Raw genomic sequence first — 57,671 nt, forward strand, 5'->3', positions numbered from 1 at the left:
ATCTTCTGGCCCAGGAAGTAGGGCACCGCCACGAAGCAGATGCCGCCGACCATGTTGCCCAAGGTCACGGTGATCAGGTTGTAGAAGTAGCCAACAAGAGACACCGCCTGGCCGGCAGGATCGAGGAGCGCCACCGTGAGCTGCGTCATGTTGGCAACAGAGTGCTCGAAGCCGCAGGTGATGAAGGCAAAGAGGCACCAGAAGACCATGATGAGCTTCGCGGCATCGTTCGTGGTCCTGAAGGAGCACCACACTGCCAGGCAGACGAGGATATTGCAGAGGATGCCACGTATGAAGAGCGGGACGAAGGCGGCACTCATCTTGCCGGCAGCAGCCGTCGAGAGGAAGGTGGAGGTCGCCTCGCCGTTGAGCCCCGAGAAGTGGAAGAGAAGCGCCAGGACCGCCGCTCCCGCGAGGTTTCCAAGCCAGCAGACGATCCAGACCTTCGCGGCATCTGCCAGCGTGACCGTCTTCTTCATGATGCCGAGGCTCATGACCATGGTGTTGCCGGTGAAGAGCTCGGAGCCGGCGATAACGACCAGGGAGAGGGCGATGCCAAAGGAGACGCCCATGACGGTCTTGGTGGCAGGAGAACCGGCAAGCTGTCCGCCGATCACGTTGATGAGGATATTGCCGAATCCGATGTAGGCACCTGCCAGCATCGAGAGGACGAAATAGCCAATCGGATTCTTCGAGAGCATCGCTCTCTTTCCTGCTGCCGCCTTGGAAGCGGCGGTCACCTCTGCTGCATACATGCGCGGCTCCTGTCTGATCGTCGTTTTTTGAGACACGGTACGAACAATCTATCATGAGATGCGTTGCCCTGATGTCACGAAGCCCGCAGATGCTTGGAGCCTTATATCGCTTTGGAGCCCAGGACGGCAGCAGATGCCTATATCCAGGGCCAACAGGAGACCATCAGGCAGGCAGCAAACCCCTGTCACAGAATGTGCACATATCGGATCTGCCAGAATCCGTACATGCAGCAGCCTCATGAAATCCCAGAAATATGCCCTTCAACAGGCATGATGCAGCTGCTGCACCTGCAGAGGCTTTGCCTTCAGCGGGTGCAGCAGAACTTTTTTCCTCATCGCCCTTGACTCAGGAGGGCTTCCGGGGCATTATATCTACTTGCTTCGCGGCGTTACCTCAGCTGGATAGAGGAACTGACTACGAATCAGTCTGTCATAGGTTCGAATCCTATACGCCGCACCAGCGAATGTTCAGAGCCCCTCTTGAGGGGCTCTTTTCATATCTACGCACGCCTATAGGCGTCTTCCCCGTCCGAGGTCCTGAAGACAGCGCATGCTGGCCCGAATGCCCTGAAGTCGTAGGCGATATCATTCCTGTCGAGATAGTCCATGAGGTCCGCAAGCACACGGTAGGGCGCAATCTCGAAGAAGCGTTCCACGGCAGAAGGCAGCCCTTCCCCATCCGTGCCGAAGGCATCTGCTGCTGCCTCGATGAAGAGGGGCTTTATGAGCATCTGCTGCACATGGTAGGGCTCGCCGAAGACGGAGCGCGTGAGCGGCCCTGCCGTCCTCTCCTGGATCCAGAGTCCATCTGCATCTCTCCAGAGGCCCACCTCGCGATGCTCGCCATCTGTCTCCCGTACGAACAGGGTCTGTGCCTTCATCTCGTCTGTCATCGAAACCTCCTCCACGCGTTTTTCCTTCCAGATCTCATGATACGCCTAACAGGAGGATGAATAGAACAGATGTTCTAAGATTTTCCGAAAAGAGAGGGAGCCCTGAGGCTCCCTCTCTCCCAGCTCATATGTATCTGATGCGCCCTTATGCGAGAGGCTTGATGACCTCCATGTCGCGCATGTAGGGGCGGAGCACCTCAGGCACCGTGATGGAGCCGTCGGCGTTCTGGTAGTTCTCCATGATGGCTGCCATCGTGCGGCCCACAGCGAGGCCAGAGCCATTGAGCGTATGGACAAGGCGCGTGCCCTTGAACTCGGACGGGTCGCGGTACTTGATGTTGGCGCGGCGTGCCTGGAAGTCCCAGCAGTTCGAGCAGGAGGAGATCTCCTTGTAGTTGTTGTAGCTCGGCAGCCACACCTCGAGGTCGTAGCACTTCGTGGCAGAGAAGCCGATGTCGCCCGTGCAGAGCGTGACCACATGGTACGGAAGGCCGAGGAGCTGCAGGCACCTCTCTGCCTCTGCAACCATGCTCTCGAGCTGGTTCATGGAGTCCTCAGGCTTTGCGAACTTCACCATCTCAACCTTGTCGAACTCGTGGACACGGATGATGCCACGCGTATCGCGGCCGGCAGAGCCTGCCTCCTCGCGGAAGCACGGCGTAAAGGCCGTATACCACAGCGGCAGGTCGGCACCGTCGAGCACCTCGTCGCGGTGGATGTTCGTGAGCATGACCTCAGCGGTCGGAATCAGGTACATGCCGCCGCTCACGTGGTAGAGGTCCTCGTCGAACTTCGGGAGCTGGCCCGTGCCGAAGAGCGAATCATAGTTCGTGATGACAGGCGGCCACCACTCCTTGAAGCCGGCCTTCACGTGGGTATCGATGAAGAAGTTGATGAGGGCGCGCTCCATGAGGGCACCGGCGCCACCAAGAAGGTAGAAGCGCGTGCCTGCGAGCTTGATGCCACGGTCGAAGTCGATCATGCCCGTGGACGGGCCAAGATCCCAGTGGGCCTTCGGCTCGAAGTCGAACTTCGTCGGCTCGCCCCAGCGGCGCACCTCAGGGTTGTCGGAGTCGTCGACACCGTACGGCACGGACTCGTGCGGGATGTTCGGGATGGCAGCAACGAGGTCGAAGAGATCCTTCTCGACCTGGGTCCTGCGGTCGTTGAGGTCAGCGATGCGCTGCTTGTTGGCAGCGACCTCAGCCTTTGCAGCCTCAGCCTCGTCGCGCTTGCCCTCGCGCATGAGCTCGCCGATCTTCTTCGAGACGGCATTGCGGCCTGCCTGCAGCTTCTCGACTTCGGCAATGACGGAACGGCGCTCCTCATCGAGCTCGAAGAAGCGCTCACGGTCCCAGTGGGCGTTCTGGCGCGACGCGCAGGACTTGTCCACCACATCTGGATTCTCTCTGACGAACTTGATGTCAAGCATCGACTGCTCTCCTTATCTCGGCCGGCCCTGGATTCATCTGGGCCCATCCGAGCTCGGCATGACCAACAATGGCCTCAAGTATATACTTGAGTGAGACTGCCGCGCATCCTGCTAAGAAAGGCGCAACAATGATAGTGGATTTCTTCATGTGGCTCTTCACGACACGCACGGGCGTGCTGTGCCTCGTCGTAGGCGGAATACTCCTGTTCCTTCTCATCGCATTCATCCTCGAGCGCAAGACGAGGAAGCAGTACTACAACCACAAGAAGTCGGACGATGACTGGGATCTGTTCGACGACGATGAAGAGGACAAGGACAAGTAGGATTTCTGTCTTCTGCATGGACGGTGATGCAAGGGCTGCTCTGCAGCCCTTTTTCTTTCTTCAGGACCGTTCGTCCCGGATCTGTACCGGCGAAATCCTCGCCAAGACAAGAAGAAAGCATCCCTGCAGCTTCTGCCACAGGGACGCTCTTTCGATTCGATGGTGCGGGCGAAAGGACTTGAACCTTCATGAGGGAACCCTCATACGGACCTGAACCGTACGCGTCTGCCAATTCCGCCACGCCCGCGTGCTGTGCAATAATACATCCAAGCAGGCAGACGATGCAAGACGGAAGTTCATCTGTTTTTTATGGAGGGGAGCGTCTGCACCCCTTTCCGCGCCGGGGCTTCCGCTCTATATTCGCCTCCACACGGTATCAATGCACTCGAAACGAAAAGGTAGAGCCGTGCCGCTGACAGATCAGACACCCGAGCCCCCTGAGGGGACTTCTGCATACGCCCAGCCAAAGCCTGAGCCAGCGCTGCTTCTGGGCCGCTACCGCATTGTCGAGCAGTGCGGCACGGGCGGCTTCGGCCGCGTGCTTGTCTGCTGGGATACGCGCCTGCAGCGCCGCGTTGCCATCAAGGTCATCCCCTTGCGCATGGGAGTCGACGAGGCAAGCGCCGAGACGACGATGAAGGAAGCGCTTGCCGAGGCACGCACTTCGAGCCTGCTTGCACATCCGAACATCGTGACCGTCTATGACTTCGAAAGCGACGACCACTACGCCTATCTTGTCATGGAATACGTCGACGGCCTCAATCTCGCACAGCTCCTGAAGCGTGTCGAGGGAGGGACCCTCACCTACGAGGAGTGCGCGCATCTCCTCCAGTCCGTTGCCTCGGCTCTCGAGTTTGCCCACGAGAACGGGGTCCTGCACCTCGATATCAAGCCTTCGAACATCATGATCGACAGAAGAGGCCAAGTGAAGCTTGCAGACTTCGGCATGTCCACACTTGCCTCTGCTGCAGGCTGGGGAGGCGCCCGTGGCGGCACCGTCGGCTTCATGCCGCCCGAACAGATCCAGGGCATGCTCGTGGACGAGAGGACCGATATCTTCTCTCTCGGTGTCGTCATCTGGCTTGCGCTCTGCGGCGAGAACCCGTTTCAGGCAGCCACCCCCGAAGAGTCGCTCAAGAAGATCTTCCGCGGAGCTGCCCCGTCGCTCACCGAGAACCATCTCGAGCTCGACCAGAACATAGAGCTTGTGCTTGAACGCACGCTCGAGCCCGACCCCACAAACCGCCTTGCCTCGGCAGAGCTCCTCTCGAAGAGGCTCGTGCCGCTCCTCGGCAGCCCGAAGGAAGGGCAGGAGTCGCTTGCCGCCCTGGTCCAGCAGGCAGAGGACGGCACCGAAGACGAAGAGACCTGGACCGAGCGCTACGTCGAGAAGACGCCCGCACGCGAGCGCTTCCCCTGGCTCGAAGGGGCGCTTGTGCGCACAGTGACAGCCCTCCTCGCAGGGGCGGTCCTCTGGCGCATCCTCCCCTGGGTCGTGCCCGCAGATACCGGCACGCTCGTGCTGCTGGCGCTAGCCGGGGCAGGAGCTGGAGCCGTATGGCCGCCTTTAGGGAGCCTCGCTGTGCTTGGCGCCTTCGTCCTGGCGCTTGCAGAGGCTGGCACAGGCGGGCTTCCCATGCTGGCGGCGCTTGGCACTGCTGCTATCGGCTTTGCGTGGTGGTGGGCAGCAGGCAGGAAGCAGAAGCTCGCAGGCGCCTCGCTCCTTCTGGCTCCCGCCTTGGGAATCGGCTTCGGCTCTTCGGCCCTTGCAGGCTTTGCGCTGTCGCCTGGTGCAGCAGCCATAACGGCAGCGCTTGCAGGCCTCTTCGAGCGCTTCCTTCTTGCCGCCATCGCCACAGGCTTTGCGCCGGAGGCGCTGCTTTCCCGTGCTGGCGCCTGGCTGGCGCTCCCCTCGTCCTGGATCCTTGTCTTCAGCTGGGGCGCAGCCGCTTCAGCCGCGAGCCTTTGTGCAAAGAGCGGAAGGCGGGGCCTTGAGATCTTCGGGCAGTGCCTCTGTGCTGGGCTTCTCGTTTTCTTTCAGGCTCTCTCTGTGCGGGTGGAGAATAGCGGCATATGGGCTGCTCCGGATATGACTGCCATCCTCATTGCGATATTCTTGAGTGTTGTTATGTGCATAATTTCGGTCCTCATGGGGCCTGAAGCATATGGGCCAGAAGGGTAGCAAGCCATGAACTTCCTAAACATCTTTGAAGAGCGTGTGAGCGCGATTTTCGATGCCACTCCTCAGGGCTATACGGCCCCCTTCTCCTTCAAGAAGCTCGCGAAGCATGCAGCCCGCGAGATGGAAGACGAGACGTTCCTCATCAATGGCGCGAACACCGCTCCTGCCCTCTATACGATCCTCGTATCCTCCGATGATGATGCGGTCATGCGTCCGCTCTATGCGAACCTGACCGAGGAGATCTCCCAGTTCATCGAGGGCCAGGCAAACAAGAAGGGCTATGTCTTCGTCGGCAAGCCCCTTGTCCGCTTCATGGTCGACCCCTCCCTCAAGAGCGGCAAGTTCTCCGTCTTCGCCGAGAACGTCGATGCCCGCACGCTCATGCGCCTGCGCGAGGAGGAGTCTGCCTTCATCGGCGGCATCGCACGTGTCGGCGGCGCCCATCCTGCCCCCATCGCAGAGGCGCCTCAGGCATCGGTTGCCCAGGGCGCTTCCCAGGCAGACCGCAGGAAGGCCGTGAAGAGCAGGCCACGCATGGCAACACCGCTTGCAACGCCGGCATCTGCCATCTCCCCTGACGATTCCTCGATGCAGGGCCTCGACGTGATGCCCGTCTCCTCCGATCTCGACCTTTCCGCCTCTGCTGCTCCTGTCCCCATCATGCAGGAGCCGTTCCCCGAGGCAAGGCGCATTCCGCCCCAGATGCCCGCATCTGCTGCACACGTCGCTGCTCCCGCACCGCGCAGGGCAGCATCTGCTGCAGCGGCAAGCGCTGCAGCCGCAGCCCCTGCTGTGGATGAGCCGAAGACGATGCTCCGTCCGCAGGTCGCCGCAACGCCGCTCGTGAATGCCCGCGCCGCAGCTCCTGTCACGGTGCAGCCGCCTGCACCGACGCAGCCGAGCTGTACCCTCATCGACACCCAGAGCGGCAGGACCTATACCGCCTATGCACCTGAGTGCCCGATCGGCCGCGAGCGCAACTCCGGCGGCATCGTCCTCAGGGACCCGAATGTCTCTCGCCACCACGCCCGCCTCACGTATGACGGAAGGCAGTGGCACATCACCGATCTCAACTCGACAAACGGCACGCTCGTGAACGATATGGATATCCAGACGTGCGCGCTCCATACCGGCGATGTCATAACCATCGGCCTTGTGAATCTCACGTTCAGGGAGGGCTAGATGATCGACCTCATCCTGTTCTTCGGGCGCATCCTGCTGGTGGTGCTTCTGTACCTGTTCCTGTTCGCAGCCATGCGCTCGGGCATCGGCCTCGTGCGCGGCCAGCGCACCGACGCAGCCATCTGGAGCGTCGACGTGGAGAAGGGCGCCAAGAGCCTGCGCGGCCTTTCCGTCGATATCCTGGGACCGGTCGTCGTCGGCCGCTCCCCTTCCTCCGATATTGTGATCGACGAGCCCTTCGTCTCCTCCACGCATGCCCGCTTCTCCCTCCAGGGACCGGCACTCGTGCTCGAGGACCTTGGCTCGACGAACGGCACCCTCGTCAATGGCAAGCTCATAGACCAGCCGGTCACCCTGCGCGACGGGGATGAGGTGCAGATCGGCGATACAATTCTCAAGGTCGGACGTCGATGAGGCTTCCTTTCTCGAAAAAGCAGCAGGCAGAAACCGGCGAGGAGCGCAGACCCGAGCCAGCACCTGCACCAGGACATGAGTCTTTGCCTGTCAAGGACAGGATGGATGCCGATGTGGTCACAGGCCACAGCGCTCATCTCTCCTGGGGCTCCCGCTCCGATGTGGGCCTTGTCCGCGGCCACAACGAGGATTCCTTCCTCGTGCAGGACCCGGTCTTTGCCGTCTGCGACGGCGTCGGCGGCCATGCCGCAGGCGAGGTCGCCTCGGCCATAGCAGTCCGCACGATCTCGCAGCTTGCCCCCGATACCGCAGACGATGCACGCCTCGGCGCTGCCATCGAGGAGGCAAACTCTGCCATCATCTCTGCTGCCCAGTCGGGACAGGGCAGGGACGGCATGGGCTGCACGGCTTCCGCTGTCGTGATCGACGGCAGCCGCATGGCCGTGGCGCATGTCGGCGACTCCCGTGTCTATCTCCTGAGCGGCGGCGTCCTTGTGCGCATCACGCACGACCACAGCTATGTAGAGGAGCTTGTCGATGCCGGAGAGATCACGGCAGACGAGGCAAGGGTCCATCCTTCCCGCTCCATCATCACACGTGCCCTCGGCTCGGACCCGGACATGTATGCAGACCACTTCACGCTCGATGTCCATGCGGGAGACCGCATCATCATCTGCTCCGATGGCCTCTCATCCATGGTGCCCGATGCCAAGATCGAATCTGTTGCCATCTCCTGCGCAACGCCGCAGGCAGCAGCCGACACCCTTGTCTCTGCAGCCCTCGAAGGCGGTGGCCACGACAACGTCACGGTCATCGTTGTCGACGTGGAGGATGACGGGACAGCGGCACGCCATGCCAAGATCAGGAAGCGCCAGGCGCTCGTCTGGGTCATCGTGCTTGCCATCCTCTTCGGCCTTGGCGCCTTCATCGGCGTGAACATCGTCGACTCTTCGTGGTATCTCGGCAACAACGGCGGGACTGTCGGCATCTACCAGGGCATCGATGCCCAGATACTGAACGTGCCGCTGTCGCATCTCGTCGAGACGACCTCGGTCGAGGTCGATGACCTCCCCCAGGCTGTCCAGTCCCAGCTTGCCCAGGGCGGCATTCGCATGGAGTCCGAGGAGCAGGCCCTCTCTGCCGTTAATTCCTACCACGAGCAGATCGACGCAGAGAAGACAAGCGCTGCAGCCGTCGCCTCCGACGTGAAGTCCTCGACGACCGACACAACGCAGGAGAGCACGTCTGCTGACACGAACGCATCCCAGGACACATCCACGACAGACACGGCACAGAGCAGCACACAGGAAGGGCAGGGTGAGTAGCCATGGCATACCAGAGGAGCAAACAGGGCGGCAGCCGCCGCACGACCGAGCTGCTTCTTCTCATCGCAGCTGCGATACCGGTCACCCTCATCTATGCGATGTATGTCATGAACACGGGAACCGAGCTCACGGCAAGCTCGCTCTCCATCCCCATCGGCCTCTTCGCTGCCTTTGCCGTCGCTCATATCGCTGTGAGGAAGCTCGCTCCAGGCGCAGACCCGGTGATCCTGCCGATGGTCTTCCTGCTTTCGGGCATAGGCATAACGTTCGTGCAGCGCTTGGCGCCTGATGCAGCGACAGGACAGGTCGTCTGGCTCTTCCTCTCCGTCATCGCCATGATCTTGGTCCTCTTCTTCGTGAAGAGCATCGACGATCTGGCCCAATACAAGTTCACCTTCGGCATCGCAGGCGTCGTCCTGCTGCTCCTGCCCATGGTCATCGGCACGGAGCACTATGGATCCAAGCTCTGGATTGAATTCGGTGGCTTCTCGTTCCAGCCGGGCGAGATCACAAAGGTCCTGCTTGTCATCTTCCTTGCCTGCTACCTGGCAGAGAACAGGGAGCTTCTCTCCGCCTCCACGCGCAAGCTCGGACCTCTGGCCCTCCCCCAGCCAAGGATGCTTGCCCCGGTCTTTGCGATGTGGGGACTCAGCCTTCTTGTCGTCATCTTCGAGCGCGACCTCGGCAGCGCCCTTCTCTTCTTCGTGATCTTTGTCGTCATGCTCTATGTGGCGACAGGACGCCTCTCCTTCGTCCTCATCTCGTTCGTGCTGCTCGCAATCGGCGCGGTCTTCTGCTACCACTTCTTCGACCATGTCCAGGTCCGTGTCGCCATCTGGCTCGACCCCTGGTCGGATGCGCAGGGCACGGGCTACCAGATCGTGCAGTCGCTCTACTCGCTTGCTGACGGCGGCCTGGTGGGCACCGGAATCGGCCGCGGTCTTGCCGACTACGTGCCTATCGTCGAGTCCGACTTCATCTTCTCTGCCATCGGCGAGGAGATGGGCCTGCTTGGTGCTTCCGCCATCCTCATCGCCTTCATGCTCCTTGCAGTCCGCGGCTATGCCACGGCAGCACGTGCAAAGTCCGATGTCGCAGGATTCATGGCAGTCGGCCTTACGACAGCCATCTCGTTCCAGGCATTCCTGATCGTCGCAGGCGTCACGAAGTTCCTGCCCATGACGGGCGTGACGCTGCCGTTCATGAGCCAGGGCGGCTCTTCCCTCCTCTCCAGCTTCATCGCTGTCGGCCTTCTTCTCAAGTGCGGCGACGAGGCGACAGGACGCGAGCAGGAGATGACATCGCTCACGACGTCCCAGACGCCTGTCGTCGACGGCAATGCAGCACATGCCTCTGCCGTCGTGCAGGGCAGCCATGCCCGTGGCCGCTTCAAGCTCCAGACGGCTGAGTCGGGCGTCCTCGGACGTGTTGCCCTCGGCAAGCGCCTCACAGCGCTCATCACGGTCTTCACGCTCCTCTTTGCCGCGCTCATCGGCAACCTCACCTATATCCAGGTCGTCAAGGCAGAGACCATCCAGTCGATGCCTTCGAACAACCACACGATCGCAAAGAGCTCGCACGTGCAGCGCGGAGCGATCATGACAAGCGACGGCGTGACCTTGGCCGAAAGCATTCAGCAGTCCGACGGCACCTATGTACGCACCTATCCGAACGGCAACCTTGCAATCCACACGGTCGGCTACCTCTCGACGCAGTATGGCTCGACCGGCATCGAATCCTCGATGAACGAGACGCTCACAGGCCACAAGGACTACTCGACCTGGCAGTCTGCCCTCTACTCCCTGGCAGGCGTCTCGCAGGCAGGGTCCTCGGTCGTCCTTACCATCAACTCGCAGATGCAGGAGATCTGCGAGGAGGCACTTGACGGCTGGACCGGCGCAGTCGTGCTCCTCGATCCTTCGACCGGCAAGGTCCTGGCATCAGCCTCCTCCCCGACCTATACCTACGACGAGGTCGGCGACCAGCTGAGCTCTGGCGGAAGCGCCCTCGTGAACCGCGCGACGAACTCGCTCTATGCACCAGGCTCGACCTTCAAGGTCGTGACGCTCTCGGCTGCGCTCGATACGGGCGCCTATTCGCTCACCGACATGATCGATGCTGAGTCCTCGATCGATATCGGCGGCGCGGCGGTCACGAACATCAACAACAACAATTACGGCACGATCACGCTGAAGCGCGCTCTGTCGATGTCTTCGAACGTTGCCTTCGGCCAGGTCGGCGCCAAGGTCGGCTCTGCGAACCTCGTGAGCTATGCGAACGCCTTCGGCTACGGCACGCAGATCGGCCAGGACTTCTATACCGTCGCCTCCCTCATGCCCGATCCGAGCGAGATGACGGAATGGGAGACGGCATGGGCAGCCTGCGGCCAGCCCGTCGGCGAGCATGCAAGCCCGGCAGGACCCCAGACCACGGTCATGCAGAACGCTGTCGTCGCAGCCACCATCGCTAACGGCGGCGTCGCGATGAACCCCTACATCGTCGATCACGTCCTCTCTCCTGAGGGCGTCACCACCACGACGACCCAGCCGCGCTCGCTCGGCCAGCCCATCTCCTCTACAACGGCATCCGAAGTCGCAGAAGCGATGCTCGGCGTCGTGGATGACGGCTACACCGCAGCAGGTGCCCGCGTCTCCGGCGTCAAGGTTGCCGGCAAGACCGGCACGGCCGAGGTCGGCGGCAATGTCTACAATTCGCTCTTCATCGGCTTTGCTCCCTACGACTCTCCGACGCTGGCAATCTCCATCTGCCTCGAAGGAGACGGCTCGAACATCGAGGGCTCTGCGGCCAAGATGGCAGGTTCCATCATCAGGCAGTGCCTCCAGGTCCAGGCAGAAGGGAGCGCATCATGAGGAAGCTGGCCGGTGCCTTCCCCCGATGCTTCCGGGGCCGAGGCACGATAACCGGGAGCCTTTCCCGATCCGGTCCGCAGGAAGAGGCGCATCTTCCTGCATCCAGCACTGACAGAATCACCGCTCGAAGCATTTAGGGGTCATATATGGCAAACAGAGTTCTCGGTGGCCGCTATGCGGTCCAAGACAAGATCGGCACAGGCGGAATGGCGACAGTGTACCGCGGCCTTGACCAGGTCCTCGGCCGTACTGTCGCTATCAAGACCATGCTGCCCCAGTACGCAGCAGACCCGTCGTTTGCTGCCCGCTTCAAGCAGGAGGCACAGGCAGCGGCAGCGCTCCAGAGCCCCTATATCGTCTCGGTCTATGACTGGGGCAAGGATGGGGACACCTATTACATCATCATGGAGTACCTGCGCGGCACGGACCTGAAGAACGGCATCAGGAAGCACGGAGCGCTGGACTGCCGCAAGGTCGCACAGATCGGCTCCCAGATTGCCCAGGCGCTCTCCGTCGCCCACAAGCACGACATCATCCACCGCGACATCAAGCCGCAGAACATCATGGTCCAGCCTGATGGCAACATCAAGGTCATGGACTTCGGCATCGCCCGCGCCAAGAACAGCCATCTCACGACCGACAACTCGGTTCTGGGAACGGCCCACTATGTTTCTCCCGAACAGACGCAGGGCAAGGAGCTCGGGCCTACCTCCGACCTCTATTCCCTTGGCATCGTCATGTACGAGGCAGCAACAGGACGTGTCCCCTTCGACGGCGATGACGCAATCTCTGTCGCTATCAAGCAGGTGAAGGAGCAGCCGATTCCGCCCAGCCAGATCAATCCGAACGTCGATCCTGCCCTTGAGGCCATCATCCTGAAGTGCATGCAGAAGGATCCGAAGGACCGTTTCCAGACAGCAGACGAGCTCTTCCACACGCTCAGGGACTACCTCGCAGGCAGGCTTGGCGCTGTCTCCGAGGCAACCTCTGTCATCGGCGGCACCCAGACGAGGAACATGGGCAGGAACAACGCCGGCAGGACCCAGCAGATGGGCCGTGCCGTCGCTCCGATCTCTGCTGTCCCTGGCGGCACGGCCCGCTTCCGCCAGCAGTCTGCAAGGGCCGAAGCCGCAGAGCAGGAGAAGAAGCGCTCGAAGCACAAGCGCAATGTCGCTATCGGCATCATTGTCGCAATCCTCGCTGTGGCAATCGCTGCCTATGCGGCCGTCACCTATCTCGGCAGCCAGACCATGCAGACGAAGGATGTCCCGAACCTTGTCGGACTCACGGAAAGCGAAGCCCGCTCCTCCATCGACAAGTACGACGGCTTCTTCACGATATCTGTCACCTATGACTACTCCGACTCCGTCGAAGAGGGCAAGGTCATCGACCAGGATCCCGATGCAGGGAGGAGCGCCTCTGAAGGCACGACCATCACAGTCCATGTCTCGAAGGGCTCGGAGCCTGCTGCAACCGTTGAGGTGCCCGACCTCTCGAACTGCACACCGAAGGAAGCAAGCGCCAAATGCTCTGCCCTTGGTCTTGTAGCCCAGGCAGGCGACTCTGTCTACTCGAGCTCTGTCGATGTGGGCCACGTCGCATCCCAGGACAAGGCAGCAGGCTCTACCGCCAAGGCAGGCGACACGATCGTCTACCACCTCTCCCTCGGACCTCAGACCATCACCGTTCCCAATGTCGTGGGCGAGACCGAGGCTGACGCCGTGGAGGCGCTTGAGTCTGCAGGCTTCACGGTCGTCCGTACGACCTCCGAATACTCGAGCACGGTCGCTGCCGGCTCTGTCATCCGCCAGTACCCGACTTCCGGCTCCCTCGAGAAGGGCTCGAGCGTCCAGATTACGCTCTCCCTCGGACCCAAGCCGACCACGACCGACAGCACATCGCCCTCCAGCTCCTCGAGCAACTCTTCCAACAGCTCGAGCAGCAACAACAGCTCGAACAGCTCTTCGAACTCGGGCAACTCCGGATCGAATTCCTCGAACTCCGGCACGAGCTCGAACAGCTCCCATACGAGCGATTCCACACACAGCAGCGGAACGGACGAATAGCTCAGCTCACATGCTTGCTGCAGAGGCGGGCTCCTCAGGGAGCCCGCCTCTTTCTTGCGCCGAAATTGGATTCCTCGCAAGTGCTTTGAGCAGCGCGCCATCGCCGGTATCCTGGGTGTGAGATGCTCCGTCTTCTCTCCCCTGCTGGAGCAGATTCATAGAACAGGTTACTTGAATCTGGTGACGCAGGTTCAGATCCGACATGAGCCTCCTGCCTCGGGATTGCGAGAAGTTCCAGAAAGCCTCTGAAGCTGCAGGCCGCCGAGTCATTCTCTTGGGATGGGCACACGAATGCAATGGCTGCCACTTCGTACGCCGGTCTCTTTGGCAGTCTTGAGATGCGCTGCCCCGGCAAGGCAATGCAAGGATCATTCCCATTGAGGCACTGATTCAGCGACAGATCCGATGGAAGCTCTGATGGCCCCAGCGATAGCGACTTGCTGACATCCCCCTGGCATCGCTGCGCTCTGTCTTCCGACACAAAAAAAGAACCCGTACCTGCGTTTGTGCAGATACGGGCTTTATGTGCTGGTGCCCCCAGTAGGATTCGAACCTACGCCACCAGGTTTAGGAAACCTGTGCTCTATCCCCTGAGCTATGAGGGCCTATCGCAGATAGCTATTCTATACCAAACAGCCGCTGCTGTGTGGCGAGAGCCTTACTTCTCTTCCTTCTTCTTGCGGAAGCGGTCGAAGAAGGATGGCTTGTCGGCAACCTCCTGATAGCTCTGCTCGATGATTGCGTTGAGCTGCTTCTCCTTGAGGCTGCGTACACGGTCGTTGTACATGTTGCGCACCTTGTGGAGGCGGGCCCAGTCCATAATGAACCCGCCGATGACGCCGATGTAGGCGACGACGAGCATCACGATTGCCATGACGCCCCAGAACGACGTGAGGTCCGTCTGGGAGTCAGGGACAGCGATGGCAATGACCCAGGAGAGGGCAGTGCAGACAAGGCCTGCCACGATCATGCCCATCGAGATGCCATGCCACTTCTGGTAAGTCGGGTCCTTCTTGAGGAGGGCCTGTGCTGCCATGGTGCGCCTGTCCTCGGCGTCGCGCTCCTTCTGGCGCTGGGCACGCTTCTCTTCCTTTGTCATTTCGGATCTTGGCTTGGACGTACCCGAAGCCTTCTTGACCTTGCCGGAAGACGTGACGACACGCACGCCTGCCGCTGCCTCGCGGGCAGGCTTGGCCCTCGTCACAGACTTCTTCTCGAAGCCCGTGGACTTGGGCTCCTCCTGGGCATCCTGCTCTATGGTCTCTTCGCTCTTCTTGTACGCATCGCGGTTCTCGTTCAGCTCTTCGCGGGCGCCGTTCAGGGTATCACGGAATGACATTAGGCTTCCTTCATGGGAACAAATGGCTTGCCACAGATGAGTTCGAAGGCTTCCTGGTAGCGCTTCGAGGTGCCCTCGATGACCTCGGCGGGAAGCTCGGGCGGCTCGCCCTGCATATCCCAGTTGGCACGCAGCCAGTCGCGGGCATACTGCTTGTCGTAGCTCGGCTGGACGTGGCCCTCGGAGTAGCCCTCTGCAGGCCAGAAGCGGCTGGAATCCGGCGTCAGGCACTCGTCGATGAGGGTAAGCTCGCCGTCGATGAAGCCGAACTCGAACTTCGTATCGGCAATGATGATGCCGCGGGTCAGGGCATACTCTGCTGCTGCCTTGTAGATGGAAAGGGAGGCATCGCGGAGCTGCGTTGCCACATCCTCGCCGACGATCTCTGCGCAGCGCTCGAACGAGATGTTCTCGTCGTGGTCGCCGAGAGCCGCCTTCGTGGATGGCGTGAAGATCGGCTCAGGGAGCTTCGATGCCTCGGCAAGGCCCTCCGGAAGCTTGATGCCGCAGACCGTGCGGTCCTGGTCATACGTCTTCTTGCCGGAGCCGGTGAGATAGCCGCGGACGATGCACTCGATGGGGATGGTCTTGGCCTTCTTCACGAGCATGGAGCGGCCCATGAGGTAGTCCTTGTAGGGTGCGAACTGCTCAGGCAGATCTGCAGGATCCGTCGAAATCATGTGGTTCGGCATGAGGTCCTTGAAGCGATTGAACCAGAATGCCGAGATGCGGGTCAGAATCTCGCCCTTGTAGGGAATCTCGTTCGGCAAGATGAAGTCGAAGCAGCTGATACGGTCGCTTGCCACCATAAGGAGCGTATCGCCACAGTCGTAGATGTCACGTACCTTGCCGTGCGAATCAGGACGCAGTTGAATCTCTGCCATTGCCTGCCTCATTTCATCGGATTGCTGACAGATTGAGTATAGCCAACGAAGTGTACCGGCTGCATTGCGCAAAGCTCATTCCTTAGAGCGTGCGCATTACTGCTTCTGCTCCCCCTTCTGTGCCTTGGGAAGCGTGCGGGTGCGATGAAGCGGAATCCTCAGCGTGAATGTCGTGCCCTTGCCGAGCTCGGACTCCACGGTGATCGTGCCGTTATGGCGATCGATGATCTCCTTCGTGACAGCGAGGCCGACACCCAGGCCGCCTGACTCCATCTCGCGGCTCGCATCGGAGCGCCAGAAGCGGCTGAAAGTACGGGGAAGGTCTTCCTTTGCGATGCCGATGCCGGTATCGGAGACGGAGATCAAGGCATCTGCGTGGTCCTGCGTGATTGCGACAAGCACCCAGCCGCCGGAGGGCGTATAGCGCATCGCGTTCGACATGAGGTTCACGACTGCCTGGCGGATGAGGTCGGGGTCCACGTCTGCGATGAGGGTCTGGCTCGGGGTCTCGTCTGCAAAGCGCAGCTGCAGCCCCTTATCATCGAAGAGCTGCTCCTGGGACGTCACGAGGCTCTTCACGAGCCAGACAAGATCGGTCTCCTCCGGTCTGAACGGGGTCTTGCCGTTCTCGAGCCTCGAAAGCTGGAGCATGGCGCCAACGAGGCGCGAAAGGCGCCTGACCTCTGCTGCCACGACCTCGAGGTGCTCCGCGTCCGTCGGATAGACACCGTCCTGCATGGCCTCGACCGTCGCCTGCATTGCCATGAGCGGCGTCCTCAGCTCATGGGCCACATCGCTCGTAAGCCTGCGTTCGTGCTTGATATCCTTCTCGAGCGAGGTGGCCATATCGTCGAAGGTCTCGCCAAGCTGTCCCAGCTCATCCGAGCCCTTGAGGCCGGTACGCGCCGAGAGGTCGCCGTTCCTGATCTGGCGCGCGGTCGCCGTGATCGTGCCGATTGGCGCTGCCAGCTTCCTCGAGATGATGAAGCCGATAATCGATGCCAGGATGACCGCGATGATGGCGGCAGCAAGAATGGCCATGTACGAGTTCGTGCGGAATGTTGCATCGGCCTGCGTGAGGAGGGCATCCGATCCGAAGGCCCAGAGGCGCACCGTACCCACGATCTCCCCATCAGTGAGGGTGATGTCGGAGGAGACAATCGAGTCGGTGCCGGAAGGCACGTTCTTTCCCGCATCGATATCCTTGCCATGGACCCACGTATCGTCGTAGATTGTCGTGCCCTTGGCATTCTGGACCTGGACCGCGATATCGGACGAGGTGTTCGATGCCATCGCTGCATAGTCAAGGACCTCAGGCGTCCAGCCGCCCGCTTCCTCATACTTCGAGGCAAGCGTCGAGGCAGTGGCCTGTGCGAGGCTCTGCATGTTCTGGCGCGTGTAGGTATTGAACTGGTCTTCCCAGACAACTGCCAGCACGAGCAGGAACACGACTGCTGTCATGACCGAGGTCGCCGCAAAGGCGATAGTCATCTTCTTTGTATAGCTGGCCTTCGGCTTCTCGTGCGGGCGGATCGTGTTCCAGGAAGCCTTGCTTTCATTAGCAGAAGACACGCCCCCCTCCTGGGAGGCGTGCCTGTCAGATCTGCCTATCTCGAATCTTGCTCGTGGCACCTATGCGCTCCTATGCCTTCTTCTCTTCCTTGTCCATGGCAGGCGCTTCGAAGCGGTAGCCGACACCGTGGACGGTGTAGAGCCAGCGCGGGTTGCGCGGATCGTCGCCGAGCTTTGCACGGAGGTTCTTCACATGGGAGTCGATCGTGCGCTCATAGCCCTCGAAGTCATAGCCGAGGACCTTCTCGACGAGCTCCATGCGCGTATAGACACGTCCCGGATAGCGAGCAAGCGTCGTCAGGAGCTTGAACTCGGAAGCCGTGAGATCGACTTCCTTGCCCTCGACGAGCACCTTGTGGCCGGAGATATCGATAACAAGGTCGCCGAAGTCGAGCACCTCGAGCTGGCTCTCCACCTCGGTGTGGGCACGGCGCAGAAGCGCGCGGACGCGGGCAACAAGCTCGCGCGGAGAGAACGGCTTGATCAGGTAATCGTCGGCACCGAGCTCGAGGCCGATGATGCGGTCCTCGACCTCGCCCTTTGCGGTCAGCATGATGATGGGGACATTCGAGGTCTCACGTATTGCGCGGCAGACGCGCTCGCCCGAAAGCTTCGGAAGCATGAGGTCCAGGATGATGAGATCGAAGGAATGCTTCTCGAACTCCTCGACTGCGCTCTGGCCATCGCCGACACCACGCACGATATAATTCTCGCGCTCAAGATATGCAGCCACTGCATCGCGGATTGCCTTGTCGTCCTCGACCAGCAGAATCTTCTTCTCGTCTGAAGCCATATCGGCCCCCCTATAAGACATGAGAGCAAACTTTCATACACTCTACATTCTACCCTACCGTGCACAGATTGTGCGTCAAGCCTTACAAATTGAAGGTCCTGACGGTCACAGCTGAGGGGTAGCCGGTCGATGCATCCTTCACGGTGGCAAAGGTCACGAAGGTGTCACAGGCGCCCATGCGTGCCGGATATTCGCCGTAGTCAAGCGAGCGGTCGACCGCAGAGATCACGCGGTAGGACTCGTTTGCTGTATCGATCACATAGTAGGAGGCGCGGACCTTCACGATGTAGGTGTCATCCTTGCCGGAAGAGACGCAGAAGGGCTCGCGTCCGACAGACAGGAACGGTCCATCCCCGTGTCCTACATAGGTGCCCATGGAGGCAAGAAGGCCGCCTGTGCTGTAGTTGGCCTCGATCGAGAAGACGAACTCGTCTCCGATACGGGTGGCACACATCGGCTTTACCGACTGGGGCAGCACAAGCTGGTCTGTGACCGTGCCCATATCATCGGACAGGGAGTAGGCAGTGATGCCGTAATAGGTGCCAGAAGAGGCGTTGACGCGCGGCGCGAGGATTGCGTTGCCATCAGATATGGAGATGTCGCAGCCGAAGCGGCCAGATGACTCGATGACCGCCTTTGCGCTCGAATCTCCGGTCTTCCAGAGATAGCAGTGCGAGCTTTCCTTCGTGCTCGAGCCTGAGGTGGAAGGCTGGACCTGCCAGATGACCTTGGAGCCAGAGACTGCCAAGGCAGGCGGATCCCAGTTGGAGTCTGCCTCCCACAGAAGCGACGCAGTGCCTGTCACGGCACCATCCGAGAAGGCCTGGCCATAGAGCTTCCAGGACCTGTTGAGGATATTGATCTCGACCCACGCATAGGCAGAGTCAGAGCAGCGTGCGTCATAGATCTCCATGTTGGAGTCAGAGCTTATGGGCTGCGCGATGACAGTCTTGAGCGTGCCGGAGGATGTATCGAGTGCAGAGCCGGTGATCAGAGGAGATGCCTTGGCACCTGCTGCCGTGACAGGGATCCAGGTGCCCTCTGCCGGATGCAGCACGCAGCCCAAAGGCAGCGACCAGGTCGAGGCGGCGTCGACCGTGCTCTCATCGTAGGTGTACTCCTCGAGCACATCGGTGCCCGAGGAATCATCCACGACGACAGAAGAGGACGCCGCATCGGTAGAGTTCGAGCTCTTGCAGCCATAGAGCATGTCGACGGCTACCGCCGTGGCAGCCGTTGCTGCCGTGCCCTTGAGAAGGGCACGGCGCGAGAAGATGTGGTGGGTGCGGGCCATCCTTACGCTTCCTGCTGTGCTGCAGCTTCCGCCTGCTTCAGGGCCTTCGAGAGCTGGTCTGCGCAGGATGTCGGACGGGGTCCGCAGGTATTGCCAGCGAGGACCTCTGCAATCTCGTCTGCAGACTTGCCCTGTACCAGGCGGCCGATAGCCTTGAGGTTGCCATTGCAGCCACCCTCGAAGCTGACGTTCTCGATCGTCTTTCCGTCGTCAGCAAGATCGATATGGATGGCACGGGAGCAGACGCCCCGGGGCCTGAAATCATAGTGGAACATGGAACTCCTTATTCGAACTCGAGCTTCTCGAGGCGGTCGAAGACATAGTCGATCCTGCCGAGGAAGGACCAGGGATCGAAGATGTGATCGAGCTCCTCCTTGGAGAGCGTGCAGGCAGGATCGGCCAGGAGCTTCTCCTCGAAGGTCGTCCCCTGCTCGCACTGCTGCACCTCGTGCCAGGTAGCCATAGCGTTCGTCTGGACGATCTTGTAGGCATCCTCGCGGGTGATGCCGGTATCGACGAGGGCCAGGAGCACCTTCGATGAGTAGATGAGGCCACGGGTCTTGTTGAGGTTTGCCATCATCTGCTTCGGATAGAGGATGAGGCCGTCGACGATCCTGATGAGGCACTGGAACATGTGGTCAAGGGCGATGAAGGAGTCTGCCTGGGCGACACGCTCGGCAGAGGAGTGCGAGATGTCGCGCTCGTGCCAGAGGGCGACATTGTCGAAGGCGACCTGGGCATTGGCCTTCACGACACGGGAAAGGCCGCAGACCTTCTCCACCGTGATCGGGTTCCTCTTGTGCGGCATGGCAGAAGAGCCCTTCTGGCCCTTGCGGAACGGCTCCTCGGCCTCGAGGGTATCCGTGCGCTGGAGGTTCCTGATCTCTGTTGCGATGCGCTCGCAGGTGGCTGCGGTCGTGGCGAGCACGCCTGCAAGATAGGCGTGGTGGTCGCGGCTGATGACCTGCGTGGAGAGCGGGTCGGCGTTGAGGCCCAGGTGCTCGCAGACATACTGCTCGACCCTCGGGTCGATGGAGCTGTAGGTGCCCACAGCGCCGGAGATGGCACCGAAGGAGACATTCTTCTTTGCGTCCTTCAGGCGCTCATAGTCGCGGTAGAGCTCCCAGGCCCAGCTGCCGAACTTCATGCCGAAGGTCATGGGCTCGGCGTGGATGCCGTGGGTACGGCCGACGCAGAGCGTCTCCTTCTCCTCGAAGGCACGCCTCTTGCAGATCTCGCCGAGCTTCTTGCAGTCATCAAGCAGGATGTCGGTTGCCTGCACGAGCTGATAGCAGAGCGCCGTATCGCCGAGGTCGGAGCTTGTCATGCCGTAATGGACCCACCTCGACGGCTTCGGCTCCCCTTCCGGCACATCCTTGTCGATGTAGGAGCCCATGTTCGTCAGGAAGGCGATGACATCGTGGTTCGTGACAGCCTCGATTGCATCGACCTCTTCCTTGTTGAAGTCAGCATGGTCGCGGATCCACTTGGCCTCTTCCTTCGTTATGCCGGACTCTCCGATCTCGGCATGCGCCTCGCAGGCCAGGACTTCGATCTCCTGCCAGATGGCATACTTGTTCTCGAGGGAGAAGATATGTCCCATCTCGGGGCGGGTATAGCGGTCAATCATGGGAATCCTTTCTGTGAACCAGAGCAGGCAAGCCCTGCATTCTCGCTTTCCTCATGATAGCGCCTGCGCATCCCCTCTCAGAAGGAAGACGCAGGCGCTACAAGAACGACTCATGGAATATGGCTACCTGGCCTCTTGCGGCAGCTTCTCCTTGTCGGCAGCAAGGCGTGCCGCTGCCTCCTCGAGCTGTGCGGCCACGGCCTTCTTGCCGGTGCCGCCGTAGGTGTTCCTTGCATAGGCAATGGCCGCAGGGTCGAGGTCGCGTGCGATGTCGTCCTCGAAAAGCGGGCTTGCTGCCTTGAATTCTGCAGCCGCGAGGTCTTCCAGGCCCTTGCCATGCTGCTCGCAATAGAGCACGAGCTCGCCCACGATGCGGTGTGCCTCGCGGAACGGCACGCCCTTCTTTGCGAGGTAGTCGGCCACATCGGTAGCGGCAGTGAAGCCCTTACCTGCCTCGTCGAGCATCCTGTCCTTGTTCACCTGCATGGTCTCGAGCATGCCGGAAGCGATCTGCATGCAGTCAGAGAGCGTCTTTGCGGCATCGAGCGGACCTTCCTTGCACTCCTGGAGGTCCTTGTTGTAGGCAAGCGGGAGTCCCTTCATCGTCGTGAGAAGGGCCATGAGGTCGCCCAAGACGCGGCCGCACTTTCCACGGGTAAGCTCGGCGAAGTCGGGATTCTTCTTCTGCGGCATGATCGAGGAGCCCGTGGAGTAGGAATCGGAGAGCGTGATGAAGCCGAACTCAGTCGAGCTCCAGAGCACGATCTCTTCGCAGAGACGGGAGAGATGCATCATCGAGACGGAGCAGGCGTACTCGAGATCGAGCAGATAGTCCCTGTCAGAAACTGCATCGAGCGAGTTCGGAATCGTCGTGGCAAAGCCCAGGAGCTCCGAGGTATAGGCACGGTCGAGGGGATACGTCGTGCCCGCAAGGGCGGCAGCACCGAGCGGATTGGCGTCCGCTCCGTCATAGGCAGCCTCAAGGCGCACATAGTCGCGGCCAAACATCCAGAAGTAGGCCAGAAGATGGTGAGAGAGCTGGACGGGCTGTGCATGCTGGAGATGCGTGTATCCCGGAAGCACGATGCCCTCATACTTCTTTGCAAGATCCAGAAGCACACCCCTGAGCTCGAGGTTTCCCTGCATGAGATCGCGGGAGAGGTCCTTCGCAAGAAGGCGGATATCGACAGCCACCTGGTCGTTCCTCGAGCGCCCGGTATGGAGACGCGCCCCCGGGGCTCCCACCATCTTCGTGAGCTTCGACTCGACCGCCATGTGGATGTCTTCGTCGTTCACATCCCACTCGAAGGTGCCGTCCTTGATTTCGCCTGCAATCTTCTCGAGGCCGGCATCGATTGCCTTCTGGTCCTCATCCGAGATGATGCCCTGGCGGGCAAGCATCTTCGCATGGGCACGCGATGCCCTGATATCCTGCTGCGCCATCGCCTTGTCCACCTCGAGCGATGCACCGAATTCCTGCGTGAAGGCATCGACGCCCTTCTCGAACCTGCCACCCCAGAGAGCCATGGATGAGCTCCTCCCTCTTCTTCTGTCGACACTTCAAGTATGCCACGGAGCTGCCTTGCAGCGGACCTTCTGCACCACTTATGAGAAGGCTGGCAACATGCCGGAAGCACAAATGGCTGTGCGCATCTCGCACAATCGAGCCCGCAGCTCGCCGAGACGAAAGTGCCGCTGCCGGGCATGCCCTGGCAGCGGCACCGAGTCGCGCTATGAGGCGAGCGCCAGAAAGCTACTCGCCGTCCTGGAGGCCAGAGCCCGGGCCCTGGACACGGGACCAGGTCTTCGACTGCAGGCCGTGGATGATGATGAAGCCCTTGGATGCGGTGTGATCGAAGGTGTCGCCCTCATCGTAGGTAGCCAGGTTGTAGTCATAGAGGCTGTACGGCGAACGCAGGCCGTCGACGAAGAGGCCGCCCTTGCAGAGCTTGATGCGGACCTCGCCCGTCACATACTGCTGCGTGTAGGCATTGTAGGCATCGATTGCCTTGCGGTTCTGGGAGTACCAGAGGCCACGATAGACCGTGGAGGCCCACTCGACATCGAGCTTTGCCTTCTGCTTCAGCGTCTCGGCGTCGAGGCAGAGGGTCTCGAGGGACTGGTGTGCCTGGATGAGGAGAAGCGCTGCCGGGCACTCATAGCACTCACGGCTCTTGATGCCGACAACACGGTCCTCGATCATATCGATGCGGCCAAAGCCGTTGCGGCCGGCAATCTCGTTTGCCTTGATGATGCAGTCGAGAAGAGACATCTTCTCGCCGTTGATCGAGACGGGCACGCCCTTCTCGAAGCCGATGACGACGGTCTCAGGATCTGCAGGGCAGTCCTCCGGGTTCTTTGTCATCGTCCAGATGTCCGCAGGCGGCTGGTTCCAGGTGTCCTCGAGGACACCGCACTCGATAGCGCGGCCCCAGAGGTTGTCGTCGATGGAGTACGGCTTCTTGTGGGTCGTAGGCACGGGCACGCCGTGGGCAGCTGCCCACTCCATCTCGGAGTCGCGGGTCGTGAGGTCCCACTCACGGACAGGAGCGATGATTTCGAGCGTGGGGTCGAGGGCACGGATGCTTGTCTCGAAACGGACCTGGTCATTGCCCTTGCCGGTGCAGCCGTGGGCGATGTACTTTGCGCCGTACTTGTGGGCAATCTCGACGAGATGCTTGGAGATGATGGGGCGGGAGAGTGCGGAAAGCAGCGGGTAGATGCCCTCGTACTTGCCGTTTGCCCAGATGGCCTTCGACAGGATCGTCTCTGCGTACTCCTCGCGCATATCGATGGCCTCAGAGGCGATGGCGCCCATATCGAGTGCCTTCTGCTTGATCCAGGAAAGGTCCTTCTCGTCCTGGCCGACGTTGCCGCAGATTGCGATGACGTCCATGTTCTTCTCTATCTGCAGCCACTTGACGATGACGGAAGTATCGAGTCCGCCCGAGTATGCAAGTACGACCTTCTCTTTTTCTGCCATGATTTCCAGCTCCTCAATTCAATTGAATGGCAAACAGAACGGTTCTGGCACATAAGCCAGGGCGCTTGTATATCTCATCAGGCATTTTCGCGCCAAAAATGCCCGGCGATGCCGGGCGAAGTCAGGTTTAAGCTTTGGAAAATCGCTTAAGCGGGACTGCCACCACGTGTCATCGCAGCGTGATTCGTCGTCCCTGACGTCGGCAGGCCACCTCGTTCGCATCGAACATGTTCCTATGTGCGAACGTACGCTTCATTGCGTGGCCTCCTCATAAGCGAGTGGCGCAGGCATCGTGCCTGCGGCTGCAGCTTGCACACCCTCTGTGTGCTGTTGAGCTGAACTATAGGACAATGCACCCCGCGGAAGTCCCGCGAGGTGCATTTGCCATCAGATTGAAACACAATGATTACGAAAGGCCCGCCGCAGAGAGGGCAGATGCCAGAAGCGAAGCGGCGTCGGATGCCGCAGATACCGCGCTGTTGAGCGTCTGCAGATTCGAGTCGACCGCAGAAAGGCTGCTCTCGAGCTTCGTCTGCAGGTCGCGCAAGGCATCGATATGCGAGGAAGGAGCAGAGGCAATCTCGCTTCTCCCCTCCTCGAGGATCGTCTGCGCGCTCTCGAGGCTTGCAGCAAGGTCGGACGCTGCCTGGATGCGGTCCTCAGCTGTTGCATCGGTGGCTGTCGCCTTGTCGTATTCTGCCAGGACCGGCTGGAGGGCCTGCGTATTGACCTTCTCCATCGCGCTCACCATGGTCTTGGCCGAGGTGACGTCGGTCCCGATATAGGGAACCTTCTCGACAAGCGACCAGATCCATTCGTCGGACTCGGACGAGAGCTCGTCCATATCGGAGGCAAGGCTCGAAAGGGCGCTTCTTGCACCCGTGAGGTCTCCTGCAGAGGCAGCCGTCTCGAGCTGCGTCGCCGAAGCCTCGGCAGATCCCACTGTCTTCGAGATCCTTATCATGCTCTCTGCCGCAAAGCCTGCAAGGACCAGCACGGCAACAAGGAGCAGAAGGAAGATGTTGCGGATTGGATGGTGCTTCTTTCGGCGGCTGTCGGGGACGTTCACCTGGCGCGGCTCATAGGGAGAGATCGGCTTGTAGCCGACGGCGTGGTTCAGGGGCTCTGCCACAGGGGCATGCGGTGCGGTCGTGCCGGGAGCCGTGCCTTGAGGAGCTGCGCTTCTGGCAGCCTTCCCTGCCGGTGCCACCTGGGTCTTGTCTGTGTCGTCTTCTGCTGCATCCTCTTTGGCTGCAGCCTTCTTCATGTGCTTCGATACGTGCTGCGTTTCTGCCACGGTGGTCCTCCTCGGATACCAAAAAAGGCAGGCGGAGGCATAGCCTCTACCTGCCTGCATTTCAAGTGGTGCACCGTGAGGGTCTCGAACCCTCGACCTTGGGATTAAAAGTCCCCTGCTCTACCAGCTGAGCTAACGGTGCAGGCTTCTGTGGCATCTGCGAGCTCCATTGTACCGGCATGAGGCTTGCCGCCGGCACCCAATTCGGCAATTGGGCTGCTTCCAGATGCGTCGTCCTATCCTATCACCAAAGAGGCTGCTACTCCCAGGCCCATTGACCATTCACAAAGATGGGAATCTCTTCGCCCGATGCCGTAATGCCGGTGATATCCATGTCCTCCGTGCCGATCATGAAATCGACGTGGGTATGGCTCTGGTTCACGCCGGCATCGAGGAGCTCCTGCTCGGACATCGAGAAGCCGCCTTCGTAGCACTCCGGGAAGCCGATGCCGAGCGCCAGATGGCAGGAGGCATTCTCGTCGTAGAGCGTGTCATAGAAGAGGATGCCCGACTCCCTGATCGGCGTGTTCTTGCTGATGAGGGCGCACTCTCCGAGCCGGCAGGCATTCTCGTCTATCTCGAGGATATGCTTCAGCACATCCTTGCCCTGCGCTGCGTCATACTCCACGACCTTGCCGCCCTCGAAGCGGAACCAGAAGTCGCGGACGACCGATCCAGCATGCACCAGCGGCAGCGCCGAATGCACGATGCCGTCAACCCTCATGCGGTCAGGCGAGGTGAAGACCTCTTCGGTCGGGATGTTCGGGAAATAGGGCAGGCCCTTGACCGTACGGGCTGCACCGCCCTCCCAGATATGGCGGGGAGTCATGCCGACCGTGAGATCGGTGCCATTCTGCGAGCGGTAGTGCAGGCGGTCGAAATGATGCTCGTTCAGGAAGCGCTTGTTCTTCTCGAAAGCCGCATTGTGCGTCTCCCAGGCTTCGCGCGGATCTTCGCCCGAAGCGCGGCTCACCTGAAGGATTGCCTCCCAGAGACGATAGGTTGCCTCGTTCTCGCTGAGGTCGGGGAAGACCTTGTGCGCCCAGGATGCGATCGGGGCACCAGCGATGCACCAGGTGTTCCTGCCGAAGTCCATCCCGTCATGGAATGCCTTGAGCTCGATATGGGCGGCACGCGATGCGGCGGCAGGCTTTGCCGGATCGATGCCCTTGAAGGCTTCGGGATCCTGGCCTTCGATGAAGAGGAAGGCAGCACCTGCCTCGGCAAGGGTGTTCAGCTGCTCCTTCTTCCAGGACGGGACATGCTCGAACCAGTCGAGTCCGACATGCTCGTATTCGAGACGCTTCGTCTCATCGTCTGCCCAGAGGACTGTCACATGGGAAGCGCCGCACTCATAGGCTGTAGCCACAAGCTGCCGGCAGAAGTCGGCACGCTCGATCGGGCACTCGACCACGAGCTCCTGGCCTTTCTGGAGGTTCACGCCCTGCTGGACAAGCAGCTTGGCATAGCGGGCAATCTGGGGCTGGAGGCGGCGCATGCCAGCGACGCACTCCTCATCCGTCATAGGTAGCGGCATAGAAGCACCTTTTCTGTTGAAGCTTTTATATTGTGTCTCCAGGTCCTAGATGGAGAAGAGCCTGGAGTCTCTCTCACCGTCTTCTTTACCCATGCAGAACGTCACCGCGACACACAAATCGCGGGCCAGAAGATTCGCATCATCCATATCGGACTTCGGGAAGACGATGACCTTGCGCCAGAAGGTCCTGTTCCTCGCCATGAGCGCGGAGCTCTTCCAGAACTGGTCGTAGCTCGAGCGCAAGACGCCGCGCTTCTGGTACCAGTCCGCGACATCGCGGGCATCATACTCCTTCAGGAAGGCCTTGACCTCGGAGTTGCTGGCAAGGGGGTAGTCAGGAATGACGAAGCCCTCGTGGCGGGCAACCTCCCAGACGAGCATCTCAGCCGATTCGAAGTAGTCGAGGTCGTCGCGGCAGATCTCCTGCGCAAGCTTGAGGAGCGCTTCGGGCTTCACCTGCTGCGGCAGATCGAGCTTGCCGGAGTCGTCGATCCATGACTCGACAGCCTCGACGAAGTCCTTGCCGAGATTCACCAACATCCTCGCCACGAGATGCCTCCGTTTTACGAAAAAGGCCCTCGAAAGGGCCCGTCAGTAGCTCTGGAGCGGGCAACGGGATTCGAACCCGCGGATGACGGCTTGGGAAGCCGTTGCCTTACCACTTGGCGATGCCCGCATGTGCTGGATGAATGATAGCACAGCCATCTCGGGCCGGCCACTCCGAAAAGCGGACGCAAGGCAGCCAGAAAGCTCCTCGGAGGAGATTGGATGGAGGGCGCACCTGGGCAGGAGAAAGACATCCTTTCTTGTCAGACGTCCTGCCTGCGAGCTCATCTGCTCCCGTCAGAGACCTGCGACATCCCTGCCTTCTCAGGCATGCATTCCTGCAAGACGTGCCCGCTACGCTTTCCGCTCCCCGGAACAGCCGAGCGGAAGGAGATAGCTGTGCACAGGAACAGACAAAGGCCCCATCCGGAAGTGCCAGAAACGCAGAACAGAGAGACGGGATGGCTCCGCAGGTCCAGGACACGTGCAAGAGGGACCGGACATGCAGGGAGGCGGCAGCTTGTACGCACTGCCATGCTCGCGGCCTGCCTTGCTATGGCAGCCCTCGTGATCGGGCTCATGAATCCGAAGGCAGCCAAGGCCTATTCCGGAAGCGTCACCTGGAATTATGACCCGACGAACCTGATCACCGATTTCTATGGCTCGGACGGCAGCCGCGGCTACTGTGCGCAGGCCGAGAAGGCAGGGCCTCAAGGCACCTATACGGAGTGGCATTGGGTAAGCGAGATGGACTCGGGGACGCTCCGAGGAGATCCGCATGGCCTCTCCTGGCTCATTGCCCAATGCTACCCTCTGAACAGCACCTTCAGCGGCCAGACGCTCGATGCGAAGGGCGCAGCCACGGTCTCGCAGGCAGCGATCTGGATGTATCAGGGCGACCTCACGAAGGACCGCTATGAGGAAAGACGTGGCCTTACTGTCAACAGCTGCACGCAGGAGCAGGCAGACCTCGCCTGGGCGCTTGCGCAGGAAGCACATACACATGACGGGGAAGCAGGCAGCTGGGACCATGTCGCGAAGTTCTGGGTCTCGCCCAATGGCGGAAGGCAGAACATCATCGCAATCCCGCCCTATGGATCGCTTGCTGTCACGAAGCAGAGTGCAGAGACGCTCGTCTCGGTCTCCGGCACCGGCTATTCGCTCGAAGGAGCGGAATTCGGCCTCTATCTCGACCAGGCCTGCACGCAGGAGGTCGAGAGCTTCACGACCGACGCCGAAGGCAATGGCAAGACTGGCCTTGTCGCCGAAGGCATGTACTACTTGAAGGAGAAGAAGGCACCGAAGGGCTTCCTCGTGAGCCAGGATGTCCTCGAGATCGCAATGACAGGAGGCCAGGAGATCCATACCGAGGTTCCTGAGCAGCCCCGCTACAGCGTGCCCGACATCCTGATAAAGAAGCAGGATGCAGAGACGGGAGGGAAGGCTGAAGGCGACGCCACCTTCGAAGGCGCCGAGTTCACGGCAACGTTCTATCCGGAAGGGACCGATACCTCTGGCACACCGGAGCGGACCTGGACCATCCGCTGCGATGCGGACGGCACAGCAAGGCTCGATGATGCCCACAAGGTTTCAGGCGATGACTGGTACAGAAAGCAGGATGGCACCATCGTCCTTCCTCTCGGCACGCTCGTCGTCGAGGAGACGAAGGCACCTTCAGGCTACCGTCTTCCCGGAAACAGCCGCCAGGAGTTCAGGATTGCGGCAGACGATTCTGCTCCGACAGGTGCCACCATACTCCAGCCAGCTACCGTCGAGGAAGAGGTCATGCGTGGCGGCATTGCTGTCCAGAAGGTCGATGCCGAATCGAAGAGCGCCTCTCCCAAGGGCAAGGCGGTACTTTCTGGCGCTGTCTTCGAGATCGTGAATGCAAGCAGGCATGCGGTCGTCGTCGGAGGCACGAGCTATGCCCCGGGCAAGGCGGTCACCACGATCGAGACCGACAGCACGGGACGCGCTGCCACGGCAGCGGATGCCCTCCCCTTCGGCACCTATACCGTGCATGAGACAAAGGCACCTGAGGGCTATCTTCTCAACAGCGACTGGAAAAAGACCGTCTCCATCACCGAGGACGGCAAGATCATGGAGCTTCAAGGAGACGATGCCTGCGCAGACCAGGGCAAGCGAGGCGACCTCTCGTTCGTGAAGGAGGATGGCACGACCTCGGCGAGGATGGCCGATATCCCCTTCAAGATCACATCCAAGACGACAGGAGAATGGCATATCGCCGTGACCGATGCCAATGGCATCCTCGATACCGCGGCTGCCCAGTACCCGCATACCCAGAGCACGAATGCCAACGATGCAGCCGTGAAGGATGACGGAACATTCGACGATACGAAGATCGTACGCGATGCCGGCATCTGGTTCGCTGGCACGAAGTATGGATCCTCCGATCCTGATGACAGCAAGGGGGCACTCCCCTACGACGTCTATACGATCGAAGAGCTCTCCTCTCCCGCCAACGCAGGCAAGAAGCTCGTAAGCTTCGAGGCAACGATCACGCGCGATGCCTTCGGCGTGCATCTTGGCACCGTCACGAACGAAGAGGGTCCGCATATCGAGACGACACTCACAGATGAGGAGGGCGAGCACATCGTGCCGGCAACGGACGAGACCTTCACGCTCGTCGATACGGTCGCCTATGCAAACCTCGAGCCCGGCAAGACCTATGAGCTCACCGGCACCCTCATGGACCACGACACCGGAGAGGCGCTGCCCTATGCAGAGCCTGTCACGACGAGCTTCACGCCAGCCTCCGAGAGCGGCACGACGGAGGTCACCTTCACCGTCACAGGCCTTCCCTCGAGCGTGAAGCGCATTGTCGCCTTCGAAAGCCTCAGGGAAGAAGGCAAGGAGATTGCCGTGCACGCTGACATAGAGGACGAGGGGCAGAGCGTGCGCTTCTCCGAACTCCACACGACGGCAGCCGAAAGCGGATCCGGCAGCCATACGCTCAAGGCAGCCGATGCCGCAGAGCTCACCGATACCGTCTCCTACACGGGACTCATCCCGAACGAGACCTACACGCTCACCGCAACGCTCCACGTCGTCGACAGCAAGGGGAATGATGGAGGGGCGCTTTTGAACTCCGCCGCCGAGACCATCACGTTCACGAAGGACTTCGTGACCGAATCCGAAGATGGTACGGTCGATGTGCCGATAGAGTTCAATGCACAGAACCTCGCAGGCACAAAGATCGTCGTCTTCGAGGAGCTCACGCACAAGGGGCATGTCGTCGGAAAGCATGAAGACATCCACGACGAGGGCCAGACAGTCGTCTTCGAGGAAACGGGCGTGCCTGACACGAGCGACACTTCCTCTGTTGCCTGGGGAGCCTTTGCCCTGGCGGGCATCGCAGCGCTTGTCGGAGGCATCTGGGTCCGCTCGAGGCACTAGCAGCTATAAGACATGCGTCATGAGAGAAGGCGGCCAGGAAATCCTGGCCGCCTTCTTCGTGTCTCTTCAGCGCATGCATCAGGACTGGCGGATGAGCTCTGTCACCATCTCGACGATATCTGCCACCTGGTCGCCGTTCACGTTCTCCGGAACATCGTCGAGCGTGTGGGAGAAGGCCGGCAGGCCATTCTCGTCCATGCCCATGATAGTGACGGAGCGGATATGGCGACGGAGCGCGGTGGTCGCATCGGTCTCGTCGATGCTGTAGCGGGCCCTGCCAAGCGGGAGGCCGAAGTCCTGTGCGATGTTCTGGAACATGCGCACGAGACGGCGGTCGGCGCGCTTCGGATTGTCATGGCCCTCTTCCACAAGCACGGTCGGGTCTCCTGCGCCGACGCAGTCAAGATCGATCAGGAAGGCGCCGCGGATATCCTGCTTGTGGGCATCGAGGAAGGCCTTGATGCCGGCATGGTCGAGCTCGGAGGCACCTGTTGCGACGAACCAGATGTCGTGGCTGATGAGGTCCTCGTCGTTCATGGAAAGGACCGCGTCACGGAGCTCCTCTTCGGAGACCTGCTGGCTCCGTGCTGCCGCTTCCTGCTCTGCAGCCTGAGCCCTGGCCTCTGCTTCGGCCTGGGCTTGGGCAGCTGCATCCGCTGCTGCCTGCACACGCACGGCTTCTGCTCTTTCAGGATCGAGCTCATAGCCATGGGACTCCGGACCATCATCCGCAAGATCGAGCTGCGGGAGACGCAGCTCGTCCTTCGGCGTAGCGCCGCCCTTCCAGCCATGGTTCGAGCCATGGTGAGGACGGGCATCGGTGCTGCCGTGGATGCCGGTCTCATGGTCTTCGCGGACAGGAGCCTCGGTGAAGTGGCGACCCTTCCCGCCATGGCGGCCGAAGTGATGATGCTTCTTCTCCTGATGCGACTCTTTCGCGATGCGGTCGAGCGACTCCGGCGTGATCACATCGAATGTCCCCTGTTCTGGCTTCTTCGGCATGGATTGCTGTCCTTCGGGTATCTGCATGGGCTGGCTGGCGATGCTTCCGGATCCGAACGGATCGATCGAGTGCTGCGAGGGATCGGGAAGGTCGTTCAGGATGACGCGGCGGGCCATCTGGGAGATGGCAGGCTTGAAGCTTGTCTTGCCCCACTCGGGATCGTCCGGCATCTGAGGCTTCTCGCGGGGTGCCGGCTCAGGCTCTTCCATATCCTCAGCTTCCGTGACGACGCCAGAGAGATCCTTCGGCGCGATGTCAGGATCTTCGGGTGCCACATCGTCCATATCGAGCTGGAAGTTCTGGGGCAGCACAGGAGCATCCGTCTCCTCCGCCTCAGAGGTCTCTTCTGCAGGAGCAGCTGCCTCTTCGGCAGGCTCAGAAGCGGGCTCTTCGGATTCAGCCGCAGCGGCATCTTCCTCTGCAACCGGAGCTGCAGGCGCTGGCTCTTCTTCGCTCACCTCAGGTTCAGGCACAGAAACGGGCATGGCAGCGGTGTCGCCCGCTGCGTCTTCCGGCTCTGCAGCTTCTTCCTCGATCGGAGCAGGCGCAGCCTCTGCTTCCGGCTCTGCCTCCTGGACAGGTGCGGGCTCTTCTGCAGGGAGCACAGGCTCAGGCTCCGGCTCTGCTTCGGAAGCCTCTTCTGCTTCAGGCTGAGGCGTCTCTGCAGGCTCCGCCTCAGGTTCGGAAACGGCTGCCGGCTCAGATTCTGGCTCTGGCTCGTATGTCTCCTCAGGCTCCTCTTCAGAGACTGCTTCTGACTCCGGCTCCGGTGCGGATTCAGATTCCGCTTCGGCTTCGGGGACTGGCTCTGTGGCGGCAGCCTCCTCAGGCTGTTCGGCCTCTTCAGGTTCCGGTTCCTCGACAGGCTCTGGCTCCTCTTCGATGACCTCTATCGCCTCGGCGTCCATGACGGAAGGATAGAGGGGTCGGGGCGCCTTGGGCAGATAATCCATCTCATCGGGTGCAGAGGGATCTTCCTCTGCATCTTCCTGCCGCTCAGCCGCGGGCTCTTCCTTATGAGTCTCTGCTTCGGGTTCGCTCTCTTCGGCAGCAGCCTCCTCCGGATGGCCTTCGGGCTCTTCGTTCACGATCGGAGCGGCATCGGATGCATCGGACTGCGACGCTGCATCTTCAGGAGCAGCTTCCCCATCATCTTCAGGAACAGAAGCCTCAGGCTCTGCCGGCATCTCTTCTGCCTCAGCAGGTTCAGGCTCGAATGCCGGTGCAGATGGCTCGGGCTCAGATTCCAGTGCCGCAGGCTCATCCTCTTCCGGCTGGACAGGCACTTCTTCAGGAGGGGCTGCCTGAGGCTCTTCGGCCTCCTCCTCGGTATCGGCCTCGGACGTCTCAGCCGTCTCCTCTTCAGGAGCGTAGTCAGAAAGCGCCTCTTCTTCTGCCTCCTCTTCTATCTCTTCGAAGACAGCATCGACAGGCGTTGACTTGGATATATGTGCGAAGGGGTCCTCTTCCCACGAAGCGTGGACGGGCTCTTCGCTCTCAGGCTCAGACACGCTCTCCTCAGCCACAGGCTCGGCTGGCTCGGGAACCTCAGAAGCATCCTCTTCAGGAGATGAGACATCCTTTATGTCGGCGAGATCGACAGCCGGCGTGATGTCTGCAAGGTGCTTGCCGAGATTGCGCGGAGCAGGAGTTTCGGGCTCTGGTGCAGCTGCCTCTTCGGCGGCAGGTGCATAGTCCTTCGCCTGAGGCATGGTGTCGAGAGAGGCAAGCGCTGCCATGACAGCAGAATCATCGGGGCCAGGCTTTGCCGGTGCGGGCTCTGGCTCCTGTGCAGCAGGAGCAGCGGGCGCTTCCGAAGGGGCCGGTGCATGGTCTGTGCCCAGGCCCTGTGCTGCCTGTATCTCTTCGGCGAAGATGGAATCGACATAGGATGCTATGTCTTCGGAGCGGTGTGCCAGATACTCGGCTTCATCCGCATGTGCCGGAGCCGGAGCAGGCTCTGCAGCAGCTGGTGCCTCAGGCTCTGCCGGGACAGCCGCCTCTGGTTCGGGCTCGACAGGAGCCGGAGCCTCAGCCGTCTCCTGCACAGGCGTGGCAGGCTCGGGTTCGGAAGGCTCGCCTTCGTTTTTCGGTTCGCTCAGGGAAGCGGGAGCCGCAACCGCTTCCTCTTCGGCAGGAGCAGCCGTCTCATCGTCTGCCTCTTCAGGAGCGGGCTCTTCTGCAGCAGCAGGCTCCTCCGCCGGGGCTGGTGCTTCCGGCTCAGGTGCCTCTATATTCTCTTCCTCAGGGGTGTCGCCCGTCTCGGGCTCCGCAAGCGGAACGTCGCCGTCTCCGCTCTCCCCTTCCTCATCCTTCTTCTCGCCTGCATCGGAAGCTTCGCTTCTCGGCCTTGGCTCGCCGACAGACGTTGCTGCCGAGGGCGGTTCGTCCGGTGCCATGCCGGCAGGCGTCACCGTATCGATTGGCTCCCACTCGGCATCCATGACCTTCGGCCAGAGGCGCTTCTGGCGGTCTGCGAAGGTCTGCCCCTGATAGGGGCTCTCTTCGGACTCGGCAGGCTTGTAGACGCTCTCGGTCTCGATTGGCGCCTGGACAGGCGTCTCGCCGAGATCTTCCGGCAGCCTCTCGAAGGTCGTCGTTGCCTCGTCGTCTTCCGGCTCTTCGGAAGCAGGTGCCTCTTCAGCAGCAGGAGCTTCCTCTTCCTTCGGACGGACAAGTGTCTTGTCTGCAGCATCTTCATCGGCAGGTTCAGGCTTCGGCTCTTCGTCGTCGTAGCCCTTATCGCTCTCGAGCGAATGGCGGACACGGCTGAAGAGGCCTCCGATCGAAGGCTTCTTCAGTGTCTTGTCGGCAGGCTTCTCCTCTTCTGCAGGAGCCCCAGCCTTCTCAGGCTCGGCCTCGGCGGCCTCCGGTGCCGGAGCAGCTGCTGCCTCTTCGGGCACTGCCTCATTGCTTTCAGGCTCTGTGGAAGCAGGTGTCTCGGCGGTCTCTTCCTTCTGTTCCTTCGGCTCGAGCTCAACATGCGGATCCTCGTAGACAATCGGGCAGCCTGCAGGAAGCATGCCCAGCGCCTCGATGGTCACCTTGCCATGCCTCTTGTAGCGGGCAAGGCGCTCCGCTTCGGCCTTGGCCTTCGCCTCTGCCTCGGCGGCAGCGGCTGCTGCCTCCTCCTCTTCGCGGGCTCGGCGTGCTGCCTCGCGCGCACGCTCCTCTTCCTCCTGCTGCAGGCGCACAGCCTCTGCGTCGAGTGCGACATCTGCGCCAGGACGGACATTGTTGAGGATGGAGAGGAGAGCTGCGACAGCAGCCTTGTTGTCATTCGCGCCATCCGTGCAGTCGCCGAAGCGGGTTGCGATATCGGAGATAGCAAGAAGGGCAGGGACCAGGGCGGCGAGGATGCCAAGGAACCAGAAGACCCTTCTCACAACAGGCGGAAGGAAGCCGAGGAGCTGCACGAAGGAGGCGATCGCAACGCCGTAGAGGCAATAGACGCGGATAGCATAGGCACGGGCATAGAAGCGTGCCATCCCCTTGTTCGCAACCATCGGGTTGACACGCGGCGTGTCATAGTGGGCGACGATGATGATGGGACGGTTGCCCTTCATGACCTTGGAGCCGGTCTGGGCATGGAAGGCGACGACATTCTGGCTCTGGACGACAGGGCCCATCTTCGCAAACGGCGTGCGCCCTGCATGGATCATGAGGAGCAGGACAGCGCAGGCGATTGCGACAACGACACCGACAAAGCCGATGATGCCGCCGAAGCCTGCAAAGATGAGGCCGAGGAGCATGGCAAGAGTGACGACCGACTTTGCGGTCTGGGCTCCTGTCGGCGTGCTGAATTCCTCGATCTCAGGGTTCACCCCATGGTCTGCCATGACCTCAGAGATGGTCTGGGCAGCCTGCAGCTCCTCCTGGCTGTTAGCCGGCGCGATGCCTATCTGCTCATCCAGGTAGTTCAGATATTCGTGCGTCTTGGACATATGTATGCTCCACCTGCCATGCGGGTCATATCAAAACGAAACAGTCAGATTGAGTATACGTCTAGCATTCCCGCTTTTCCCGACGCAGCACCGTACAAGAGAAAAACGGTATCGCTGCATGTACCCCAAAGACCATGAAAGCAGGGCTCATCCGTACCAAGAGAGGGCCTTTGCCTTGACACTCCCCACGGATAAATCCGGGGGATTCTCGCTTCGTCGCAGATAGCCTTCCTTCCCCTTGCGGGGGAGGCGGGTCTTACGCCTGCTCCACGAGCGTTCCGGTCGCATCCGCGCCCGAGGTTCCCGCAAGCCCTGCGGTACCTTCCGATAGCATCCTCGCACCTTCTGCCGCGATGTTGGCCGCCGCGTTCACGTCGCGGTCGTGGCGCGTCCCGCACGCCGGGCACTCCCACGAGCGAATCGAGAGCGGCAGCTCCCCGAGCACATACCCGCACGCCGAGCAGGTCTTGCTCGACGGGTACCAGCGCGACACCTTGACAAATGTCCGCCCGTGCCAGGCGCACTTGTACCCGAGCTGCCTGATCATCTCCGACATCGAGGCGTCGGCCACCGCCTTCGCGAGGTGGCGGTTTCGCTCCATGCCCCGCACGCCCAGGTCCTCCACGGCGACCGCTTGGCTCTCGCGGACTATCCTCGTGGCGGCCTTGTGCAGGGCGTCCTTGCGCTGGTCGGCTATCCTCTCGTGCACGCGGGCGACCTTGATGCGCTGCTTGGCGCGCCTCTTGGATCCCTTTCTCTTGCGGGAGAGGCGGCGCTGCTCGCGGGCGAGCTTGGCCTCCGATCTAGCGAGCGCCTTCGGGTTGGCGACCTTCTCGCCCGTGCTGAGCGCGGCGAGGCTGGCAACGCCCGCGTCTACGCCCATCACGGGCACCGCTCCCTCCGGCATCGGGGCCACGGGCGCGTCAGCGACCGAGAGCACGCAGAAGTACTTGCCGGACGGGACGCGCTTCACGGTGGCTGACAGGATGCGGCCCTCGACAGGCCTGCTCACCCGTGCCTTCACCAGCCCGAGCTTCGGGAGCTTCACATGGCGGGCATCCGGAACTGCGACGTTGCCGCCGACGCGCTTCGAGCGGTAACTCTGCCGCACATCCCGCTTCGATTTGAACCGCGGATATCCGGGCGCGCCGCCCGTCTTGCAACGACGGAAGAAGTTGTCGTAGGCGCGCGACAGGTCTTGCACCGCGCTTTGCAGAGCCGTCGAATCGGCTTCCTTGAGCCATGGGAACTCGGCCTTCCAGCCGGGCAGCATCTTGTCGAGCCGCCACCTTGTCGGCGACTTGCCCGTCTCCCCGTAGGCGTCCCTGCACGTCTCGAGGCACTTGTTGTAGACCCACCGCACAGCTCCGAACGTGCGCTCTATCTGCGCGCGCTGGGAAGCGCTGGGGTAGATCCTGACCTCGTATGCCATCGAGACGCCCAAGCTAGATCCTCTTCTGGCTTTCGATGTACTGCTTCACGATGGAAAGCGGCGCGCCGCCGACGGTGGAGACGAAATAGCTGTTCGTCCACAGCGACGGTATGCGCTTCTTGAGCCAAGGGAACTCCTCGCGAAGGTCGTGGCTCGTCCTGCCCTTGATGCGCTTGACGGCCTTGTGGATCCCCAGCTGCGGGTCGACCTCCAGGAGCATGTGCACGTGGTCGGGCATGACCTCCATCTCGATTATCTCGAAGCGCATCTCGTCGGCAACCTGCCGGGCGATCTCCTTGAAGCGCTCGTCCACGCCGTCCACGAGCACGCGCCTGCGGTACTTCGGGCAGAAGACCACGTGGTACTTGCAGCTGTAGACGACGTTTCTGTTGCTCTTGTACTCCATGAGCAGAGTATACCACGTGCAGCTGTCTAACAATCCGGCTTCGCCGGACGCGCCTTATATCCCCACGGTTCAAACCAGGGGCTTTACGACGTGATTTGGTAAGCTAATGTGAGAAATCTGCAAGAGACAAGCGAGGGGAAGCCATGGACGATACGCCAGATACCGAGGATGAGGTGCGCCTGAACACGAAGGATGAGGCAGCCAGGCGCGTCGCGTCGCTCGCGCTCGAGCTCATCAATGCCCGGCGCCCCCTCGAAGCCACCTATATCAATGCACATATATATCCAGACCTTGACCGGAACTCCTTCTTCAGGGCCTTGGGGCGTGACTGCGAGAGGCTCGCTGCCTGCGGCATGCATGTCGTGAAATCCACGCAGAATGACGAGCAGCTCTACCAGATCGACGAGAAGAACTCCTTCATAGGAGATGCGAAGCTCACCCAGGAGGAGGCACTCGAGCTCCAGGTGCTGCTCTCCCCGCAGGTCGCAAACCCCGCCTTTCCGCTTGCAGACGAGCTCGGGATGGCGCTCCTGAAGATCGACCGTTCCTTCGCAGAGCAGCCGCTCGTGAGCACAAGGCGTCCCAAGAAGGGTCCTGACCGCACGCTCCAGATGCTCCGCGATGCCTATGGGCAGCACCTGCTTGTCGAGGTAGGCTACTGCGATGCGGCAGGGGTGAAGAGCACGAAGATTCTCGCTCCCTATGGCTTCTACAGCTTCCGCGATACGCTCTACTGCGTCTGCGCAGAAGAGAAAGGCAGCAAGCTCGAGGAACCCAGGACCTACCGGATCGACCGCATGGAAAAGCCGAAGATCCTCTCCGGCAGAAGCTATACGGTGCCGGACAGCTTCGAGATCGATGACTACCGGGCGCTCCCCTTCCAGATGGGACCAACGGTCGGCACGGCAGTCTTTGCTGCTCAGCATCCACAGCCAGACCTCGTCTCCCTCATGAAGGCGCATGGCACGCTCGAGGAAGAGGAGGATGGGAGCTCCATCTGGCAGGTCCCCGCCAGCTCCTGGGAAGCAGCAGCATCCTGGGGCATAGCGCAGGGACTCATCCCCCAGAAGCCAGAAGAGCTGATCTCTGCTGCGAAAGCCTGCCTTGAAGGAGCGATTGCCCATGCCTAGCGGACGTACAAGCAACATCCAGGAGATACGCGAGCTCGTCGCGCTTGCAGGAGCCCTCGCCCAGGCAGGCGACACGATCACCGCCGATGCAATAGCGGCGCGCATGGGCATCTCGCACGCAGAGGCCGAGCATTACCTCAAGCTGCTGCTCACGGCAGGAGATGCAGAAGGAACCTATCTCTCCCTCTGCATTCCGGATGATGAAAGCGAAGTCACGCTCGCCTTCGATGGCGGCATCAAGGGAAGGCCGCTCCGCCTCACGCTTGCAGAGACCCATGCGGTGCTTGCAGCGCTCAATGCCTGCGGCGTGCCGGAAGACGATGAGCTGCGCCAGAAGATTGCCACAGGCTTCGGCCGTGCCAATGTCACGCCTGCCACGATCGAGCGCCAGCTCGAGCCCCTTGCCTCGCCGGAGGAGCACGACGTCCTCACCTCCATCTCGGAGGCCATGATCCACGGCAAGGCGCTCTCCTTCCTCTATCAGGGGACGAAGGATGATGCACCAAGACACCGTCATGCCCTTCCCCAGGAGCTCTCCCAGAAGGATGACGCCTGGTATCTCGACGCCTTCGATCTCGACAGGCAGGAAGAGCGCTGCTTCAAGATCAAGCGCATGGATGAAGCGGAGCCTGAAGAGGTGCCCGAGAATCTTGTCAGCGCCCCTGCCAAGACAGAGGCAGAGCCAGCACGCATGGTGAAGCTCACCTTCCCGGATGAGCACTACCTTTCGCTTTTCGCCTGGCCAGGGCTCAAGATCTCGAAGAATGCCAAGCCTGTGCAGGGACGCATCCCCTACTTCGGCACCATGTGGCTTCCGCGCCAGCTTGCAGGATGCGCCGGCAAGGTCGTCTGCCAGGACGAAGAGGTCGCAGAGAAGATGCACAGCTATGCAGAAGGGCTCCTTCACCAGCTTTCCTAGCTGGGGAAGGAGCCCTTCTGGCTTCTTCTTATATATATGTAGGGCTACTGCTTCTCGTGCGAGGAGCGCCACATTTCGAGATAGCGGCCGATATGTTCGCACTCGAGCTGCGTCCGTGTCTTCGAAGGCATGGAGTTAATGAAGTCGCGACCATAGCGCTTCTGCACAAGACGCGAGTCGCAGAGCACAAGCACGCCCGTATCTGTCGAGGTACGGATCAGGCGTCCTGCTGCTTGCTTCACGGCAAGCACGGCCTCGGGCAGCTGGTAGCGCCACCAGGCACGCTGCTCGCGTACCTCCCGCTCCTGGACCAGCGGATCCTGCGGGCTTGCAAACGGCAGCTTCGGCACGACAACGCAGCGCAGCGTATCGCCTGCAGCATCGAAGCCTTCCCAGAAGCTCTTGAGCGCAAAGAGCGAGAGCGACTTCTCGCTGATGAAGCGCTCACGGAGCTGGCGGGGAGATGACCTTTTCTCCTGGCACACAAGGTCGAGCCCGATCTCCGCAAGACGGGGCTGGAGGCCTTCGAAGACCTTCTCCATCTCGCGGCGGTTCGTGAAGAGCGTCAAGACCGAGCCATCCATCGCCTTGTGGATATCGAAGAGCACATCCTCGAGCGCCGGGAGATAGCCTGGATTGGACGGCTGCGGCAGGTCCTTTGCCACGACGACTGCCATATTGCTGTCGTAGTCGAAGCTCGACGAGAGCTGCACATCGCGATAGGCAGACTCAGGAAGCCGGTCGAAGCCGACAGCATGGTTGAAGTGGGCAAAGCTCTTCCCCACTGCAATCGTCGCCGACGTGAAGACGGCACTCATCGTATCCGGCAGCCAGTTTTTGGAGAGGTCCTGGCCGATATCGATCTTCTCGGCCACGAGCTTCTCCGAAGACCCCTGGCGCTTCCTGCTCTGGAGCTGGGCGGAATAGACATAGGCAGGATCTGGCTCAAGGCAGATGAGGCGGATGCTCTCGGAGAGATCCTTAAGGAACCTGCCGGATTCGCCGAGCTCGTTTCCTGCCTGGGCGGAGGTCAAGGAGACCGTCGTCTGGGCTTCGGACAGAGCCTTTCCTGCCTGGTCGAGCCGCTCATGAGCATCCTTTGCCGCAGCGGCAATGGCCTGCCACTCCTTGGAGGCGCGCACCTTCTCGTCGATCCAGAGGGTCGACCCTTCATAGGCAGAACCCTTCACAAGATGGTGCAGGTCATGAATCGCAGCAAAGAGCTCGGAGGTCACGACAGAGGCACGCTGCACCGCAGCAGATGCCTTCGTAATGAGCCCCAGGGCCAAAGTCGAACCAGGCTGTGCCGCGACCTTGATCATCGCATTGTGGATGGCGCCTGACTTTGCACCGCCAAGAAGCTCGAAGGCAGCACGCGTGTCATCGGAGGATACCTCGACTGCCCACTGGCGGCGTGCCTCAGACTCGAAGGCATGGGCCTCGTCAATGACCCAATGGCGTATGGGGGGCAAGATCCTGCCTTCCGAAGCCACATCACGGAGCAGGAGCGAATGGTTCGTCACGACCACGTCGCCCGAAGCAGCAAGCCTCCTTGCTGCATAGACGACACATTCCTGTGGGAAGAACGGGCAGCGGGTGCGCAGGCACTCGTTCGAGGTCGTCGTCAGCATGCTTCTCGGCACGCATCTCCAGCGGATGCCGAGGGCGTCGAGATCGCCTTCCGGCGACTGCGCAACAGAGGCATAGGCCACAGCCAGAGCTGTCAGCATGTCGGAAGCAATGCCCGTGGCGGTGCGTCCGGGATTCGTGTCGAGAACCATATCGAGAGGCAGATCCTCTTCTGCCGAGCGCTGCATGCGGTGCAGGCACGGATAGTGCTCATAGCCTTTGAGTGCATGGAAGGAGACGCCTTCCGGCAGTGCCTGGTCGAGCGCCGGCAGCTCGTGTGCCATGAGCTGGTCGGTCAGGGCATTCGTCTTGGTAGCAACGCCGATCGTGACGTTGTTCCTCTGTGCGAAGAGGATCTCCGGCAGAAGGTAGGCAAGCGACTTGCCGACGCCGGTGCCTGCCTCGATGGCACGATGGGTCGAGGTCGCAAGCGCGCTTCTGACCTCTTCTGCCATAGCAAGCTGCTCAGGCCGTGCCTCATAGCTCCCGTACATGGCAGCTATCGGACCATCGGGTGCGAAGTCTGCCTTGATCTCTGCCTCCGAAGGGGCCGTGAGCGGGCCGTCGATCTCCTTCGCATCGGCACGATCTTCGACCGTGACCTCGGAAAGGAGGTTGCGGCGCACCTGCTTCAGGTTGAATGCCGTCGCATCGTCCGTGCCCGAGAGATAGGAGAAGATGGGGCGGTATGCCCAGGTGGCATCCGGATGGAGGTCTGCGAAGAAGGCAAGGAGGCCCTTCGGCATATCAGCGAGCCCGCAGAGGATGATGGGCCACATGCCTGAGAGTGCATCTACATCGTCCATAGCGCGGTGGGTCACAGAATCGCAGCCGAAGGCCTGGGCCATGGCAGAGAGCCTATGGGTCGAGAGGCTCGGCAGCGCGATACGCGAGAGCGCAAGCGTATCGATCCAGTTGTCGGAGACAGAAGATCCTCCCGGCACGGACTCCACGAACGTGCGGTCGAAGGTCGCATTGTGCGCAAGGACGAGGTCTCCCCCGACGAACTCGGCAAGACCCGCCACGGCATCGGCGGGCGACGGCGCATCGGCCACATCGGACTGGTGGATGCCGGTCAGGGCCACGATCTCGGGAGGGATCAGGCCTTTGGGACGCACGAAGGTATGGTAGCGGTCGACAACCTTCTTGCCGGAGAGGCGGGCACAGGCAATCTCCAGGAGCTCGCAGTTCTTGAAGGAAAGACCGGTGGTCTCGGTATCGAGCACCACCAGGTCTTCCTCAAGAGGTCCGAAATCCTTTTCCTGTGCGCGCTGGGCAAGGGTCAGATAGTTCTTCCTGATGCTCGGAGGCGTGTTCGGCAGGAGCAGGCTTTCGAGCGTGACGGACGTATCGTCGGTACCAGACATCAACGCTCCTCGAGTGCCCACTCCACGAAGCGGGTGCAGAGCTCGGAGAACGGGATGCCCGCAGCACGGGCGGCATCAGGAAGGAGGCTTCTCTCCGTCATGCCCGGAATCGTATTGATCTCGAGCAGGACCGGCATGCCGTCCTTCTGGACGATGAAGTCGCAGCGGGAAGCATCGCGGCAGCCAAGGGCGCGGTGCGCACGCTTTGCGAACTCCTGTGCCATAGCGGTAGCCTCAGGCGTGAGGCGGGCAGGCATGATGTGGTGGAGCGAGCCCGGCTCATACTTGACCTGGACGTCGTAGAACTCGGCGTCGTAGGCAATCTCGATGATCGGGAGTGCCTGGAGCTCCTTGTTGCCAATGACAGGGACCGTGATCTCGGTGCCCTCGATGCAGGACTCGACAAGCACGTTGTCGCCCTCGGAGGACGCAAGCCTGATGGCAGGAGCAAGCTCTTCCTCTGCTGCGACGCGGGAGATGCCGAAGGAGGAGCCATTGGCAGACGGCTTCACGAAGAGCGGAAGGCCGAAGCGCTCGACAAGCTCATGGCAGAGGGCAGGATCGTCTGCAGCGGAAGCCTCGACGACCGTGCCATCAGGTACCGGGATGCCGGCCGCGCGGTAGATCTCCTTGGCAGCATCCTTGTTCGTGCCGAGAGCAGAGGCAAGGACGCCGGAGAACGTATACGGGATATGCAGGATCTCGAGCAGGCCCTGGATGCAGCCATCCTCGCCATAGCGTCCATGCATAGCAAGGAAGGCAACATCATAGTTGCCGGACGAGATCTTGGAGATGAAGTCGGAATCTGCAACATTCATGAGCTCGAGGTGGGCAAAGCCTGCCTCCTCGAGGGCGTGCATGCAGTTCCTTCCGGAATCCATCGAGATATCGCGCTCGTCCGACCAGCCGCCAGCCAGCACTGCGACACGGAGCTGCTTGATTTCATCCCTCGTCATGTGAACTCCTTTGAGCCCTCACGCTCTGATGAGCAGCAGGGCGAAGATGTGAAACAATGTACTGAGTTACTAGAGGATACATCTCCTCAGCCACCAAACGGAGAAGAGAGAACCATATGGTTTCAAACCAGAAAAGTCCTACGTCAGGAGAGAGTCCTGCCGCACGTCCCGATATCCATACGCTTTCGCACAAGCGGCTCGCAGAAGTCATCGAGGAGCTCGGAGAGCCAGCGTTTCGCGTGAAACAGATCGAGTCCTGGGTCTGGGAGAAGAATGCCCAGAGCTTCGACGAGATGACGAACCTGTCGAAGGCACTGAGGGCAAAGCTCGAAGAGCGCCTCTCCATGGGCAACGCTGTCGAGCTTGCACGCCAGATCTCTGCTGACGGCAGCCGCAAGTACCTGCTCCAGTTCCCCGACGGCACGACGGCAGAGTGCGTCGGCATGCCGACAAAGAACAGGCTTGCTGTCTGTGCCTCGACGCAGGCAGGCTGCGCTATGGGCTGTGCCTTCTGCGCGACAGGCAAGGCGGGACTCACCCGCTCGCTCACGTCCTCCGAAATCTACCAGCAGGTCATGCATGTCGCAGACGACTTCCAGACCCGTGTGACGAGCGTCGTCTTCATGGGCCAGGGCGAGCCTTTCATGAACTACGACAACACGCTTGCAGCGCTCAGGCGCCTGAACGACCCTGAGGGCGCTGGCATCGGTGCCCGCCACCTCACCGTCTCCACCTGTGGCGTCATTCCTGGCATCATGCGCTTCGCGAACGAGCCGGAGCAGTTCACGCTTGCTGTGAGCCTCCACTCTGCAAACCAGAGCACCCGCAACAAGCTCATGCCGGGCGTCAAGAAGTACTCGCTTGTCCACCTCTATGAGGTGATGGGCGAATATGTCGACAAGACCGGACGCCGCCCGACCTATGAGTATGCTCTTATCGACGGCATCAACGACAACGACGACGAGCTTGGTGCCCTCTGCGACTTCACGCGCGGTACGCTTGCCCATGTGAATATCATCCAGCTGAACGATGTTCCTGGCTCTCCATTCAAGCCCGCTACACAGGAGCGTGCAGAGCAGTTCGTGCAGCAGCTCGGGCGTGTCGGTGTCGAAGCAACGATCAGGAACTCCCGTGGCGCCGATATCGATGCGGCCTGCGGCCAGCTCTCTCAGAACTATTACCGCCAGCTTCAGTAAAGAATCTGCAGATAGACGAAGGGGTACTAGAACGTTTGTTCTAGTACCCCTTCTCATTAGCTGTTGGACCCGCTCAGTATCCGAGGCTTTCCCACTGCCGTTCGACCGCTTCGCGGTTTGCCTCATTCTCTTCAGCAGTCGGATCTGCCGGCTTGCTTGCAGCCACCATATCCTGGATCTTATTGACTGCTTCCGATACTGCATCCTTCATGCTTGAAAGCTTTGCCTTCGTCTCGGGCGTCAGGACATTGCGGTAGATATAGATGCCGCCTGCCACGAGGATGGCAGACTCGACCACGGTACGACGGAACTTGCCCATCACTCCCCCATCTCCGATCCTGCAGCACGCTGGAATGCTTCGATGATGCGTGCCAGATCGTCTTCATCTCCGAACTCGATCTCTATCTTATGCTTTCCGCCACGGGCATCTTTCACACGCACCTTCGTGTCGAGAATCTCCCTGAGCTCTCGTGCAGCCTGCTTGTAGCTCTGCGGTGTCGGCGGCTTGGGAGCTTTAGGCTCTTTGCTGACAGAAATCAGCGAAGCAAGGTTTTCTGTCTGACGAACCGTCAGATTCTCCTTTACGACACGCTCGGCAAGGGCGATGCGGCCTTCTTCGTCAGGCACTGCGAGGATGGCACGGGCATGCCCCGGAGTGATCTCTCCCCTTGCCAGATAGCCCTGCACCTCTTCCGGAAGATCGAGAAGACGGAGCGTATTGGCCACCGCAGAGCGGGACTTGGAGAGGACCTGCGCCACCTTCTCCTGCGTCCAGCCTTTCTGGTCGACGAGTTGGCGGAGGCCCTGAGCCTCTTCGACCGGATTGAGGTCGGCACGCTGGAGGTTCTCAATCAGAGCAAGCTGGAAGACATCCTCATCCGATATATCGCGGATGACTGCAGGGATCTCCTTGAGCCCAGCAAGCTTCGATGCCTGATAGCGTCTCTCCCCTGCCACAATCTGGTAGGTGCTGCCTGTCTTGCGTACAAGAATCGGCTGCAGCACGCCATGCTGCTTGATGGAATCAGCAAGCTCCTGGAGCTTCTCCGCATCGAACTCCTTGCGGGGCTGGTCGGGATTCGGCTCGATCTTGGAGATTGGCAGCGTTGCATCAGCCTTTGCGGGACCTACTTCAGCGTTGGCCTCTCCCATGAGGCTTTCGATGCCACGGCCAAGTCCTTTCCTAGCCACGACGTGTCACCTCCTTGGCAAGCTTCATATATGCAAGAGAACCCTTGTTCACACGCGAATACATCGTGATAGGAAGACCGTAGGATGGAGCCTCTGCTATCTTCACGGAACGCGGAATCATATTCTTGAAGACCTTGTTGCCAAAGAACTTGCGCACCTCGTCGACAACCTGCTTCGAGAGCGTCGTCCTCGAGTCATACATAGTCATGAGAACGCCAAAGACGTCGAGCTCTGGATTCAGATGCTCCTGAACCATATGCATGGACTCCATGAGCTTGGAGACGCCCTCCAGTGCATAGTACTCGCACTGGATAGGAATCAGGATGGAGTCCGCTGCCACGAGCGCATTTATGGAAAGCAGGCCAAGCGAAGGCGGGCAGTCGATAAAGACGAAGTCGAATTCATCCTTGATCTGATCGAGCAGGTTCTTCAGGCAGTACTCGCGCTTGTCGGTATTCACTAGCTCGATCTCAGCACCAGAAAGCTGCACGGTAGCCGGAACGACAAAGACATTCGGCTCGCAGGTATCCTGAATCATGGAATCGATAGGCTGATCATTCAGAAGGGCGTCATAGATATCGTATTCGAGCTCTTCCTTGTCAATCCCATAGCCAGATGTCGTATTGCCCTGCGGGTCGAAGTCGACAACCAATACCTTGCGCTTGTTCTCGCCAAGCGCTGCAGAGAGGTTGATGGCTGTGGTCGACTTCCCTACTCCGCCTTTCTGATTGATGATTGCGATGACATGCGTAGGCTTCTCTTTGTTGAAGCGCTTCTTGTCCTGATATCCCAAGTCTGCTCCATTTCGTCTGCATTCGCTTGCCGTACAAGGACTATCTTACCTTCTCAGAAGGCCAGCAATGGCTCTCCCCTCTTCGCTGCAGAGATTTTCTGTTTCACGTGAAACACGTATATATCTCCAAGTATTTAGCCAATGTCGCTCTTCCACCAATTGCAGATCTTCAAGATGCTTGTTCATCATGTTTCACGTGAAACATTATCTAATCCATCTCTCATGATGTGCTTCGATACAATTGAATGTACTGCTGATCTTCTTGCATGTTCCACGTGAAACAGATACATCATGTATCTTGTTGGTAGATATATGTAGAATCCGCAAATGAAAGACAGACACCCCATCAAAATGTTTCACGTGAAACTTATCCAATACCGTCTATTATGTGTAACCAGCCTGTCGAGTTCCTTGATGAGGATGTCGAGTTGACAAATCTACCTGTCGAGTTCACCAAGATCTGGCATCGTATACGCTTTGCATGTCTTTCGATAGATATATGCAGCAAGCCTGTAGCATTCGAGTATCGAAAATTTGCCTTTGCAAGATAGTACCAATGGAATTTAGCGTGTCTATCTATGAGCAATCGGCAACGTGACCTCAGAAAGATATTCTTAGTTAAGGCAACATCTACCTTGCTTTGGGTCTATTGACTAATCCAGTCATATAGAAATTATTAGGCTATAAGAGCTGCCTCATGGATTCCTTCATCCTGTTTCACGTGAAACATATCAACTCATGCCATTTCAAACCAGAACATGTGTATGTCGAGTTGATAGATCTACCTGTCGAGTTCGTTAGGCTCCAACGACCTTGCAGGCTATCGAAGTCAGACACAGACCGCGACTCATTTATATCAATCACATCTAAGGGCCTTATATTGAACATCTGCTGCTTGCAGACTTCATGTCAACAGCTGTATCACTCTGCAGATATTCAAGAGGATGTACACAGATGCGTGTTCATCATCAGCAAATTCACTGGGTCTAGAACACATGTATGTCAAGTTGATAGATCCACCTGTCGAGTTGGCGATTCTTGCCTCTACAAGGTTTCATACTTGTTCATATTCAAAGAGCGCAGAAGCAATATCTTCTGATAGATGCTGTTCATCTGACACTGCTACCACAGCGAAAGACAGGTTTCTATATTCAGTTTTCCAGCAAAGAAGCAAAAGCCGATTCGAGAGTCGGAGCAGTCTATAAAGCCTCACAAGGAAAGATGCTATTTAATCTAACAAGATACCTGTAGCATATCGAAGCTGCTTCAGCTGATTTCGTATGTACTGGGAGAAAGAGTCAGTGTAGGAGATTCGAGGACATCCAAGCAGCATAATCAGTTTGGTTCGTGGTGCAGCTGCAGATATATCTGAGGCGTGATACATTCATCTGCCGTCTTCGGAGAGCGTTTCTGGGCAGCATGAGGAAATACGGCTCTTACTTAAGAATAGAGCCGAAGCACCGATTGATGTGCTCCAGCTCTGCTCGATCAGACACTTTGTATTTCTCTCCGTACCAACCCAGTACGCTGATTGTTTGATAGCTCTATTTTCTCGTGAGCGGATGATGCTGTGCCATGCCAGCGCGGCGGGGAAGCTTGATCTGCGGATTCCTTTCGCGTGTATAGACGAGAAGCTCACGATGGCCCATATCATGAGGAAGCTCGATTGTTTCACGTGAAACAGCATCCATGCCGCAGAGCTCGGCAGCATACAGGCTGTCGTCGTACTCTTCATCCGAGAGCTGGCCCTTGCTCACAACAAGGGAGCCATGGCGGCAAAGAAGAGGAGAAGCGTATTCGATAAGGACAGAGAGGGGAGCGACAGCGCGAGCGACAACGGTACCAAACTGACGCTTGTTTGTCAGTGCAAGCTCTTCGGCCCTGACTGCATCAGCTTCGATCCTGTCATCTAAACCAAGCTTCACGAGGAAGTCTGAGACGGCAGCAATCTTCTTCTGGGTCGAATCGATGAGGAGACCCTGAGATTGGCTCATGATAGCCAGAGGGATACCAGGAAATCCTGCGCCGGTGCCAAGATCGAGATAGGGGAGATGCGTCTTCTTCTGGCTCTCCAGGAAAGAGGGGAGAAGCGTCAGCGAGTCCACAACATGGAGCGTGACAGCGCTTTCGGGGTCTGTGATCCTCGTGAGATTCATATGCTTGTTCATCTCTACGACGAGGTCGAGATGCCTGAGCAGGAGGTCTTCCTGCCTTTCATCCGCATCGATACAAATTTGATTCAACTCTTGATGCAACTGCTGCCGTACCGATTCTCTTTCCTCGAACATGCTTCCTCCTTCGTCGTCTCCATTGTCGCATAAAAGAGCGAGACCGCCGAAGCAGCCTCGCTCTTATCCATGCTCTATGTGTCCTGGAACTACTTGTTCACGAGCGTCACAACAACGTGGCGCATCGGCTCTTCGCCTTCGGAATGCGTGACGACGCTGTCATCGTCCACAAGTGTCAGATGCACGAGACGGCGCTCGTAGGCATTCATCGGCGGCAGGTTCACCGAGACGTGCTGCTTCTTTGCACGTGCAGCAGCAGAACGGGCAAGAGACTGCACCTTGTTCTTGCGGCGGCTCTTGTAGCCCTCGATGTCCACGACAATCGGATAATGGAAGCCGAGCGTGCTGCTCAGGAGCGAGGATACGACCATCTGGAGCGCATCGAGCGTGCGGCCATGACGGCCAATGAGCACAGCAAGGTCTCCGCCATTGATATCGAGGATGAGCTCGCCGTTGTCTCCGTCGTACTCATCGATGCTGATGCCGGTCTCACCGAAGTAGGAAAGGATGTCCTTGATCGAGCGGATGGCTGCATCGGCGACGAAATCGAGCTCGTCGTCGGTGAGCTCCTGGCCTGCCTCGTACTTCTCCTTGATCGTGGCAGCCATATCGGACGTGGCTTCGGCAGCATCCGCCTGAGCCTCGGCCTCGATTTCTTCCTCCATGTAACACCTCCTGGATAGAAAAAGTGCAGCAGGGCATGTGCCCTGCTGCGTGAATGCTAGTTCTTCTTGTGCTGGCGCTTCTTCTGCTCGCGGCGCTCGACCTCGATGACGCGGCCCTGCGCCTCCAGCTTGGCGGCCTGCTCGGCCTTGACCTTGTCCATGACCTTCTGAGTCACGAACTTCTGCTGGGCCACCTGCCAGATGGCAGAGGCATCGTAGTAGAGAAGGACGGCTGCCGGCACAGTCCAGCCGAACCAGACCATCATGACGGCCATGACAATAGCCATGATGAGGTTCTGGCTGCGCTGCTCCTCAGGCATGTTCTTCGCGTTCATGAGCATCGGAAGGAGCGTGAGCACGCCGAATGCTGCAACGAAGAGCACATAGGGGAGACCTCCGCCAAGCCAGCCGTAGTCAGCGACTGCCTGCGAAGGAGCGATCGAGATGGAAGGGAGGATGCCGTAGAAGCTTGCATCGGAAGGCACATTCTTCGCGACCGTGAAGAGTGCGAAGAAGACAGGCATCTGGATGATGATGGGGAGGCAGCCACCGAGAGGATTGAACTTGTTCTCGGAATAGAACTTCTGCATCTCCTCCTGCATGCGCTGCGGGTCGTCCTGATACTTCTCCTGGATCTCCTGCATCTTGGGCTGGAGCGCCTGCATCTTTGCAGACGATGCCGTGCTCTTCGTCATGAGCGGCATGATCAGAAGACGGATGATGACCGTCAGGATGATCACGGCGAGACCCCAGTCGCCGCAGAAGCTTTCGATGCCAGCGAGGATGCTGGTCATCCAGTTAATAAACCAATCCCACATCTTTCCTCCGTAGCCAGATATCAGGGAACCGGGTCATAGCCACCACGATGGAACGGATTGCAGCGCAGGATGCGCTTGAACGCAAGCCACGACCCCTTTGCAGCTCCGTACTTCAGGATGGCTTCTAGAGCATATTCGGAACATGTCGGCTCATAGATGCAGGAATCTGGCAGAAGGGGAGAGATGTAACGACGGTACCCCCTGACAAGAGAGGTAAGAATACGCGCTGCTGTGGACTGCTCGTTTTCTGCCTCCAGCATCATCGAACGCCCGCCTTCTTCAGAAGCTTCTGAAGGGCGGCGCCCACTTCGTCCGGCTTTGCATCATGCGTGTCGCGGGTCGCGAAGAGGATGATGTCATGCTTCTCCAGAGGCATCCCCGTCGTGCGGGCAGCCTCGCGCAGAACCCTCTTGCAGCGGTTGCGGAAGACCGCATTTCCGAGCCTTTTAGGCGCGACGAAGGCAATCCTGCCCGGATTGCCTTCGTCTGCCACGGCTACTGTCATGCGGACAAGCCGGTTTGTGTACCTGCGGCCACGCGAGAAGACCCGCTCAAAATCCTGTCTGGATTTGATGGTCTCCATTGATGCACCTAGACCGTGAGCCTCTTGCGGCCCTTTGCGCGGCGGCGTGCGAGGACCTTGCGGCCATTCTTGGTTGCCATGCGTGCACGGAAGCCGTGGGTCTTGGCACGGCGGCGCTTGTTCGGCTGATAAGTGCGCTTCATATCGTTTCCTCCTGTTAGAAGTACCAAAGGCATAGGTGCAATAGCCCTAAGATTGTAAGAGTCTTCCTGCGATGATGTCAATTTTTTGAGAAGTTCTCCTCAATTTCTTTTCTGCGCAAGACACGGCATCCATCCAGCGCGTCCTGAAACATTTCGCATGTTTCGACAACTTTCCATCCGGTGATGAAAATTTTCCTGCCAAAGCCGCGAATATTCGTCTGAGTTTTCATCTTTCATTCGTCACATGTTGAAAACTTACGATGGTCTTTTCGACGCTGTTTTCACAATGGCCGAAAACTTTCTTCCAGTTTTCTTTCTCCATGAAAGTTTTCTTCAATTGTTCAGCCATGGAAGAAAACCTTTCGCGTTCTTTCATCCGGGCCATGAAAATTTCTGCGCCGTAGTAAGCTAGGAAGGCATATTTCACGAGATAGGGAGGTGCGGGATGGCAGAAGATTTCTACCCGTTCGTCGAGAATCCGGGGTCGGCTGGAGACCATCCTGCACTCGAAGTCCACTATGCCGCACGCATCGCGGTCTACGACGATGCAGCTGCAGCGCCCAGGGTCGTCGTCGTGGAGCCGAAGGATGTCCGCACCTATCTCGAGGAGATCACAAGCGAGGTCACGCGCCTTTCCCATGAGCAGGGAGGCACGATCCCGTTCATGGTGATACGAGAGATTGTCGAGAACTTCATCCATGCCTACTTCATGGAGCCCACAGTCTCTATCCTGGACCACGGGATGACAATAAGGTTCTCCGATCAGGGGCCAGGGATCCAGCAGAAGGGGCGCGCCCTCGAGTACGGCACAAGCTCTGCTACAGAAGAGATGCGCCGCTATATCAGAGGCGTCGGCTCGGGCCTTCCTTATGTCCAGCAGTACATGGCCGACAAGGGCGGCACCCTCACGATTGCAGACAATATAGGACATGGCACGATCGTGACCATATCCATGAAGAAAAGTGCCGACACGGAAAGCGCTCCTGCCTCTCAGCAATCCATGCAGGCACAGCCCTCCCAGCAGCAGGCAGGCGCATACCCTGTACAGCAGCCATATCCCCAGCAGATGCAGCAGCAACAGGGCTATGCGCAGCAGGATCCCTACCAGATGCAGCAGGCTGCTTCCTGGCAGCAGATGCCTCAGCAGGCCAATCCCTATCAGCAGACATGGGGACAGAACCCGTATGGCATGCAGCCACAGCAGGGATACGCGCAGCACCAGCCCTACCAGCAGCAATATCAGCAGCCTTGGCGGCAGGCCTATCCAGGGGCTGCCCAGAACATGCAGCAGGGCATGCCCCAGCAGCCGATGCAGCAGATAGGCCAGCCTCAGGCGGGACCATATCCTGGCCAGCAGATGTGGCAGCAGGACCAGATGGCCCAGGGCCAGCAGGACGGCTTCCCGCAGCAGCAGGCACAGCCCCTGCCTGGCACGCAGCAGGCTCCGGCTTCCCAGAATTCCTTCTCAGGGCTCCATATCTCGGAGCGCGGGCAGTCGGCGCTCCAATATCTCAGCAGCCACGAGGCGGTAGGCCCCTCGAACCTTGTGAAGGCATATGGAGGATCCCAGCCTACCTGGTCGCGCGAGCTCAAGGAGCTCGAGGGCATGGGCCTCATCAAGAAGGATGGGCAGAAATACTATCTGACCGAGGTCGGAAACCTCTTCCTTGGCTCCCATTAGCTCAAAATGCAGCAATTTATAGTTTTCAACATGCCTTCGCTTGTTCTACAATGAGTTTTCGACAAATTGGCACCACACTCCCAAGGAGCAGGCATGGAGGTATCCGCAAACGAAGAGGCACGCATCCTCTGGGATGATGTCCTGGATCTTCTCAAGGCAAAGGAGCTCGCTCCTGCTGTCCTTGCCATGCTCAAGAGCTGCACGCCGGAGCGGATGGGGGAGGGCGAGTTCCACATCTCGACAACGACGCGCTTCGTGAAGCTCAAGGTCGACGAGAACCGGCCCCTCATCGAGGAGGCGCTGAAGGAAGCAGCCTTCGAGGATCTCACACTCGTCTGCGACCTCGGCGATGCGAAGAAGGTCGCCGTGCATACGAACTCCGAGGTCACGCAGGAAGAGCTCGACGGCTTCCGCCGCCAGCAGGAGCAGCCAGAAGAAGTGCCGGCACCTGCCTTTTCACCTGCCGCACCAGCTCCGAGCGCTCCCCAGAAGAAGGCACCTCTTCCTCAGGACAACCCCCTCATCGAAGCCATCCCCGAGAACGACTCGAAGCTCACATTCGACCGCTTTGTCGAAGGCGAGGAGAACCAGATCGCCCTCCAGGCAGCAAAGCAGGTCGCAGACGGCGAGAACAAGAGCTACAACCCGCTCTTCATCTACGGCAAGAGCGGTCTTGGCAAGACGCATCTGCTCAAGGCCATACAGAACTACATCGTGCAGACCCAGCCGCAGCGTGCCTGCGTCTACCGTACCGGCACAGAGTTCGTGAGCGACTATGTCCAGGCCATGACGGAAAAGGATGCAACGGCCAGAAGCGCGCTCGAGCGCCACTACCATGCAATCGATGTCCTCATCATCGACGATATCCAGCAGATGGTGGGGCGCGAAGGCACGATCAACTTCTTCTTCAACACGTTCAACTACCTGCGCGACCATGGAAAGCAGATCGTGCTTGCAGCAGACCGCTCTCCCATGCAGCTTGGCATGGGCACAGATGGCCTCGACGAGCGCGTGACCTCCCGCATCGACTCAGGCTTCACCATCGGCATCGAGCAGCCAAGCTATGAGCTCAAGCTGAAGCTCGTGAAGACGTTCTATGAGCGCATGCGCCAGGACGCGATAGACGAGCACATAGAGGATACGACAGGCGAGATCTCGGACGAGAACCTCGAGCTCATGGCAGAGAAGTCAGGCACGAACATCCGCGTGATCTCGGGCTTTGTCCAGTCCTGCCTCATGATGGCGCACAGGAAGGAGCTCAAGGGCGAGGAGCTCACGCGCGATGATGTCATAGCCCAGGCAAGCCTCAAATGGCCGACAGGGCAGAAGATCGTGACGATCGAGCAGATACAGAAGGCAGTGGAGGCCTACTACGGCGTCCAGCATACCGACCTCATAGGCTCCAAGAGGAACAAGGAGCTCATGGAGCCAAGGCATGTCGCCATCTGGCTCTCCCGCGAGCTTACCGACAACACGCTTGCCGATATCGGAAAGAAGTTCGGCGGGCGCTCCCATGCTACCGTCATGCACAGCCTGAAGTGGGTGGATGCCCTTCGCAAGGAGAACCGCATCTTCCTGCAGAAGGTCGACACGATCTCGGAGGAGATCACAGAGTAGGCAGACGTCTGTCACAAATCTTGCAGAGAAGCTGTCGAAACCTGTCAGCAACTCGGCATATCGTGGTGAAAGAGATTGTCAAGGGATTGATGAAAGGTGAAAGTGTTCAGGACCGATCAGTTTTCAACCACGTATGAAACAGGCTTCCAACAGGGAATATGCCAGGATTTCGACTTTTCAACAGGCCTTACTATGACTGCTATTTCTTTGTATCTTATATATCTATATAAATAAGAAAGGGGCAAGGACCTATGAAGTTCACCGTGAGCCAGTCTTCACTTGCACAGGCACTTGCAATCGTATCGAAGGGCATGGGATCGAACGCTTCCCAGCCCATCATCTCAGGCGTCCATCTCATTGCAGAGAACGGAACGCTCGAGCTCCAGACGACGGATACGACGATCTTCATCCGCCATTCCATCCCTGCCAATGTGGATGAGGCGGGAGAGACGGTGCTTTCGGGCAAGATCCTGATGAGCATCGTGAAGAATCTCGCTGATGCCCCGGTCTCTGTCGAGGGCGACGACCACAATGTGATGATCGCCTCCGGCAAGTCCTCATTCCGCCTCAACGCCCTCTCTCCCGAGGACTTCCCGTCCTTCCCGGAGTATGAGTTCGAGAATTCGGTCGAGCTCGACTCCGATGTGCTCCAGACGATGGTGGACAAGGTCTACAAGGTGACCTACAAGGACAACTCCCGTCCTATCCTTTCGGGCATCCTGACGACCGTCGAGGACAATACGATCCGCCTCGTCGCGACAGACTCCTACAGGCTTGCGGTCTGCGACACGAATGTCGATACCTCGAACGCAGAGGCCTTCCGCGCCATCCTTCCGGGTTCCGTATTCCATGAGGTGCTGGGGCTTCCGGGCATGACGGAGAAGATCTTGATCGGCATCACGCCCTCCCAGGTCGTCTTCCAGTTCGGCAACACCACCTTCATTGCCCGAAAGATCGAGGGCAACTTCCCGAACTACAAGCAGCTCCTCCCGAAGTCCTGCACAACGAAAGTCACGGTCAATGTCGCAGATCTTGCCTCGGCCCTGCGCCGTGTCTCTGTCATTGCCCTTGCGAACCCGTCGGTCCGCTTCGATATCGAGTGCGACGCGAAGCTTATGAAGCTCTCTGCCACCTCTCCCGACCAGGGCGATGCAACGGAGTATGTGAACATCGACGCCGAAGGCGAAGATCTCTCGATCGCCCTCAACTACCACTATGTGAACGACTGCATGAACGCCGTGTCCGACCAGGACGAGATCACGCTCGAGCTCCAGAGCGCGATGCAGCCGGGCATCTTCAAGAGCTATGCGAAGGTGAACTACCTCTATCTCCTCATGCCGGTCAGGATGTAGCGCGTGGGCCTCAAGGTCGAGACGCTCTCGCTCTGGAACTTCCGGAGCTTTGCTGAGAAGACGATATCCTTCGACGAGAAGATGACGATCATTGCAGGGCCCAATGCCGTCGGGAAGACGAACACCGTCGAGGCGCTCCAGCTCCTGACAGCTGGGTCCTCGTTCAGAAAGCCGACGGCGCAAGAGCTCCTGCGCGAAGGGGCAGAGGCAGGACGTGCCGATCTCTCCCTCAGAGGGGATGGCCGCGAAGTTGATGCGGCGCTCACGCTCAAGGAGGGAAAGCGCCGCTTCTTCTGGTGCGGCAAGCCCTGCCATGCGCATGACCTTTCCGGCAACCTCATGAGCGTCCTCTTCACGCCGGACGACCTCTCCCTCGTGAAGAGGTCCGCAAGCTTCAGGAGAGATGAGCTCGATGCCTTCGGTGCCCAGGTGAATAGGGGCTATGCAAAGGTGCTCCGCACCTATACAAGGGGAATCGAGCAGAGGAACAGGCTCTTGAAGGAGCCTTCCTTCGATATGGGCCTCCTCGATGCCTGGGATGCAAGCGTCGCGCTTGGAGCGGCAACGCTTCTCGTGCACCGCCTTGCGCTCTTCAAGAGGCTTTCTGTGGCCGCGCATGACATCTATGGACAGATTGCCCAGGAAGACCTCTCCTGCGCCTACAGAAGCTCTCTGGGGCCCTTGCCGGAGGGCGCCACGCGCGAGGATCTGGTCTTGCTCATGTCAGATGCTCTGGCAAAGGGCAGGGAGCTCGATCTCAGGCGCCAGATGAGCTGCGTCGGCCCCCACAGGGACGATATCGCCTTCGCGCTCGACGGACGCGATGCGAGAAGCTTTGCCTCGCAGGGACAGCAGCGCACGATCGTCCTTGCGTGGAAGATGGCAGAGGTCGAGGTATCGAGACAGATCCTCGGAGCATCTCCTCTGCTTCTCCTCGACGATGTGATGAGCGAGCTCGATGAGGGGAGAAGGCGGGCCTTGACCTCCTTCATGCAGGAAGAGATGCAGACCGTCATAACGACGACGAATCTGGGGTATTTCCCTGATGGGCTCCTGGAGCGTGCAAAGGTGGTCGAGATCGGTGAGCGAGGATAAGGATACGGAAGGCTATCCTGCCTTCGAGCCGACAGGCGCGGACGCGACCTCCCGCGAGGATTTCTACCGCATCTCGGAAGGTTCGGGCGAGGTCTCGATGAAGCGTGTCACGAAGGTGGATACGCTCCTGCGCGGCTACATGTCGGGGTCCATGAAGCGGGGCATGAGCATGCAGGCAAGGGCCTCTGCCGCCTGGTGGCAGGCAAACGGCGACCTCGAGCACAGGCATACCCAGGGCATCTACGTGAAGGAATTCAAGACGAAGGCCCCGGTGCTCTATGTCTACATAGACACTTCGGCGCTTCTCCAGGACTTCACGACGAACAAGGAGCTCTATCTCGCCCGTCTTGCGAACAGAGGCTTTGCGGCATCCGACATCAAGTTCCAGCTCTCGAGGAAAGGGAGAAAGAAGCCGCTTTCTCCTCAGGGCATGCGCAGGCAGGCAAAGCCCGTGAAGCCTGCTTCTTCCCTGGCACCGCTTGACGAGGGGACGTCTGCGGCGATAGATGCGGGATGCGCAGAGCTGCCGGATGGCCTCAAAGGGGCAGCTGCCCAGGCACTCAAGCTCATGCTCGAGCGGAGCAGGAGCGAGCAGAGCGGACAGGCTCATGAAGCCTGATGCCGCTGCTGATGGTGGCAATCCATGACCTGCCTTGCATGGCTGGCCGGAGACCGATTAAAACTTCAGATCTGATTTCGGGTGAGGTCACAAGGGATTCGCCTATCGCC

Annotated in this window: 45 protein-coding genes and 5 tRNA genes; 17 read left to right on the forward strand and 33 right to left on the reverse strand. The window is 59.6% G+C overall.

Annotated elements, in window-relative coordinates; translation table 11 throughout:
* Positions 1-755, reverse strand: a 755-nt coding sequence (locus tag ABVS03_RS07785) for a formate/nitrite transporter family protein (protein ID WP_368018666.1), incomplete at its 3' end; no start/stop codon positions are given.
* 383 nt (positions 756-1,138) lie between these two features.
* Here ABVS03_RS07785 and ABVS03_RS07790 point away from each other — a divergent pair.
* Positions 1,139-1,215 (forward strand) — tRNA-Arg (locus tag ABVS03_RS07790).
* A 40-nt stretch (positions 1,216-1,255) separates the two neighbouring features.
* On the opposite strand, the gene ABVS03_RS07795 is transcribed toward ABVS03_RS07790, so the two are convergent.
* Positions 1,256-1,663: a hypothetical protein gene (locus ABVS03_RS07795; RefSeq protein ID WP_368018667.1), complete on the reverse strand. Its 408-nt coding sequence runs from the start codon at positions 1,661-1,663 to the stop codon at positions 1,256-1,258.
* Positions 1,664-1,793: 130 nt separating this feature from the next.
* On the reverse strand, positions 1,794-3,080 hold the full coding sequence (gene serS / locus ABVS03_RS07800; RefSeq protein WP_368018668.1) for a serine--tRNA ligase: 1,287 nt from the start codon (positions 3,078-3,080) through the stop codon (positions 1,794-1,796).
* Between the two features lie 128 nt (positions 3,081-3,208).
* Between serS and ABVS03_RS07805 the strand changes: the two genes are divergently transcribed.
* Positions 3,209-3,403, forward strand: coding sequence for a DUF6724 family protein (locus ABVS03_RS07805; protein WP_330972734.1), 195 nt, complete (start codon positions 3,209-3,211; stop codon positions 3,401-3,403).
* Between the two features lie 160 nt (positions 3,404-3,563).
* Here the strand turns inward: ABVS03_RS07805 and ABVS03_RS07810 are convergent.
* Positions 3,564-3,650 (reverse strand) — tRNA-Leu (locus ABVS03_RS07810).
* 159 nt (positions 3,651-3,809) lie between these two features.
* Here ABVS03_RS07810 and ABVS03_RS07815 point away from each other — a divergent pair.
* The 6 genes from ABVS03_RS07815 to pknB all read left to right on the forward strand — a co-directional run bounded on the left by ABVS03_RS07815 (position 3,810) and on the right by pknB (position 13,442).
* Complete coding sequence (locus tag ABVS03_RS07815) at positions 3,810-5,585, forward strand: serine/threonine-protein kinase (protein WP_368018669.1); 1,776 nt, start codon at positions 3,810-3,812, stop codon at positions 5,583-5,585.
* A gap of 6 nt (positions 5,586-5,591) precedes the next feature.
* Positions 5,592-6,767 carry an FhaA domain-containing protein gene (locus ABVS03_RS07820; protein WP_368018670.1) on the forward strand — a complete coding sequence of 392 codons (1,176 nt, stop codon included), beginning with the start codon at positions 5,592-5,594 and terminating at the stop codon, positions 6,765-6,767.
* Positions 6,768-7,181, forward strand: a complete 414-nt coding sequence (locus tag ABVS03_RS07825) for an FHA domain-containing protein (protein ID WP_330972787.1) — start codon at positions 6,768-6,770, stop codon at positions 7,179-7,181.
* Positions 7,178-8,506, forward strand: a complete 1,329-nt coding sequence (locus ABVS03_RS07830) for a Stp1/IreP family PP2C-type Ser/Thr phosphatase (protein ID WP_368018671.1) — start codon at positions 7,178-7,180, stop codon at positions 8,504-8,506. Before ABVS03_RS07825 ends, ABVS03_RS07830 begins: the two co-directional genes overlap by 4 nt.
* Before the next feature lie 2 nt (positions 8,507-8,508).
* Positions 8,509-11,376: an FtsW/RodA/SpoVE family cell cycle protein gene (locus ABVS03_RS07835; RefSeq protein ID WP_368018672.1), complete on the forward strand. Its 2,868-nt coding sequence runs from the start codon at positions 8,509-8,511 to the stop codon at positions 11,374-11,376.
* A gap of 146 nt (positions 11,377-11,522) precedes the next feature.
* Positions 11,523-13,442, forward strand: coding sequence for a Stk1 family PASTA domain-containing Ser/Thr kinase (gene pknB / locus ABVS03_RS07840; RefSeq protein ID WP_368018673.1), 1,920 nt, complete (start codon positions 11,523-11,525; stop codon positions 13,440-13,442).
* 529 nt (positions 13,443-13,971) lie between these two features.
* On the opposite strand, the gene ABVS03_RS07845 is transcribed toward pknB, so the two are convergent.
* From ABVS03_RS07845 to ABVS03_RS07915, 15 genes are all read right to left on the reverse strand, one after another.
* Positions 13,972-14,047, reverse strand: a tRNA-Arg gene (locus ABVS03_RS07845).
* Positions 14,048-14,100: 53 nt separating this feature from the next.
* Positions 14,101-14,781 carry a hypothetical protein gene (locus ABVS03_RS07850; RefSeq protein ID WP_368018674.1) on the reverse strand — a complete coding sequence of 227 codons (681 nt, stop codon included), beginning with the start codon at positions 14,779-14,781 and terminating at the stop codon, positions 14,101-14,103.
* Positions 14,781-15,665 (reverse strand): phosphoribosylaminoimidazolesuccinocarboxamide synthase, encoded by an 885-nt coding sequence (locus tag ABVS03_RS07855; protein WP_368018675.1) that lies wholly within the window; start codon positions 15,663-15,665, stop codon positions 14,781-14,783. The genes ABVS03_RS07850 and ABVS03_RS07855 overlap by 1 nt, the downstream gene beginning before the upstream one ends.
* A gap of 96 nt (positions 15,666-15,761) precedes the next feature.
* Complete coding sequence (locus tag ABVS03_RS07860) at positions 15,762-17,237, reverse strand: sensor histidine kinase (RefSeq protein WP_368018676.1); 1,476 nt, start codon at positions 17,235-17,237, stop codon at positions 15,762-15,764.
* Between the two features lie 70 nt (positions 17,238-17,307).
* Entirely contained in the window at positions 17,308-18,030 is a 723-nt protein-coding gene (locus ABVS03_RS07865) for a response regulator (protein WP_368018677.1), read from the reverse strand.
* 82 nt (positions 18,031-18,112) lie between these two features.
* Complete coding sequence (locus tag ABVS03_RS07870) at positions 18,113-19,324, reverse strand: Tat pathway signal protein (protein ID WP_330972779.1); 1,212 nt, start codon at positions 19,322-19,324, stop codon at positions 18,113-18,115.
* Between the two features lie 2 nt (positions 19,325-19,326).
* On the reverse strand, positions 19,327-19,599 hold the full coding sequence (locus tag ABVS03_RS07875; protein ID WP_330972778.1) for a TIGR03905 family TSCPD domain-containing protein: 273 nt from the start codon (positions 19,597-19,599) through the stop codon (positions 19,327-19,329).
* A gap of 8 nt (positions 19,600-19,607) precedes the next feature.
* A complete protein-coding gene (gene purB, locus ABVS03_RS07880; RefSeq protein WP_330972777.1) occupies positions 19,608-20,954 on the reverse strand; it encodes an adenylosuccinate lyase in 1,347 nt (448 codons plus the stop codon).
* A gap of 123 nt (positions 20,955-21,077) precedes the next feature.
* A complete protein-coding gene (argH, locus tag ABVS03_RS07885) occupies positions 21,078-22,481 on the reverse strand; it encodes an argininosuccinate lyase (protein WP_368018678.1) in 1,404 nt (467 codons plus the stop codon).
* A gap of 226 nt (positions 22,482-22,707) precedes the next feature.
* Positions 22,708-23,937, reverse strand: coding sequence for an argininosuccinate synthase (locus tag ABVS03_RS07890; RefSeq protein ID WP_330972775.1), 1,230 nt, complete (start codon positions 23,935-23,937; stop codon positions 22,708-22,710).
* 406 nt (positions 23,938-24,343) lie between these two features.
* Positions 24,344-25,234 carry a hypothetical protein gene (locus ABVS03_RS07895; protein ID WP_368018679.1) on the reverse strand — a complete coding sequence of 297 codons (891 nt, stop codon included), beginning with the start codon at positions 25,232-25,234 and terminating at the stop codon, positions 24,344-24,346.
* Between the two features lie 66 nt (positions 25,235-25,300).
* Positions 25,301-25,376: transfer RNA gene (locus ABVS03_RS07900), tRNA-Lys, on the reverse strand.
* 117 nt (positions 25,377-25,493) lie between these two features.
* Positions 25,494-26,771, reverse strand: coding sequence for an aminopeptidase (locus ABVS03_RS07905; protein WP_368018680.1), 1,278 nt, complete (start codon positions 26,769-26,771; stop codon positions 25,494-25,496).
* A gap of 45 nt (positions 26,772-26,816) precedes the next feature.
* Positions 26,817-27,320, reverse strand: a complete 504-nt coding sequence (locus tag ABVS03_RS07910) for a hypothetical protein (RefSeq protein WP_330972772.1) — start codon at positions 27,318-27,320, stop codon at positions 26,817-26,819.
* A 52-nt stretch (positions 27,321-27,372) separates the two neighbouring features.
* A tRNA-Gly gene (locus tag ABVS03_RS07915) sits at positions 27,373-27,447 on the reverse strand.
* Between the two features lie 404 nt (positions 27,448-27,851).
* On the opposite strand from ABVS03_RS07915, the gene ABVS03_RS07920 reads away from it, so the two are divergent.
* The gene (locus tag ABVS03_RS07920; RefSeq protein WP_368018681.1) at positions 27,852-30,734 is read left to right on the forward strand and encodes a VaFE repeat-containing surface-anchored protein; all 2,883 of its coding nucleotides are present in this window, start codon (positions 27,852-27,854) and stop codon (positions 30,732-30,734) included.
* Positions 30,735-30,812: 78 nt separating this feature from the next.
* On the opposite strand, the gene ABVS03_RS07925 is transcribed toward ABVS03_RS07920, so the two are convergent.
* The 3 genes from ABVS03_RS07925 to tnpA form a co-directional block, all read right to left on the reverse strand.
* Entirely contained in the window at positions 30,813-35,681 is a 4,869-nt protein-coding gene (locus ABVS03_RS07925) for a M28 family peptidase (RefSeq protein WP_368018682.1), read from the reverse strand.
* A 256-nt stretch (positions 35,682-35,937) separates the two neighbouring features.
* Positions 35,938-37,125 carry an RNA-guided endonuclease TnpB family protein gene (locus tag ABVS03_RS07930; RefSeq protein WP_368018683.1) on the reverse strand — a complete coding sequence of 396 codons (1,188 nt, stop codon included), beginning with the start codon at positions 37,123-37,125 and terminating at the stop codon, positions 35,938-35,940.
* Position 37,126: 1 nt separating this feature from the next.
* Positions 37,127-37,525 (reverse strand): IS200/IS605 family transposase, encoded by a 399-nt coding sequence (tnpA, locus tag ABVS03_RS07935; protein WP_330972791.1) that lies wholly within the window; start codon positions 37,523-37,525, stop codon positions 37,127-37,129.
* A gap of 137 nt (positions 37,526-37,662) precedes the next feature.
* On the opposite strand from tnpA, the gene ABVS03_RS07940 reads away from it, so the two are divergent.
* Both ABVS03_RS07940 and ABVS03_RS07945 read left to right on the forward strand, forming a co-directional pair.
* A complete protein-coding gene (locus ABVS03_RS07940) occupies positions 37,663-38,649 on the forward strand; it encodes a helix-turn-helix transcriptional regulator (RefSeq protein ID WP_368018684.1) in 987 nt (328 codons plus the stop codon).
* Positions 38,642-39,568 carry a helix-turn-helix transcriptional regulator gene (locus tag ABVS03_RS07945; RefSeq protein ID WP_368018685.1) on the forward strand — a complete coding sequence of 309 codons (927 nt, stop codon included), beginning with the start codon at positions 38,642-38,644 and terminating at the stop codon, positions 39,566-39,568. Before ABVS03_RS07940 ends, ABVS03_RS07945 begins: the two co-directional genes overlap by 8 nt.
* A gap of 44 nt (positions 39,569-39,612) precedes the next feature.
* On the opposite strand, the gene ABVS03_RS07950 is transcribed toward ABVS03_RS07945, so the two are convergent.
* Entirely contained in the window at positions 39,613-42,564 is a 2,952-nt protein-coding gene (locus ABVS03_RS07950; RefSeq protein WP_368018686.1) for a helicase C-terminal domain-containing protein, read from the reverse strand.
* Positions 42,564-43,520 (reverse strand): D-alanine--D-alanine ligase, encoded by a 957-nt coding sequence (locus tag ABVS03_RS07955; protein ID WP_330973010.1) that lies wholly within the window; start codon positions 43,518-43,520, stop codon positions 42,564-42,566. Before ABVS03_RS07955 ends, ABVS03_RS07950 begins: the two co-directional genes overlap by 1 nt.
* A gap of 116 nt (positions 43,521-43,636) precedes the next feature.
* Here ABVS03_RS07955 and rlmN point away from each other — a divergent pair, with 116 nt between their 5' ends.
* Positions 43,637-44,716 carry a 23S rRNA (adenine(2503)-C(2))-methyltransferase RlmN gene (gene rlmN, locus ABVS03_RS07960; protein ID WP_368018687.1) on the forward strand — a complete coding sequence of 360 codons (1,080 nt, stop codon included), beginning with the start codon at positions 43,637-43,639 and terminating at the stop codon, positions 44,714-44,716.
* A gap of 73 nt (positions 44,717-44,789) precedes the next feature.
* Here the strand turns inward: rlmN and ABVS03_RS07965 are convergent, their stop codons facing one another.
* The 9 genes from ABVS03_RS07965 to rpmH form a co-directional block, all read right to left on the reverse strand.
* The gene (locus ABVS03_RS07965) at positions 44,790-45,035 is read right to left on the reverse strand and encodes a hypothetical protein (RefSeq protein ID WP_368018688.1); all 246 of its coding nucleotides are present in this window, start codon (positions 45,033-45,035) and stop codon (positions 44,790-44,792) included.
* On the reverse strand, positions 45,035-45,868 hold the full coding sequence (locus ABVS03_RS07970; protein ID WP_368018702.1) for a ParB/RepB/Spo0J family partition protein: 834 nt from the start codon (positions 45,866-45,868) through the stop codon (positions 45,035-45,037). Before ABVS03_RS07970 ends, ABVS03_RS07965 begins: the two co-directional genes overlap by 1 nt.
* A 31-nt stretch (positions 45,869-45,899) precedes the next feature.
* On the reverse strand, positions 45,900-46,700 hold the full coding sequence (locus ABVS03_RS07975) for a ParA family protein (protein ID WP_368018689.1): 801 nt from the start codon (positions 46,698-46,700) through the stop codon (positions 45,900-45,902).
* A gap of 1,544 nt (positions 46,701-48,244) precedes the next feature.
* Complete coding sequence (gene rsmG / locus ABVS03_RS07980) at positions 48,245-48,988, reverse strand: 16S rRNA (guanine(527)-N(7))-methyltransferase RsmG (RefSeq protein WP_368018690.1); 744 nt, start codon at positions 48,986-48,988, stop codon at positions 48,245-48,247.
* An 89-nt stretch (positions 48,989-49,077) separates the two neighbouring features.
* Positions 49,078-49,653 carry a protein jag gene (locus tag ABVS03_RS07985; RefSeq protein WP_368018691.1) on the reverse strand — a complete coding sequence of 192 codons (576 nt, stop codon included), beginning with the start codon at positions 49,651-49,653 and terminating at the stop codon, positions 49,078-49,080.
* A gap of 56 nt (positions 49,654-49,709) precedes the next feature.
* On the reverse strand, positions 49,710-50,471 hold the full coding sequence (locus tag ABVS03_RS07990) for a YidC/Oxa1 family membrane protein insertase (protein WP_368018692.1): 762 nt from the start codon (positions 50,469-50,471) through the stop codon (positions 49,710-49,712).
* 20 nt (positions 50,472-50,491) lie between these two features.
* Entirely contained in the window at positions 50,492-50,731 is a 240-nt protein-coding gene (gene yidD / locus ABVS03_RS07995; protein ID WP_368018703.1) for a membrane protein insertion efficiency factor YidD, read from the reverse strand.
* A complete protein-coding gene (gene rnpA / locus ABVS03_RS08000; protein ID WP_368018693.1) occupies positions 50,731-51,054 on the reverse strand; it encodes a ribonuclease P protein component in 324 nt (107 codons plus the stop codon). The genes yidD and rnpA overlap by 1 nt, the downstream gene beginning before the upstream one ends.
* Before the next feature lie 8 nt (positions 51,055-51,062).
* The gene (rpmH, locus tag ABVS03_RS08005) at positions 51,063-51,197 is read right to left on the reverse strand and encodes a 50S ribosomal protein L34 (protein WP_330972859.1); all 135 of its coding nucleotides are present in this window, start codon (positions 51,195-51,197) and stop codon (positions 51,063-51,065) included.
* Between the two features lie 445 nt (positions 51,198-51,642).
* On the opposite strand from rpmH, the gene ABVS03_RS08010 reads away from it, so the two are divergent.
* From ABVS03_RS08010 to ABVS03_RS08030, 5 genes are all read left to right on the forward strand, one after another.
* Positions 51,643-52,878, forward strand: coding sequence for an ATP-binding protein (locus tag ABVS03_RS08010; RefSeq protein WP_368018694.1), 1,236 nt, complete (start codon positions 51,643-51,645; stop codon positions 52,876-52,878).
* Between the two features lie 93 nt (positions 52,879-52,971).
* Positions 52,972-54,495: a chromosomal replication initiator protein DnaA gene (gene dnaA, locus ABVS03_RS08015; RefSeq protein WP_330972857.1), complete on the forward strand. Its 1,524-nt coding sequence runs from the start codon at positions 52,972-52,974 to the stop codon at positions 54,493-54,495.
* Between the two features lie 251 nt (positions 54,496-54,746).
* Complete coding sequence (dnaN, locus tag ABVS03_RS08020) at positions 54,747-55,847, forward strand: DNA polymerase III subunit beta (RefSeq protein WP_368018695.1); 1,101 nt, start codon at positions 54,747-54,749, stop codon at positions 55,845-55,847.
* Between the two features lie 3 nt (positions 55,848-55,850).
* On the forward strand, positions 55,851-56,942 hold the full coding sequence (locus ABVS03_RS08025; RefSeq protein ID WP_368018696.1) for a DNA replication/repair protein RecF: 1,092 nt from the start codon (positions 55,851-55,853) through the stop codon (positions 56,940-56,942).
* On the forward strand, positions 56,929-57,561 hold the full coding sequence (locus ABVS03_RS08030) for a hypothetical protein (protein WP_368018697.1): 633 nt from the start codon (positions 56,929-56,931) through the stop codon (positions 57,559-57,561). Before ABVS03_RS08025 ends, ABVS03_RS08030 begins: the two co-directional genes overlap by 14 nt.
* The last annotated feature ends 110 nt before the right edge of the window (positions 57,562-57,671 follow it).

Source organism: Olsenella sp. AGMB03486, assembly GCF_040884255.1.
In the GTDB taxonomy this organism is placed as follows: Bacteria; Actinomycetota; Coriobacteriia; order Coriobacteriales; family Atopobiaceae; genus Olsenella_L; species Olsenella_L kribbiana.

Excerpts from the sequence above, each read along its gene's own strand:
- dnaN (WP_368018695.1), top strand. The coding sequence starts at position 54,747 with ATGAAGTTCACCGTGAGCCAGTCTTCACTTGCACAGGCACTTGCAATC.
- ABVS03_RS07965 (WP_368018688.1), bottom strand. The coding sequence starts at position 45,035 with ATGGGCAAGTTCCGTCGTACCGTGGTCGAGTCTGCCATCCTCGTGGCA.
- rnpA (WP_368018693.1), bottom strand. The coding sequence starts at position 51,054 with ATGGAGACCATCAAATCCAGACAGGATTTTGAGCGGGTCTTCTCGCGT.
- ABVS03_RS07875 (WP_330972778.1), bottom strand. The coding sequence starts at position 19,599 with ATGTTCCACTATGATTTCAGGCCCCGGGGCGTCTGCTCCCGTGCCATC.
- ABVS03_RS07855 (WP_368018675.1), bottom strand. The coding sequence starts at position 15,665 with ATGGCAGAGATTCAACTGCGTCCTGATTCGCACGGCAAGGTACGTGAC.
- ABVS03_RS07835 (WP_368018672.1), top strand. The coding sequence starts at position 8,509 with ATGGCATACCAGAGGAGCAAACAGGGCGGCAGCCGCCGCACGACCGAG.
- ABVS03_RS07820 (WP_368018670.1), top strand. The coding sequence starts at position 5,592 with ATGAACTTCCTAAACATCTTTGAAGAGCGTGTGAGCGCGATTTTCGAT.
- ABVS03_RS07865 (WP_368018677.1), bottom strand. The coding sequence starts at position 18,030 with ATGGCTTCAGACGAGAAGAAGATTCTGCTGGTCGAGGACGACAAGGCA.
- ABVS03_RS07830 (WP_368018671.1), top strand. The coding sequence starts at position 7,178 with ATGAGGCTTCCTTTCTCGAAAAAGCAGCAGGCAGAAACCGGCGAGGAG.
- rpmH (WP_330972859.1), bottom strand. The coding sequence starts at position 51,197 with ATGAAGCGCACTTATCAGCCGAACAAGCGCCGCCGTGCCAAGACCCAC.
- ABVS03_RS07990 (WP_368018692.1), bottom strand. The coding sequence starts at position 50,471 with ATGTGGGATTGGTTTATTAACTGGATGACCAGCATCCTCGCTGGCATC.
- yidD (WP_368018703.1), bottom strand. The coding sequence starts at position 50,731 with ATGCTGGAGGCAGAAAACGAGCAGTCCACAGCAGCGCGTATTCTTACC.
- ABVS03_RS07890 (WP_330972775.1), bottom strand. The coding sequence starts at position 23,937 with ATGGCAGAAAAAGAGAAGGTCGTACTTGCATACTCGGGCGGACTCGAT.
- ABVS03_RS07905 (WP_368018680.1), bottom strand. The coding sequence starts at position 26,771 with ATGCCGCTACCTATGACGGATGAGGAGTGCGTCGCTGGCATGCGCCGC.
- ABVS03_RS07940 (WP_368018684.1), top strand. The coding sequence starts at position 37,663 with ATGGACGATACGCCAGATACCGAGGATGAGGTGCGCCTGAACACGAAG.
- ABVS03_RS07850 (WP_368018674.1), bottom strand. The coding sequence starts at position 14,781 with ATGTCATTCCGTGATACCCTGAACGGCGCCCGCGAAGAGCTGAACGAG.
- ABVS03_RS07950 (WP_368018686.1), bottom strand. The coding sequence starts at position 42,564 with ATGTCTGGTACCGACGATACGTCCGTCACGCTCGAAAGCCTGCTCCTG.
- rlmN (WP_368018687.1), top strand. The coding sequence starts at position 43,637 with ATGGTTTCAAACCAGAAAAGTCCTACGTCAGGAGAGAGTCCTGCCGCA.
- ABVS03_RS07920 (WP_368018681.1), top strand. The coding sequence starts at position 27,852 with ATGCTCGCGGCCTGCCTTGCTATGGCAGCCCTCGTGATCGGGCTCATG.
- ABVS03_RS07870 (WP_330972779.1), bottom strand. The coding sequence starts at position 19,324 with ATGGCCCGCACCCACCACATCTTCTCGCGCCGTGCCCTTCTCAAGGGC.
- ABVS03_RS07825 (WP_330972787.1), top strand. The coding sequence starts at position 6,768 with ATGATCGACCTCATCCTGTTCTTCGGGCGCATCCTGCTGGTGGTGCTT.
- argH (WP_368018678.1), bottom strand. The coding sequence starts at position 22,481 with ATGGCTCTCTGGGGTGGCAGGTTCGAGAAGGGCGTCGATGCCTTCACG.
- rsmG (WP_368018690.1), bottom strand. The coding sequence starts at position 48,988 with ATGTTCGAGGAAAGAGAATCGGTACGGCAGCAGTTGCATCAAGAGTTG.
- ABVS03_RS07985 (WP_368018691.1), bottom strand. The coding sequence starts at position 49,653 with ATGGAGGAAGAAATCGAGGCCGAGGCTCAGGCGGATGCTGCCGAAGCC.
- purB (WP_330972777.1), bottom strand. The coding sequence starts at position 20,954 with ATGATTGACCGCTATACCCGCCCCGAGATGGGACATATCTTCTCCCTC.
- ABVS03_RS07925 (WP_368018682.1), bottom strand. The coding sequence starts at position 35,681 with ATGTCCAAGACGCACGAATATCTGAACTACCTGGATGAGCAGATAGGC.
- ABVS03_RS07955 (WP_330973010.1), bottom strand. The coding sequence starts at position 43,520 with ATGACGAGGGATGAAATCAAGCAGCTCCGTGTCGCAGTGCTGGCTGGC.
- ABVS03_RS07805 (WP_330972734.1), top strand. The coding sequence starts at position 3,209 with ATGATAGTGGATTTCTTCATGTGGCTCTTCACGACACGCACGGGCGTG.
- serS (WP_368018668.1), bottom strand. The coding sequence starts at position 3,080 with ATGCTTGACATCAAGTTCGTCAGAGAGAATCCAGATGTGGTGGACAAG.
- ABVS03_RS07970 (WP_368018702.1), bottom strand. The coding sequence starts at position 45,868 with ATGGGAGAGGCCAACGCTGAAGTAGGTCCCGCAAAGGCTGATGCAACG.
- dnaA (WP_330972857.1), top strand. The coding sequence starts at position 52,972 with ATGGAGGTATCCGCAAACGAAGAGGCACGCATCCTCTGGGATGATGTC.
- pknB (WP_368018673.1), top strand. The coding sequence starts at position 11,523 with ATGGCAAACAGAGTTCTCGGTGGCCGCTATGCGGTCCAAGACAAGATC.
- ABVS03_RS08010 (WP_368018694.1), top strand. The coding sequence starts at position 51,643 with ATGGCAGAAGATTTCTACCCGTTCGTCGAGAATCCGGGGTCGGCTGGA.
- ABVS03_RS07945 (WP_368018685.1), top strand. The coding sequence starts at position 38,642 with ATGCCTAGCGGACGTACAAGCAACATCCAGGAGATACGCGAGCTCGTC.